General features: G+C 68.0%; 43 protein-coding genes. 16 read left to right on the forward strand and 27 right to left on the reverse strand.

All coding sequences use genetic code 11. From position 1 onward, the window contains the following. The 4 genes from WAZ62_RS17270 to WAZ62_RS17285 form a co-directional block, all read right to left on the reverse strand. The coding region (locus tag WAZ62_RS17270; protein WP_422644778.1) for a tetraacyldisaccharide 4'-kinase at positions 1 to 226 on the reverse strand (226 nt) is incomplete at its 3' end. Next, positions 213 to 1493, reverse strand: coding sequence for a 3-deoxy-D-manno-octulosonic acid transferase (locus WAZ62_RS17275; RefSeq protein ID WP_422644779.1), 1281 nt, complete (start codon positions 1491 to 1493; stop codon positions 213 to 215). The genes WAZ62_RS17275 and WAZ62_RS17270, both read right to left, overlap by 14 nt. Next, the gene (locus tag WAZ62_RS17280; protein ID WP_422644780.1) at positions 1490 to 2257 is read right to left on the reverse strand and encodes a lysophospholipid acyltransferase family protein; all 768 of its coding nucleotides are present in this window, start codon (positions 2255 to 2257) and stop codon (positions 1490 to 1492) included. Before WAZ62_RS17280 ends, WAZ62_RS17275 begins: the two co-directional genes overlap by 4 nt. Next, complete coding sequence (locus tag WAZ62_RS17285) at positions 2235 to 4001, reverse strand: ABC transporter ATP-binding protein (RefSeq protein ID WP_422644781.1); 1767 nt, start codon at positions 3999 to 4001, stop codon at positions 2235 to 2237. The genes WAZ62_RS17280 and WAZ62_RS17285 overlap by 23 nt, the downstream gene beginning before the upstream one ends. Before the next feature lie 129 nt (positions 4002 to 4130). Between WAZ62_RS17285 and WAZ62_RS17290 the strand changes: the two genes are divergently transcribed. Continuing rightward, positions 4131 to 4835: a fused DSP-PTPase phosphatase/NAD kinase-like protein gene (locus WAZ62_RS17290; RefSeq protein ID WP_422644782.1), complete on the forward strand. Its 705-nt coding sequence runs from the start codon at positions 4131 to 4133 to the stop codon at positions 4833 to 4835. Here WAZ62_RS17290 and sigJ read toward each other — a convergent pair. From sigJ to WAZ62_RS17315, 5 genes are all read right to left on the reverse strand, one after another. Then, the gene (sigJ, locus tag WAZ62_RS17295; protein WP_422644783.1) at positions 4804 to 5745 is read right to left on the reverse strand and encodes an RNA polymerase sigma factor SigJ; all 942 of its coding nucleotides are present in this window, start codon (positions 5743 to 5745) and stop codon (positions 4804 to 4806) included. The two genes, WAZ62_RS17290 and sigJ, sit on opposite strands and share 32 nt — an antisense overlap. Before the next feature lie 49 nt (positions 5746 to 5794). Further along, positions 5795 to 6607 (reverse strand): 3'(2'),5'-bisphosphate nucleotidase CysQ, encoded by an 813-nt coding sequence (locus WAZ62_RS17300; RefSeq protein WP_422644784.1) that lies wholly within the window; start codon positions 6605 to 6607, stop codon positions 5795 to 5797. Next, the gene (locus tag WAZ62_RS17305; RefSeq protein WP_422644785.1) at positions 6604 to 7938 is read right to left on the reverse strand and encodes a TldD/PmbA family protein; all 1335 of its coding nucleotides are present in this window, start codon (positions 7936 to 7938) and stop codon (positions 6604 to 6606) included. The genes WAZ62_RS17300 and WAZ62_RS17305 overlap by 4 nt, the downstream gene beginning before the upstream one ends. Positions 7939 to 8013: 75 nt before the next feature. Next, positions 8014 to 9006 carry a glycosyltransferase gene (locus tag WAZ62_RS17310; RefSeq protein WP_422644786.1) on the reverse strand — a complete coding sequence of 331 codons (993 nt, stop codon included), beginning with the start codon at positions 9004 to 9006 and terminating at the stop codon, positions 8014 to 8016. A gap of 35 nt (positions 9007 to 9041) precedes the next feature. Next, positions 9042 to 10589, reverse strand: coding sequence for a hypothetical protein (locus WAZ62_RS17315; RefSeq protein WP_422644787.1), 1548 nt, complete (start codon positions 10587 to 10589; stop codon positions 9042 to 9044). Between the two features lie 139 nt (positions 10590 to 10728). On the opposite strand from WAZ62_RS17315, the gene WAZ62_RS17320 reads away from it, so the two are divergent. The 4 genes from WAZ62_RS17320 (at position 10729) to WAZ62_RS17335 (ending at position 13921) form a co-directional block, all read left to right on the forward strand. Further along, complete coding sequence (locus tag WAZ62_RS17320; RefSeq protein WP_422644788.1) at positions 10729 to 10980, forward strand: hypothetical protein; 252 nt, start codon at positions 10729 to 10731, stop codon at positions 10978 to 10980. 68 nt (positions 10981 to 11048) lie between these two features. Continuing rightward, complete coding sequence (locus WAZ62_RS17325; RefSeq protein WP_422644789.1) at positions 11049 to 11882, forward strand: DUF692 domain-containing protein; 834 nt, start codon at positions 11049 to 11051, stop codon at positions 11880 to 11882. Further along, positions 11879 to 12625, forward strand: coding sequence for a putative DNA-binding domain-containing protein (locus WAZ62_RS17330; RefSeq protein WP_422644790.1), 747 nt, complete (start codon positions 11879 to 11881; stop codon positions 12623 to 12625). The genes WAZ62_RS17325 and WAZ62_RS17330 overlap by 4 nt, the downstream gene beginning before the upstream one ends. A gap of 72 nt (positions 12626 to 12697) precedes the next feature. Beyond that, a complete protein-coding gene (locus tag WAZ62_RS17335; protein WP_422644791.1) occupies positions 12698 to 13921 on the forward strand; it encodes an OpgC family protein in 1224 nt (407 codons plus the stop codon). 3 nt (positions 13922 to 13924) lie between these two features. On the opposite strand, the gene WAZ62_RS17340 is transcribed toward WAZ62_RS17335, so the two are convergent. From WAZ62_RS17340 to WAZ62_RS17350, 3 genes are read right to left on the reverse strand one after another with little or no spacing between them, the layout of a single operon-like run. Continuing rightward, complete coding sequence (locus WAZ62_RS17340; protein WP_422644792.1) at positions 13925 to 15055, reverse strand: ABC transporter permease; 1131 nt, start codon at positions 15053 to 15055, stop codon at positions 13925 to 13927. A 1-nt stretch (position 15056) separates the two neighbouring features. Next, complete coding sequence (gene rbbA / locus WAZ62_RS17345) at positions 15057 to 17768, reverse strand: ribosome-associated ATPase/putative transporter RbbA (RefSeq protein ID WP_422644793.1); 2712 nt, start codon at positions 17766 to 17768, stop codon at positions 15057 to 15059. Next, on the reverse strand, positions 17765 to 18751 hold the full coding sequence (locus WAZ62_RS17350) for an HlyD family secretion protein (protein ID WP_422644794.1): 987 nt from the start codon (positions 18749 to 18751) through the stop codon (positions 17765 to 17767). The genes rbbA and WAZ62_RS17350 overlap by 4 nt, the downstream gene beginning before the upstream one ends. A 105-nt stretch (positions 18752 to 18856) precedes the next feature. Between WAZ62_RS17350 and WAZ62_RS17355 the strand changes: the two genes are divergently transcribed. After that, positions 18857 to 20629 carry a PHA/PHB synthase family protein gene (locus WAZ62_RS17355; protein WP_422644795.1) on the forward strand — a complete coding sequence of 591 codons (1773 nt, stop codon included), beginning with the start codon at positions 18857 to 18859 and terminating at the stop codon, positions 20627 to 20629. Then, positions 20613 to 21401, forward strand: a complete 789-nt coding sequence (gene fabI / locus WAZ62_RS17360; protein WP_422644796.1) for an enoyl-ACP reductase FabI — start codon at positions 20613 to 20615, stop codon at positions 21399 to 21401. The genes WAZ62_RS17355 and fabI overlap by 17 nt, the downstream gene beginning before the upstream one ends. 9 nt (positions 21402 to 21410) lie before the next feature. On the opposite strand, the gene WAZ62_RS17365 is transcribed toward fabI, so the two are convergent. The 5 genes from WAZ62_RS17365 to WAZ62_RS17385 all read right to left on the reverse strand — a co-directional run bounded on the left by WAZ62_RS17365 (position 21411) and on the right by WAZ62_RS17385 (position 27280). Beyond that, entirely contained in the window at positions 21411 to 22529 is a 1119-nt protein-coding gene (locus tag WAZ62_RS17365) for a DUF1513 domain-containing protein (protein ID WP_422644797.1), read from the reverse strand. Position 22530: 1 nt separating this feature from the next. Further along, on the reverse strand, positions 22531 to 23655 hold the full coding sequence (locus WAZ62_RS17370; protein ID WP_422644798.1) for an imelysin family protein: 1125 nt from the start codon (positions 23653 to 23655) through the stop codon (positions 22531 to 22533). 11 nt (positions 23656 to 23666) lie between these two features. Continuing rightward, positions 23667 to 25103, reverse strand: a complete 1437-nt coding sequence (locus WAZ62_RS17375; protein WP_422644799.1) for a di-heme oxidoredictase family protein — start codon at positions 25101 to 25103, stop codon at positions 23667 to 23669. An 11-nt stretch (positions 25104 to 25114) separates the two neighbouring features. Further along, positions 25115 to 26389, reverse strand: a complete 1275-nt coding sequence (locus tag WAZ62_RS17380) for an imelysin family protein (protein WP_422644800.1) — start codon at positions 26387 to 26389, stop codon at positions 25115 to 25117. Positions 26390 to 26518: 129 nt separating this feature from the next. Continuing rightward, entirely contained in the window at positions 26519 to 27280 is a 762-nt protein-coding gene (locus tag WAZ62_RS17385; protein WP_422644801.1) for a dienelactone hydrolase family protein, read from the reverse strand. A 248-nt stretch (positions 27281 to 27528) separates the two neighbouring features. On the opposite strand from WAZ62_RS17385, the gene WAZ62_RS17390 reads away from it, so the two are divergent. From WAZ62_RS17390 to WAZ62_RS17415, 6 genes are all read left to right on the forward strand, one after another. Further along, complete coding sequence (locus WAZ62_RS17390; RefSeq protein ID WP_422644802.1) at positions 27529 to 28524, forward strand: TerC family protein; 996 nt, start codon at positions 27529 to 27531, stop codon at positions 28522 to 28524. Next, entirely contained in the window at positions 28511 to 28888 is a 378-nt protein-coding gene (locus WAZ62_RS17395) for a DUF4112 domain-containing protein (protein ID WP_422644803.1), read from the forward strand. Before WAZ62_RS17390 ends, WAZ62_RS17395 begins: the two co-directional genes overlap by 14 nt. Before the next feature lie 78 nt (positions 28889 to 28966). Further along, positions 28967 to 29722 carry a SapC family protein gene (locus WAZ62_RS17400; RefSeq protein WP_422644804.1) on the forward strand — a complete coding sequence of 252 codons (756 nt, stop codon included), beginning with the start codon at positions 28967 to 28969 and terminating at the stop codon, positions 29720 to 29722. A gap of 73 nt (positions 29723 to 29795) precedes the next feature. Then, positions 29796 to 30923: a CobW family GTP-binding protein gene (locus WAZ62_RS17405; protein WP_422644805.1), complete on the forward strand. Its 1128-nt coding sequence runs from the start codon at positions 29796 to 29798 to the stop codon at positions 30921 to 30923. Positions 30924 to 31019: 96 nt separating this feature from the next. Continuing rightward, entirely contained in the window at positions 31020 to 31778 is a 759-nt protein-coding gene (locus tag WAZ62_RS17410; RefSeq protein WP_422644806.1) for a hypothetical protein, read from the forward strand. A gap of 52 nt (positions 31779 to 31830) precedes the next feature. Continuing rightward, a complete protein-coding gene (locus WAZ62_RS17415) occupies positions 31831 to 33888 on the forward strand; it encodes a CHASE2 domain-containing protein (protein ID WP_422644807.1) in 2058 nt (685 codons plus the stop codon). Between the two features lie 4 nt (positions 33889 to 33892). Here the strand turns inward: WAZ62_RS17415 and WAZ62_RS17420 are convergent, their stop codons facing one another. From WAZ62_RS17420 to ftsE, 6 genes are all read right to left on the reverse strand, one after another. Next, positions 33893 to 36223 (reverse strand): adenosylcobalamin-dependent ribonucleoside-diphosphate reductase, encoded by a 2331-nt coding sequence (locus WAZ62_RS17420; RefSeq protein ID WP_422644808.1) that lies wholly within the window; start codon positions 36221 to 36223, stop codon positions 33893 to 33895. A gap of 238 nt (positions 36224 to 36461) precedes the next feature. Beyond that, positions 36462 to 37196: a lysophospholipid acyltransferase family protein gene (locus tag WAZ62_RS17425; RefSeq protein WP_422644809.1), complete on the reverse strand. Its 735-nt coding sequence runs from the start codon at positions 37194 to 37196 to the stop codon at positions 36462 to 36464. After that, entirely contained in the window at positions 37193 to 37831 is a 639-nt protein-coding gene (locus WAZ62_RS17430; RefSeq protein ID WP_422644810.1) for a YdcF family protein, read from the reverse strand. Before WAZ62_RS17430 ends, WAZ62_RS17425 begins: the two co-directional genes overlap by 4 nt. Continuing rightward, positions 37831 to 38385: an HAD-IIIA family hydrolase gene (locus WAZ62_RS17435; RefSeq protein ID WP_422644811.1), complete on the reverse strand. Its 555-nt coding sequence runs from the start codon at positions 38383 to 38385 to the stop codon at positions 37831 to 37833. Before WAZ62_RS17435 ends, WAZ62_RS17430 begins: the two co-directional genes overlap by 1 nt. Positions 38386 to 38387: 2 nt before the next feature. After that, positions 38388 to 39266 carry a cell division protein FtsX gene (locus WAZ62_RS17440; protein WP_422644812.1) on the reverse strand — a complete coding sequence of 293 codons (879 nt, stop codon included), beginning with the start codon at positions 39264 to 39266 and terminating at the stop codon, positions 38388 to 38390. 14 nt (positions 39267 to 39280) lie between these two features. Next, complete coding sequence (ftsE, locus tag WAZ62_RS17445) at positions 39281 to 39955, reverse strand: cell division ATP-binding protein FtsE (RefSeq protein ID WP_422644813.1); 675 nt, start codon at positions 39953 to 39955, stop codon at positions 39281 to 39283. A gap of 191 nt (positions 39956 to 40146) precedes the next feature. Here ftsE and WAZ62_RS17450 point away from each other — a divergent pair, with 191 nt between their 5' ends. Genes WAZ62_RS17450 through WAZ62_RS17460 form a run of 3 tightly spaced genes read left to right on the forward strand, consistent with a single transcriptional unit; the run spans position 40147 to position 41720 of the window. Further along, on the forward strand, positions 40147 to 40812 hold the full coding sequence (locus tag WAZ62_RS17450; protein ID WP_422644814.1) for a DUF3426 domain-containing protein: 666 nt from the start codon (positions 40147 to 40149) through the stop codon (positions 40810 to 40812). Next, entirely contained in the window at positions 40809 to 41351 is a 543-nt protein-coding gene (hpt, locus tag WAZ62_RS17455) for a hypoxanthine phosphoribosyltransferase (RefSeq protein ID WP_422644815.1), read from the forward strand. The genes WAZ62_RS17450 and hpt overlap by 4 nt, the downstream gene beginning before the upstream one ends. A 9-nt stretch (positions 41352 to 41360) precedes the next feature. Beyond that, the gene (locus WAZ62_RS17460; RefSeq protein WP_422644816.1) at positions 41361 to 41720 is read left to right on the forward strand and encodes a response regulator; all 360 of its coding nucleotides are present in this window, start codon (positions 41361 to 41363) and stop codon (positions 41718 to 41720) included. 2 nt (positions 41721 to 41722) lie between these two features. On the opposite strand, the gene WAZ62_RS17465 is transcribed toward WAZ62_RS17460, so the two are convergent. The 4 genes from WAZ62_RS17465 to WAZ62_RS17480 all read right to left on the reverse strand — a co-directional run. Next, positions 41723 to 42109, reverse strand: a complete 387-nt coding sequence (locus tag WAZ62_RS17465) for a DUF1850 domain-containing protein (RefSeq protein WP_422644817.1) — start codon at positions 42107 to 42109, stop codon at positions 41723 to 41725. Then, positions 42106 to 44160, reverse strand: a complete 2055-nt coding sequence (locus WAZ62_RS17470) for a TRAP transporter permease (protein WP_422644818.1) — start codon at positions 44158 to 44160, stop codon at positions 42106 to 42108. The genes WAZ62_RS17465 and WAZ62_RS17470 overlap by 4 nt, the downstream gene beginning before the upstream one ends. Beyond that, positions 44157 to 45131, reverse strand: coding sequence for a TAXI family TRAP transporter solute-binding subunit (locus tag WAZ62_RS17475; protein WP_422644819.1), 975 nt, complete (start codon positions 45129 to 45131; stop codon positions 44157 to 44159). Before WAZ62_RS17475 ends, WAZ62_RS17470 begins: the two co-directional genes overlap by 4 nt. 130 nt (positions 45132 to 45261) lie before the next feature. Continuing rightward, positions 45262 to 47197 (reverse strand): DUF4175 domain-containing protein (locus WAZ62_RS17480; protein ID WP_422644820.1); only part of this gene is annotated, 1936 nt, incomplete at its 5' end.

Genomic DNA, 47197 nt, shown 5'->3' on the forward strand with positions numbered 1-47197 from the left:
GGCCAAGGGCGGCCAGCCGTGCCGCGACCAGCAGGGCGAAGGGTGTCTTGCCGGTGCCGCCCGCGGTCACATTGCCGATGCAGATGACGGGAATGCCGGGATCGAAGGCAATACCCCGGGCCAGCCGGCGCCGCGTCGCCAGCCGCCACAGCAAGGACAGTGGCAACAGCGCGGCCGCCTTCCAGCCCCCCCGGCCCGGCTCGGCCCAGAACTCAGGCGCCCGCACGCGGGTCCAGCCCCAGAAGCTCCCGCACCGCCACCAGCACCCGGTCGACGACGCCGTCACCAACGGTGGCGACGGCGGTAGCCGCCGCCCCCAGCGCCGCCACCCGGGCATGATCCGACAGAAGCGCGCCCAGCAGCGCGGCAAGCGACGCCTCGTCGGCGACTTCGGTCACCGCGGCGCCTTCGCGCAGATTATCCATCACCTCGGCGAAATTGCTCATATGCGGCCCGGTGATCAGGGCGCAGCCGAGCCGCGCCGGCTCCAGCGGGTTCTGGCCGCCATGGGGCACGAGGCTGCCGCCCATCACCGCGAGCGGCGACAGGCGATAGAACAGGCCCATCTCGCCCATCGTATCGGCGACATAGATATCGGTGGCGGCGGTGATCGGATCGCCCGCCCGCCGCCGCGCGACCACGAGACCCTGGGCCACCAGTTCGGCGGCGATATCCTCGCCCCTTTCGGGATGGCGGGGCACGATCAGGGTGAGAAGATCGGGCCAGCGCGGCTTCAGCGCGGCATGGACCCGGCCGGCCAGGGCTTCCTCCCCCTTGTGGGTCGAGGCGAAGAGCCAGCGTGGCCGCTCCCCCGCCTGGGCCGCGAGGGTGGCGAGGGCGGCGGCATCGGCGCCAAGGGCGGGCGCGTCGAACTTCAGATTGCCGAGGAGACGGACATCGGCCGCGCCCAGGGCGCGAAAGCGCTCGCCATCGGCCGCGCTCTGGGCGGCGATGAAGCGAAAAGCCGCCATCAGCGGACGGATCAGCCCCGGCCGCTTGCGCCAGCCGGTGAAACTCGCCTCGGACATGCGGCCATTGACGAGGGCCATGGCGATGCCCCGCCGCGCGGTATCGAGCACGAGATTGGGCCACAGTTCGCTCTCGACCCAGAGCGCGGCATCGGGCCGCCAATGGTCGAGGAAACGGCGGACGGCGGCGGGATGATCGACCGGCACGAACTGGTGGAAGGCCCCGGCGGGCAGGCGCCCGGCCATCAGCCCGGCCGAGGTGACGGTCCCCGTCGTCAGCATGACCGAAAGACCCGGCGTCTCGACCAGCCGGCGGATGAGGCCCAGCACCGACTGCGCCTCGCCGACGCTTGCGCCGTGAATCCACAGCAGGCGCCCCTCGGGACGCGGGCGCCCGGGCAGGCCCAGGCGCTCGTTCAGGCGGGCGGCGTCTTCCTTGCCCCGACGACGGCGGCGCTCCAGCAGCAGGCCGACCAGCGGCGTCGCCAGCCAGGTGAGCAGCCGGTAGAGCCCGGGGGTCATCATCGCCTCGCGCCCCGAACCTTGGGAGGCGGCGGCTCGACCCGGGGGCGGCCCATGCGGCGGTCGGCTTCATGGGTCAGTGTGTTCAGGTCGTCTTCCAGCCGGCACCGCCACTGCTCGAACGCGGCTTCGTCGAGCTCGGCCGGCACGGTGAAGGGCTCGCCCACCAGATAGAGGCCGCGGTTGAACGGCGTCGCCAGCAGGAAGCGATCCCAGCTGTTCAGCACGGGGCCGCGCCGGGCCGAGAAAGTGACGGGAAAGACCGGAATGCCGCCCATGGAGGCCGCCGCGATGGTGCCGCCCTTGGCGTGCATGCACGGCCCGCTGGGCCCGTCGGGTGTGAAGGCGGCATGGCCACCCGATTCGATCACCTGATGCAACTCGCGCATGGCGGCATAACCGCCCTTGCGGGAGGAGCCGCGCACCGTGGACATGCCGAGGCCCTCGATCGAGCGGGCGATGATCTCGCCATCGGCATGATTCGAGATGAGGACATGGATGCGGCGGAGCGACGGGCCTTTCCGAAAGCGCGCCATCATCAGCAGCCGGCCGTGCCAGAAGGCCATGATCATGGGCGCGCCACCGTTCCAGCTCTCCAGCAGGCGGGACAGGCCCGGGCCATCCTCCTCGAAGCGACTGGTGAGGCGCACGAAGCCGATATAGCTGCCGATAGCCCAGGCGGCCAGGCGCATCACGAAGGCCGAGCGCCCGAGGCGCCGGCCCAGCGACGGGCGCTTCTTGCGCCTATTCCGCTTCGGCTTGGGCATAGAGCCGTGCATAGAGCCCGCCCTTCGCGATGAGGTCGTCGTGGCTGCCGCTTTCGGCGATGCGGCCGCCCTCGACCACATGGATGCAGTCGGCGTCGACGATGGTCGACAGGCGATGCGCGATGACGAGGGTGGTGCGGCCCTTCATCAGGCCGCGCAGGGTGGCCTGGATCAGGCGCTCCGACTCGGTGTCGAGGGCCGAGGTCGCCTCGTCGAGCAGCAGGATCGGGGCATCGCGCAGGAAGGCCCGGGCGATGCAGATGCGCTGGCGCTGCCCGCCCGAGAGTTTGACGCCGGATTCGCCGACCACGGTGCCATAGCCCTGGGGCAACCCGAGGATGAACTCATGGGCCGCCGCCGCCCGGGCCGCCGCCTCGATCTCGTCCTGCGAGGCGCCGGGCCGGCCATAGGCGATGTTGCTGGCGATCGTATCGTCGAACAGCGTCGCCTCCTGGGCGACGAGGGCCATGGCGCGACGCAGCGATGCGAGGGTGACGCCCCGAATATCCTGCCCGTCGATCAGGATGCGGCCGCCGGTCGGATCGTAGAAGCGGGGAATGAGGTTGATGGTCGTCGACTTGCCTCCGCCCGAGGGGCCGACCAGCGCCACGGTCTTGCCCGCCGGCACGGTGAAGGAAATGCCCTTCAGCGCGGGCGTGCCGTCGTTATAGGCGAAGCGGACATCCTCGAAGGTGACCTCGCCCCGTTCGGCCGCGATCTCGGGCGCACCCGGCGCATCGGCGACCTTGGGCTTCACGTCCAGCATGGCGAAGACCCGGTCGGCGGCGGCGAGACCTTCCTGCCAGGTATTGTTCAGGGTCGAGAGGCTGCGCAGGGGCTGATAGGCCATGATCATGGCGGCGATGAAGCTGGTGAAACCGCCGAAGCTCATTTCCGAGCTTTGCGCCTGCAGGCCGGCATAGAGAATGGCGGCGGCGATGGCGACCGCACCCACCGCGTCGTTCAGCGGCACGGTCGCCGCCTTGGTGCGCACGCCGCGCATCAGATGGCCGAGGCGACGCTCGACCGAGGCGCTGACCGTCGCCAGTTCGTCCGCCTCGCGGCCATAGGCCTTGACGAGGCGGGTGCCGTCGAAACGCTCGGTCAGGAGGGAGGACAGGGTGCCGGTCTCGGCCTGCGCCCTGGTCGAGACCTTCCGCGTCTTGCGGCCGAGGCGGCGCATGATGTAGGCGGCGACGGGAAAGCCGACCGAGGCGACAATGGCGAGTCGCCAGTTCTGGTAATACATCACGCCGACCAGCATGACGACGGTCACCGCGTCGCGCAGAATCCCGACCACGCCCTTGGACACGGCGTCGGACAGGAGCCCCGCGTCATAGAGAAAGGCCGAGAGCAGCCGACCCGAGTGAATGTCGTGGATCCAGGCGAGATCGGCCCGCATGAAACTGTCGAACAGATTGAGCTGGGTGTCGGCGACGATGCGCTGGCCGACATAGGACATCTGCACGCTCTGGATATAGTCGGCGATGGACTTGACGATGGCCGAGGCGACGACCGCCGCCGGCACCGCCCAGAGCGCGGTCTGGTTGCGGTTGACGAAAATCTCGTTGATCGCCGGATCGAGCAGATAGGCGAGGGTCGCCGTCATGCCGGCGACGATCGCCATCATCACGCCGGCAAGGACAAGACGCCGCGCATGGGGCCTGACCGCGCCCTTCAGCAGGCGGCGGATGGTGGATGTCGGGGCGGGCTCGGCGGCAGGCGTTGAAGTCTCGGTGGTCAAATCTGAACTCGCTATTGCGGAGCGGCACGCTATCACGTCTGCCCTCCGGCGCAAAACCCGGCGGCCCCGGCCTTGCCGGGGGTGCCCGCCCTCGCTATATGGGGCGGGCCAGAGAGAGAAGGAACGAGTTTGTTCAAGCGCCAGACCCGCAAGGCCGGGGACCAGTTCCGCCGCCTGCGCGGCGATGCGGATACGCCCTGGCGCCGGCTGGCCGGCTGGCTCGAGGTGCTGTTCATCGACCACGGCATTTTCCGCCTGCTGTTCTGGAACAAGCGGAAGGTGAACGACAAACTGTGGCGCGGCGCGCAGCCGACGTCATGGCAGGTGCGCGGCCTCGGCCGACAGGGCGTGCGCACCATCGTCAACCTACGCGGCCCCCGCGACTGCGCGACCTATCTGTTCGAGAAGGACGCGGCGGAAGAGGCCGGCATCCGCCTGGTCGATTTCGTCATGACCTCGCGCGAGCCGCCATCGGCCAAACGCCTGCACGAGTTGAAGAACCTGTTCGAGAGCATCGAATACCCGGCCCTCGTTCACTGCAAGTCGGGCGCGGACCGCGCCGGCATCACCTCGGCCCTGTTCCTCCTCATTCACGAAGGCCTGAATCCCGAGGAGGCGAAGCGCCAGCTCTCGCTGCGCTATGGTCATATCCGCCAGGGCAAGACCGGCGTGCTCGACCAGTTCTTCGACGATTACATCGCCGCCCGCGATGCGACCGGCATCGACTTCTGGACCTGGGTCGACACGGTCTATGACCCGAAGAAGATGAAGCAGGATTTCCACGCCGGGCTGATCGGCAATCTCATCGTCGACCGGATTCTGGGCCGGGAGTGAGCGCGGCGGCGACCGCCGCCAGCTTGTCCGGATTGGCGATCATCAGAATCTCACCCACGCCGTCGCCTTTGACCGTGGGTACCATCACGAAGCGAAGACCGTCCTCGTCGAGCGCGGCGAGCCCGGGGTCGCCATTGACCAGCAGGCGGCGGAATTGCCAGGGCCGCGCCTGTTTCCGCGCGATGCCGGCGAAGAAGCGCAGGATACGGTCGGCGCCGCGAATGGGGTTGAGCGCGGCCTTGCGCTTGCCACCGCCGTCGGACAGCAGCACGGCCTCGGCCTGAAGATTGGCGGCAAGCCCCTCGCCATCGCCGGCGATCAGCGCATCGATGAAGCGATGGGCGACCGCGTCGCGCCGCGCCTTCGGGACATGAATGCCGGGCCGCGCCGCCTGAAGCCGCGCCCGGCCCCGGCTGACCAGCTGGCGCACCGCCGCCTCGCTCTTGCCCAGGATGGCGGCGACGGCGGCGTGATCGTGGCCGAAGGCATCATGAAGAAGGAAGGCCGCCCGCTCCGCCGGGGGCAGGTTTTCCAGCACCAGCATGAAGGCCAGCGACAGATCGTCGGCCAGTTCCACCCGTTCCGCCCCGCGGCCATCGTCGCCGATCTCGACCACTTCCGCCCGGTCCGGCTCCGGTAGCCAGGGGCCGGTATAATCGGCCCGGCGCAGCTTGGCCGCGCGCAGGTGATCGATGGCCAGCCGCGTGAGCGTGGTGGTCAGCCAGGCCGCCGGCTGACGCAATTCACCGCCTTGCCCGTGCAGCCGGATATAGGTTTCCTGCACGAGATCCTGCGCCTCGGCCATGATCCCGGTCATGCGATAGGCCAGCCGCGTCAGGCGCGGGCGCTCGGCCTCGAACACGGCAGCAAGTTCGCGAGGATCCGTCCGTTTCCGCCTGTCGCTGTCCATCACCATCTCCTTGTCTCCCTTAGACGGATGGAGACGGCGATCCGTGACATCAGCCCATCATGGTGCGGGCGACATCGGGCGGCGGATTGAATTCGGTCAGTTTCGCCAGCAGCGCGTCATGAAGCCGTGGCCCGGCCGAGATCACGTTGCGGTGCCGCGTCGAGGGGCGGTTGTAGACGAAGCCTTCGCCCTGATGGGTGCTGGCGATGCCGCCGGCCTCGCGCACGATCAGGTCGGCGGCGGCGATGTCCCAGTCGCTCTTGCCGGTCAGGCTGACCGAGCCGTGGCTGAGACCGCCGGCCACCTGGCACAGGGCATAGGCGATCGAACTGGACGGGCCGATCTCGATCGCGGGCCAGGGTGTCGGCCAGAAGCGGGAACGGAACATGTCGGCCGGGCCGACCAGCCGGGCGCCTTCGATCGCGTCCCGGTCGCTGACCTTGATCGCATCGCCGTTCAGCCTTGCCCCCTGCCCCGCGGCGGCGTCGAACAATTCGCCGGTCGCCGGGTTGAAGACGACGCCGGCCAGGGGCCGCCCGCCTTCGACGACGGCGACGGAGACGGCATAGAAGGGCCGCTTCTTGATGAAGGCCCGCGTGCCGTCGATCGGGTCGACGACGAAAAGCCGCGCCGCCTTCAGGCGGGCGGGATCGTCGATGCTTTCTTCCGACAGCCAGCCGTAACCGGGCCGCGCCCTGGCCAGCGTCTGGCGCAGCAGGGCGTCGACCGCCAGGTCGGCGTCGGTCACCGGACCCTGGCCGGGCTTTTCCCTGATGTCATAGCCCCTGTTCTGATAGTCGAGGGCGAGCGCCCCCGCCGCCCTCGCGGCATCGATCAGGAGGGAGAGGTCGCTATCGCTCATGTGCCGGCGACGGTCATGCCTTCGACCCGCAGCGTCGGCGCATTGGTGCCGAAGCGGAAGGTGAGGTCGTTGGCCGGGGTCAGGCGGGGGAACATGTCCTTCAGATTGCCGGCGATGGTCAGCTCGCTGACCGGATAGAGGATTTCGCCCTTCTCGATCCAGTAGCCGGCGGCACCCCGGCTGTAATCGCCGGTGATGCCGTTGACGCCCGAGCCGATCAGTTCGGTGACATAGAAGCCGCTGTCGATATCGGAGATCAGCTCGGCCGGGGAAAGCACGCCGGGGGTCATGTGGACATTGCTGGCGCTCGGGCTCGGCGGGCCGGAGGTGCCGCGCGCGGCATGGCCCGTGGTGACGAGGCCGAGCTGGCGGGCCGAGGCGCTGTCGAGCAGCCAGGTGGTCAGGCGGCCGTCGTCGATCAGCTTGTGCAGGGAGACCCGCACGCCTTCGCCGTCGAACGGGCGGGAGCGCAGGCCCCGGCGGCGCGACGGGTCGTCGATGATCTCGATCCCGGGGGCGAAGATCTGCTCGCCCATGCGGTCCTTCAGGAAGGAGGTGCCGCGCGTGATCGCCGCGCCATTGATGGCGCCCAGCAGATGGCCGATCAGCGACGAGGAGATGCGCGGATCGAACACGACCGGCACCCGCGCCGTCTTCACCTTGCGCGGATTGAGCCGGCGCACGGTCTTTTCGCCCGCGTGGCGGCCGATCGCCTCGGGATCGTCGAGATCCGCCGCGAAACGGGTGGCGGCGTAATCATAGTCCCGCTCCATCCCCGTGCCCGTGCCGGCGAGGACCGAGACCGAGACGGAATGCATGGAATTGCGGTATTCACCGGCGAAGCCGCCGCTCGTCGCCATGCCGACCCGGTTGGCGCCCCAGCTGGAACTCGCCCCTTCGGAATTGGTCACGCCCGGCACGGCCAGGGCCGCGACCTCGGCCTTGGCGGCGCGGTCGAACAGGACTTGCGGGTCCGGCTCTTCGGGATCGAACATGTCGAGGTCGGGCGGGTCGCGCTCCAGCAGCGCGGGATCGGCGAGACCGGCGAAACGGTCGGGCGGAGCGACTTTGGCCATGCCCACCGCCCGCTCCACCAGGCGATCGAGCGCGACCGAATCGATCTCGCTCGACGAGACGATGGCCTGCGACTGGCCGACGAAGACGCGAAGGCCGAGGTCCCGGGTCTCCGATCGCTCCAACTCCTCGAGCTTTCCGAGTCGCCAGGAGGCACCGAGGGAAATCGCCTCGAAATAGAGCGCGTCGGCGGCATCGGCGCCAGCGCGGCGGGCCCGACCCAGCAAGTCGTCGAGCAGATCCAGTGGTTCGGCCATCTTCTTACCCAATAGAATGCGGGGCGCATCCTAAAGGGAACGGATGGCCGGCGTCAGCCCTTGTCTTCACAAGTCTCAGCCGCGGGCGGCGAGACGCGTGCCTTCCGTGCTGGCGACAGAGACCCGCGCATCCGCCCGCTCGCCCGCCGCGAGATAGAACAGGCGTTTCAATTCCTGCCGGCCGCGGGTGACATTGTCCTGGATGATGCCGGTCATGAGCGACAGCACGGCGAGGGTCAGCAGGCCGACGGAGACGATCAGGGTCGGGAAACGCGGCACCAGACCGGTCGAGATGTAATCGACGAGGACCGGAATGAAGAAGCCGATGGAGGCGAGCAGAAAGATACCGGCGAAACCGCCGAACAGGGCCAGCGGCTTTTCCAGCATCAGAAGCCGCAGGATCAGCTTCAGGATGCGGAAACCGTCGCGATAGGTCGACAGCTTGGACTGGCTGCCCTCGACCCGGGCGCTGTAATGGGTCGGCATCTCGGCGGTGGCGAGGCGGAGTTCCAGGGTGTGGACGGTGATCTCCGTCTCGATCTCGAAACCGCCGGAGAGCGAGGGGAAAGCCTTCACGAAACGGCGCGAGAAGACGCGATAGCCGGTCAGCATGTCGGTGAAGGTACGGCCGAACAGGCGGGTGACCAGCGTGGTCAGCAGCCAGTTGCCGAAACGGTGGCCCGCCCGGTAAGCCTCCGGGTCGTCGTCGACGCGGGTGCCGACGACCATGTCCAGATTTTCATCGACGAGGCGGCGCACCATGGCGGGGGCGGCACCGGCGTCATAAGTGCCGTCGCCATCGACCATGATGTAGATGTCGGCATCGACATCCGAGAACATGCGGCGCACGACATTGCCCTTGCCGCGATGGCTGACCTGGCGGACCACGGCACCGGCGGCGCGCGCCACCTCCATCGTCCGGTCGGTCGACATGTTGTCATAGACATAGACCGTCGCGCCCGGCAGCACGGCGTGGAAATCCTTCACCACCCGGGCGATCGCCGCTTCCTCGTTCAGGCAGGGAACGATGACGGCAATCTCGCGCCCGGCACCCGCAGTCCAGTCCATGTCGATATCCTTCCGGCCCTCGCGGGCCCTGGCCTTCAGCCTTCAACGTCACATAACACGAAGCGGCCGCCATTCGTTCCCGGATGCTCGAAACGATGAGGCACGGGGCGGCATGGCCCGAGAGCAAGGCCGGGCCGCAGGGTCGCGAGGGCCGGCACCACCCGTTCGCGCTCCTCGGGATTGAACAGGATCAGCGGACGGACGGCGGGATCGTCCAGCACCCGGCGGATTTCCCGCGCATAGAGCGCCTCGGTCTGGTCCGGATCGATCCAGTAGCCGTCGAAGCGCAGGAAACGGATATCCGCCGGAAAGGACGGGATCAGGAAGGCCGCCGGGGTCAGACCGGCCATCAGGATGACCACATGGGCCGGGTCCTCGATCGCCGGGACCTCGACCGCCGTCAGGTCGGCGGCGAAGGCGACCCGTTCCGTCTCGGGCGGGCGGGTCGCGGCAAGAATGACGGCGACGGCCAGCGCCCCCGCGACAAGGGCCGGGCCGCGCCGGCCGATCCAGACCATCAGCGCCGCCGCGATCAGCAAGGGCCCCAGCATCTCGAAGGCGAGAACATAACGGTAGATGGCGAAAACCACCGACCAGACCATGAGGGTCAGCAGGGTGACGAGGGCAAGGCGAAGACCCGGACCCCGCAGGCGGCCGAAGACGGCGGCCAGGAAAAGCCCGATCGCCCCCAGATAGGCCGCCGGCAGGCGAAGATCGGTAAAGACCGCCTCGGCCGCGACATGATCGACGATCCCGGCGAGGAAGGGCAACTGGATGCGCGGCCAGGGCAGACCGATGGTGAAGCCCGGATCGCTGTAGGTCCGCGCCGGGACATAGGCCGAGCCGAAGATATCGTTGAAATAGGGCATCAGCGGATTGCCGAAATGAACCCAGAGGGTCGCCATCCACCAGCCGCCGGTCAGCAGCGTGCCGGCGAGGCCGCACAGGGCGAAGAGCGCGACCCGGAGAAAGCCCCCCGCCCTGAACAATTCGCAGGCGATCACGGTCAGCGCGAGGCCGACGATGAAGGGGGCGAGCACGGGCTTCAGCCCGAAGCCGGCCCCGGCGACCAGCCCCGCCAGCCACAGCCCCCGGGGCCCAGACAGCAGGGCGGCGATCGCGCAGAGAACGAAAAGGGACAGAAGATTGTCCCCCGCCGTCGCGCCCAGAAGGCCGATGTTCATCGCCCCCGCAATGCCGGCCAGCGCCAGCAGCGCGGCGGCGGGCGTTGGCAGCGCCGGCAGGACGCGCCGCGCGATGAGATAAAGCGGCAGGATGTTCAGCCCCTGCACCGCGCCAAGAACGATCGTCGCCCCTTCCGGTCCCAGCAGATGGACGGCGAACCAGAACGGCAGGTCGATCGCCGGATTGTGGAAGGTCGGCCCCATGAAGGATGGCAGGATATCGAAGCCGAGGCGCCCCCCGATCAGGGCATGAGGCACATACCAATGGTAATTGCGCAGGTCCCAGCCGGCGTCCTGTCCGAGATGGGCGGCCAGCAGGCCACTGCCGAGGATCCCCGCGAACAGCACGAGGGCGGCGAATGCGCGCTCATGCGCAAAGGACCGGTATTCGGGATTCATGGCCCGGACTTTCTGTAACTTCGGCGAAGTCGCGCCGAACTACCCTGTGAGACCGGCCGGCAAGGCAGGCTCCCGCCGCCCAGATGACCCTGCGGCGGAGAATGATGCAACCGAACACTGGATGATCCAGGGGGATGACATGAACAAGACCGGTTTCACGCTCGCCGCCGCCGCGGCCACGCTTTTCTCGGCCGGCGCGATGATGCTGTCGCCGATCGCGGCTTCGGCCTCGGAAGGCGTCCACTGCATGGGCGCCAATGCCTGCAAGGGCACCAGCGCCTGCAAGACCGCGACCAATGCCTGCAAGGGCCAGAACGCCTGCAAGGGCCAGGGCTTCACCGTGACCCCGGATGCGGCGGCCTGCGAAGCGGCTGGCGGCAAGGTCGGCTGATCCGACAGACACGACAGACACGACACGGGGCCGGCCTCACCCGGCCCCGTTTTCTTGTGGGAGCGGCGATGGTACAGGGTTTCGGCCTCGGGATGCGCGCCGAGCATTATCTCGATCTCGACCGGGACGGCGTCGCCGTCGACTGGCTGGAGATCATTTCCGAGAATTTCATGGTCGGCGGCGGCCGGCCCTTGTGGTGGCTCGACCGGCTGCGTGCCCGCTACCCGATGGTCATGCATGGCGTCTCGCTGTCGATCGGCGGCACCGATCCCCTGAACGAGCGCTATCTCGACGACCTCGCGGCGCTGGCCGAGCGGGTGGAGCCGGCCTGGATTTCCGATCACCTGTGCTGGACCGGCGTCGAGGGCGTCAATCTCCACGACCTGCTGCCCCTGCCCTATACCGACGAGGCGCTGGCCCATGTCGCCGATCGCATCGGCCGCGTGCAGGACCGCCTGCGCCGCCCGCTGGTGATCGAGAATGTCTCGAGCTACATGAATTTCGCCGTCTCCGACCTGTCGGAAGCGGAATTCCTGGCGGCGCTGGTCGCGCGCAGCGGCTGCGAATTGCTGCTCGACGTGAACAATGTCCATGTCAGCGCCTTCAATCACGGGTTCGACGCCCTCGGCTTCCTCGATGCCCTGCCGCGCCACGCCATCCGCCAGATCCACATGGCCGGCCACAGCCACATGGGCAGCCATATCATCGACACCCACGACGCGCCGATCGCCGAAGAGGTCTTCGCCCTCTATGCCGAGGCGATCCGCCGCTTCGGCCCGGTCCCGACCATGATCGAACGCGACGCCGATATTCCGCCCCTGCCCGAACTTCTGAGCGAACTCGATCGCCTGCGCGCTATCGCCGCCCCTCTCGCCCCGGCCCTCGTCAGGATGTCGGCATGAGCGCCCTCGCCCAATTGCAGCGGACGATCGCCGACGATCTGCTGGGCCGCGCGCCCGGCCGGATCGAGGCCCTGATCGGTGACGCCCCCCACGCCGATCGAACCACCCTCGCCGGGGTCTATCGCCACGCCTATGGCGCCCGTCTCGTGGAGGTGCTGGAGGCGGAATTTCCCGGCACGCGCGGGCTGATGGGGGCGGATGCCTTCGCGAAAGCCGCGCGCGCCTATGTCGGACGGCATCCTTCGACAGAGCCTTCCGTTCGTTGGCTGGGCCGCTTGCTGGCCGGGGATCTGGTCGCCGCTGGCGACACGGTCGCGGCCGACATGGCGGCCTTCGAATGGGCGCTGGGCCTTGCCTTCGACGCCGCCCCCGGGGAGAGAGTCGAGGTCGGCGCGCTGGCCGCTCTCTCGGGCGAGGAATGGGAGGGCTTGCGGGTGGACTTCCAGCCCGGGCTTTCGGTGCTGACGCTCCACCACCCGGTGCATGAACTCTGGCCCCTGGCCAAGGCGGGCGAGTCCCTCGCGCCCCCCGCACGGCTGGCGGCGCCCCTGCCCCTCGCCGTCTGGCGCCTGGGGCTGGAGCCGCAATATCGCCCGCTGCAGCCGGGGGAGGACGATCTCCTCGCGCGGCTGCGCGACGGGTCCCGCTTCGGCGTGGCGCTTGGCGACGCCGATCCGGCGCGGGCGCTGACCTGGTTCGCCGGCTGGTGCATGACGGAAATGGTTTCCGCCATCCGGTTCTGAATCTTCTGGAACAAGGATGCGATCCACGGCATTTCAGGCTTTGTGACAGCTTGATGTCCGAGGAGTGTCTCCATGTCCGCAGGCCCCAATCGCATCGCCGTGATCGATGGTCTGCGGGGCTATTTCCTCGTCCTGATGATGTCCAGCCACCTGAAATTCCAGGACGAGGCCCTGCTGCTGCGCCTGCATCACGGTGAATTTTCCTTCGTCGAGGACGCCCAGGGCTTCGTCTTCCTGTCGGGTCTCGTCATCGGCCTGACCTATGCCCGCATCCTGATGAAACAGGGCCCCAGGGCACTGACCGGCAAGGCCTTCACCCGGGTGGGAGAATTATATCGCCTGTTGCTGGTCACGCTGTTCATCGTCGTCGGCGCGGCCTATCTGCTGCCGGATGGAGCGCAGATCTGGGGCTGGCAGCTGGGCAGATTGGCGGAAGCGCCGCTCGATCACATCGCGGCGGCGGTCAGCCTGCTGTATCAGCCGGCCTATCTCGATATCCTGCCGCAATACATGCTCTATCTCGCCGTCGCCCCCTTCATCGTCCGGGCGACGGTGGCGGGGCATGGCCTCGCGGCCCTCGCCGCCAGTTTCGCCCTCTGGATGATGACCCAGATGGGCCTGCACTTGCCGGCGGTCGATGCCTTGGGCCGGCTGGTGGCGGCGGCCGATTCCAACGGCACCATCCGGTCCTATTTCAACCCGCTGGGCTGGCAGTTCCTGTTCGTCTGCGGCGTCGTCCTCGGCGCGGCGGTGAAATGCGGCCGGCTTGATGTCGCGAGCCTTCTCGACCGGCGGCGCGCCGATCTCGCGATCATCGCCGGCCTTCTGGTCACGGTCTTCGCCGGCTACCGCGTTGTCCACGGCCTTGGCGACCTCGGCGGGACGCCGACCGGCGACCAGTTCTATCGCCTGCTGCGGCGCGAGGACCTGAGTCTCGTCTATGTCGTCAATTTCGCCGCCATCGCCTATGTCACGGCCTGGCTGCTCCGCAACGCCGCCGAGGAAGGTCTGCCCGCGCCGGTCGCCTTGATATCGCGGACCCTGCATTATGCCTTCCGCCGGCCGTTCTTCGTCTTCCTCGGTCAACATTCACTGCAGGTCTATGCCTTCCACGTGCTGGTCGCCTACGCCATCGTGGCGCTCGACTGGGCGGGCGGTCCCTTCGACGAGATGACCAAGAGCCTGATCATTCTCGCCGCGGTCGGCAGCCTGGTGATCCCGGCCTTCTGGCACAGCGTGAACCAGCAGCGCGAGGCGGCCCGCGCCCGCCAGGTGGCGGCGCTCGGTCAGCGCTGAGCGTCAGCCCCGCATGGCGGACAGGGTCTTGCGGAAGCGCGTGGCGGCGACGTAGAAGAACAGGCCGCCGATGCCCGCGACCGCCAGCAGGTTGGGCCAGATGACCGAGACCCCGGCCCCCCGATAGAGGATGCCCTGGGAGGCCGCGACGAAATGGGTCGAGGGCGAGATCTGCATCACGATCTGCAGCCATTCCGGCATGCTTTCCATCGGCGTCGTGCTGCCCGACAGAAGATTCATGACGATCAGGATCGGCAGGGCGAGCAGGCCGAACTGCGGCATCGACGTGGTGAAGGTCGCGATCAATATACCCATGGTCGCGATCGAGAATTCGTAAAGCACGGCGGTCGCGATGAAGAGCCCGACCGATCCCGCCAGCGGCACCGCCAGCAGGCCCTGAACGACGATCAGCAGCGACAGGGCGGCGGCGATGACGATGACGAGACCATTGGCCCAGACCTTGGACAGAAGAATGTCGATCGGCCGCACCGGCATCACCAGCAGATGCTCGATCGTGCCGTGCTCGCGCTCGCGGATAAAGGCGGCGCCCGTCAGGATCACGGTCAGGATGGTGATATTGTTGATCACCTGCATGACGGGCGTGAACCATTCGGACGCAAGGTTCGGGTTGAAGCGCGCCCGCGTCACCAGTTCGACCGCGCCCGCCGCCTCGGGCGCATCATGGCGCAGGCGGTCGCCAACCGTGTCGGACAGCACGCCCCTCAGATAGGCAAGACCGTTGCCGGCCTGGGTCATCGCCGTGGCATCGATGTTGATCTGTACGCCGGGATTCCGCCCGGCGAGGACATCGGCCTCGAAACGGGGCGGAATATCGATCACGAAGACGAAGCGTCCCTGGTCCATGGCCCGGTCGATCTCTTCGGCGCCGATTTCCACCGGCGGCTTGAACTGGGGCGGCCGGATGGCATCCGCCATGGCGCGCGAAAGGGCCGAGCGGTCCTCGTCGACAATGGCGACGGCGGCGTCGTGGACATCGAAACGGGCACCGGTCGCCACCGTGTAGATGGCGATGGTGAACGTGTAGAAAACGAGGAACATCATGACCGGATCGGCCCGCAGGGAGCGCAATTCCTTGATGCCGAGACGATAGATGGTGGCGAGGCGCTGTTTCATCTCAGCGCTCCTGTTTCGGCAGGGCCAGCATGGCCCCGACGATGAAAATGATGCCAAAGGCCCCCAGCATCAGGTGATTGAGCCAGAGATCGGTCCAGCCGAGCGATTTTGTGAAGGCGCCGACACTGATCTGCTGATACCAGCCCGCCGGAAACGCGAGACCAAACAACCGCCCACCACCCGACAGGGAGGAGACCGGCACCATCAGGCCCGAGAAATTCACGGCGGGAATGATCGAGATGATCGCTGTCGCGAAAATCGCCGCCAGTTGCGACTTGGTGAAGGACGAGACCAGCAGGCCAAAGCCCGTGGTCGCCAGCAGATAGGCGACGGTCCCCGCGAAAAGGGCGATGAACGAACCCTTCACCGGAACCTCGAAGACGAAGATCGCGAGCAGCACCATCATCAGGAAACTGCCGATGGAAATGACGACATAAGGCGCCTGCTTGCCGGTGAGGAATTCGAGCCGCGTGACCGGAGTCGAGCGGAAATTCGCAATCGATCCGGTCTCCTTCTCGCGCACCACGCCGACCGCCGTCATCATCGCCGGGATCAGCACCAGCATCAGCATGACGACACCGGGCACGATGGCGGGCGCGCTCTTGAAGGACTGGTTGTAACGGAAGCGGCTGACCACCGTATAGGCATCGCCGGATAGGGCGCCCCCCTGTTCCTCGGCAATGACGGCCATGCGCTGGGCGATCGCCGCCTTGACATAGGAGCGCGTGGTTTCCGCCCGGAACGGCATGGCGCCGTCGATCCAGACGCCGATTTCAGGCGCGCGGCCGGCCAGCAGATCGCGGCCGAAGCCGGACGGCACCTCGACATAGAATTTCAGCGTGCCGTCCTTCAGCCCGGCATCGGCTTCGGCGGGATCGGCCAGGCGGGCCTTCAACTCGAAGGAATGGCCTCCCTCGAAGGCATCGAGAATGGCGCGGCTCTCCCGGCTCTGGTCCTGATCCACGACGGCATAGGGCAGGTCCTCGACGTCGAAGGAAATGCCGTAGCCGAAGGTGATCATCAGCAGGACCGGCGCGAAGAAGGCGAAGGCCAGGCGGATCGGATCGCGCAGGATTTCCATCGTCTCGCGCCGGGCATAGGCGAACCAGCGCAGCGGCGAGAACAGGCGCGAGGCCGGCCTGGCGGCTTCGGCGACGGCGGCAGCCGGCGCCTCGGCGTTGTCGGGGGCATCCGCCACCGCCTCGAGATAGGCGATGAAGGCATCTTCCAGCCGGGCCGAGCCCTTGGACGCGGCGAGTTCGGCCGGCGTTCCAACCGCCAGCACCTTGCCCGCGTGCATGAGCGAGATGCGGTCGCAGCGCTCCGCCTCGTTCATGAAATGGGTCGAGATGAAGATGGTGACGCCCTTGTCGCGGGCGAGATCGACGAGGAAGCGCCAGAACTGGTCGCGGGCAACGGGATCGACGCCCGAGGTCGGCTCGTCGAGGATCAGCATGTCGGGGCCATGCAGCACGGCGGCGGCCAGTTGCAGGCGCTGGCGGATGCCGAGCGGCAGGTCGTCCGGCAGGCTGTGGCGGACCTCGACCAGATCGAAATCGCCCAGCACCTCGCGGATGCGCGCCCGGGCCTTCCCGGGGTCGAGATGGAACAGCTGGGCGTGCAGTTCCAGGTTCTGCAGCACCGTGAGTTCGCCATAAAGCGAGAAGGATTGCGACATGTAGCCGACCCGGTGCCGTGTCGACATGTCGTCGGCATCGAGCACCTGGCCGAACAGACGCGCCTCGCCTTCCGTCGGGGACAGGAGGCCGGTCAGCATCTTCATCGTCGTCGTCTTGCCGCAACCGTTGGAGCCGAGGAAACCGAAGATCTCGCCCCTCTCGATGCGGAAGGAGACATGATCGACCGCCGTGAAATCGCCGAAGCGGCAGGTCAGATCCGTCGCCTCGATCGCGATCTCGCCGCCATCCGCCGGGCGGGGCGGCACGACGACTCCGGCCGCCGCGGATTTGTCGGCGGGCAGCAGGCTGATGAAGGCGGCCTCCAGGGTCTCGGTGCCGGTTTTCTGGCGGATCTCGGCCGGCGTGCCGGTCGCCAGCACCTTGCCGTCGTCCATGGCGGCGATCCAGTCGAAGCGTTCCGCCTCCTCCATGTAGGCGGTGGCGACCAGGGTGCTCATGCCCGGCCGGCGGGCGCGGATACGATCGATCAGGTCCCAAAACTGCCGGCGCGACAGGGGATCGACGCCGGTCGTCGGCTCGTCGAGGATCAGCAGGTCGGGATCATGAATGAGGGCACAGCACAGCGAGAGCTTCTGCTTCATGCCGCCCGAGAGCTTGCCCGCCGGCCGGTCGACGAAGGGGGTAAGCCCGGTCGCCGCCACCAGTTCGGCGATTCGCGCCTCGCGCTCGGCGCGGCGCTGGCCGAACAGCCGGGCGAAGAAATCCAGATTCTCGAAGATCGACAGGGTCGGGTAGAGATTGCGGCCAAGACCTTGCGGCATATAGGCGACGCGGGTCAGGCTGGCCTGACGATGGCGCCGGTCGGCCATGTCGCCACCCAGCACGGTCACCTTGCCCTGCTGACCCTTGCGCACCCCGGCGACGAGGGCCAGCAGGGTCGACTTGCCGACGCCGTCCGGCCCGATCAGCCCCGCCATGCAGCCGGCGGGAATAGCGAGGTCGACGGCATCGAGCGCCGCGACCTCCCCGTAGCGATGGCCGACCCCTTCGAGGACGGCGATGCTGTCGGTCACCGCGGCAGCCTCACCGCCAGCCCGTCGGGCCAGACGGCGGCATCGTCATAGCGGACATAGCCAAGGCCGCGCACGCCGGTCTTCACCTGGGTCTGATACTTCACCAGCAGATCGGCATCGATGCGCAGCTTGACCTTGAACATCAGCTTGTCGCGCTCGTCCTTGGTCTCGACCGCGTTGGGCGTGAACTGGGCATCGGCCGAAACGAAAGAAACCGTGGCCGGGATCACCAGTTCGGGCGCCGGATCGAGGACGAGGCGGGCTTCCCCGCCGACCGCGAGGCGGCCGACCTGCGACGCCGGCAGGAACACGGTCATGTAGACCTGGCCGACGTCGAGCAATGTGACCACGCGAGAGCCGGCGGCCAGCACTTCGCCCGGCTCGGCCAGGCGGTATTGCACCCGGCCGGCGCGGGGCGCGACCAGGATCGTGTCGTCCAGCAGGGTTTGCAGCCGATCGACCGCCGCCTTCGCCGTATCGATCGCCGCGACCGCCTGCTGTTCGTTCGCCTTCGCCGCCTCGAGCGCGGCCCCGGCCGAGGCGAGCTGCGCCCTTCGCTGGTCCAGCACCTCGATCGACTGATAGCCGCGGCGCTGCAACACCTCGGCGCGCTGGAATTCCTGCTGGGCCAGGGCCTGCTGGCTGGCGGCCTGGTCGATGTCGGCAGCGGCCGAGTTGGCGGCCTTTTCGGCCTGCACGACCTGAGCCCTGGCGCCCGCCAGCTGGGCATCCAGTTCCGCCCGGTCCATGCGGGCGATGACCGCCCCCGCCTCGACGAAATCACCCTCGCGGACCAGGATCTCGACGATCCGCCCCGCCATCTTGGTCGAAATATCGACCTGATCGGCCTCAAGCCTGCCATTGGCGCTGGCGATGCCGGGCGGCAGACGGCCGGCCTGACGGCTGTGCCAGTACCAGTAGCCGCCGATGGCCAGGGCCACCACAACCACCAGCAGGATCGCAGCTTTGGTCAGCTTGTTCATCGGACGGCCCCACTCAAGTTCACTGTGCAGTGCGTCATGCGCATCACTGACATGTAAAGTGCCTCGATACCAAAGCCATGATACAGGTCAATGATGCAGTGCACCATGGCGTCAGACTGTCGCCACTGGATCGTGGAGCAAGCGATGAACGACAATACGACATCGACACTGGACCGCCTCACCAAATCGGCCATCGCCCGTCTGACCGGCGGAATCTCGCCGACAGCCCTGATGGCCGCCTATAGCGACTGGCTGCTGCATCTCGCGGCTTCGCCGGGCAAGCAGATGGAGCTGGTCGAAAAGGCCGTGACGGCGGGCAGCAACCTGATGCGCTTCGCCGCGCATAGTGCCTTCGAGCCCGAAATTCCGGCGCCACACCCGGCCCAGACGGTCAAAGGCGATCACCGCTTCGAGGATCCGGCCTGGGAACGCTTTCCCTTCAACCTGATGGCCCAGAGCTTCCTGACCACGGAACAATGGTGGCATGAGGCGACGACGGGCGTGCGCGGCGAGACCCGGCAGCACAGCGAGGTGGTATCCTTCGTCACCCGGCAGCTGCTCGACATGATGGCGCCGACCAATTTCGTCGCGACCAACCCCGTCGTGCTGGAACAGACCATCGTGCAGCACGGCGCCAACCTCATGCGCGGCCTGCAGAATTTCATCGACGATACCGCCCGCAACCTCGCCCATGACAAGCAGTCGACCAATCACTACGAGGTCGGCGTCAATCTGGCGGTCAGCCCGGGCAAGGTCATCCTGCGCAACCGGTTGATCGAGCTGATCCAATATACCCCGACGACCACCGAGGTTCTCGCCGAACCGATCCTGTTCGTGCCGGCCTGGATCATGAAGTATTACATCCTCGACCTGTCGCCCGTGAATTCCCTGGTCAAATATCTGACCGATCGGGGCCACACGGTCTTCATGATCTCGTGGAAGAACCCGGACAGCGGCGACCGCGATCTCGGCATGGAGGATTACCTCCATCTGGGCGTCGCCGCCGCGCTCGATGCCATCAACGCCATCGTGCCGGGCGAGAAGATCCATGCCACCGGCTATTGCCTGGGCGGCACGCTTCTGTCCATCGCCGCCGCCACCATGGCCCGCGACGGCGACCATCGCCTGGCCAGCATCACGCTGTTCGCCGCCCAGACCGATTTCACCGAGCCCGGCGAAATCGGCCTCTTCATCAACGAGAGCCAGGTCACCTTCCTCGAGGACATGATGTGGCAGAAGGGATATCTCGCCACCGGCCAGATGGCGGGCGCCTTCCAGCTGCTGCGCTCCAACGACCTGATCTGGTCGCGCATCATCCATGACTACCTCCTCGGCCAGCGCGAGGAAATGATCGATCTGATGGCCTGGAACGCCGATGCGACCCGCATGCCCTACAGGATGCATTCGGAATATCTGCGCGAGCTGTTCCTCGAGAACCAGCTGGCGCGGGCCCAGTTCCGGGTGGGCGACCGGGCGATCGCCCTGACCGATATCCGCGCGCCGATCTTCGCCGTCGGCACGGCGACCGACCATGTCGCGCCGTGGAAATCCGTGTTCAAGATCCACCAGCTGACCGATACGGATGTGACCTTCCTGCTCACCTCGGGCGGCCACAACGCCGGTATCGTCGCTGGCCCTGAAAACCCGCGCCGCCACTATCAGATCAGCCATCACGGCGCCAATGAATGCCATGTCGAGCCGGACGCCTGGGCCAGGACCATGTCCGAGCACAAGGGGTCGTGGTGGCCGGCCTGGGCCGAATGGATCGAAGCGAAGCAGGCCGGCAGGCCGCGCGTCGCCCCGCCCGCCATGGGCGATGAAGCCGCTGGTTACACCGCGATCGAGGAGGCCCCGGGGTCCTATGTCCTCCAGCCCTGAAAAACTGGCCGGCCTCCTCTCCGGCAAGGTCGGCCTCGTGACCGGTATCGCCAATCGCGACTCCATCGCCACCGGCTGCGCCCGCCTGTTTCGCGCCGCCGGGGCCGAACTGGCCGTCACCTATCTGAACGAAAAGGCGAAACCCCATGTCGCCCCGGTGGCGGCGGAGGTCGGCGCCGGGCTGCTGCTGCCCATGGACGTGCAGAGCGACGCGGAAATGGCGGCGGCTTTCGAAGCGATCCGGGCGCGCTGGGGCCGGCTCGATTTCCTGCTGCATTCGATCGCCTTCTGCCCGAAGGAGGATCTGCACGGCCGCGTGACCGACAGCTCCCGCGAGGGCTTCTCCCTCGCGATGGATATTTCCTGCCATTCCTTCATCCGCATGGCGCGGCTGGCGGAACCCCTGATGACCGATGGCGGCTGCCTGCTGACCGTCTCCTATCACGGCAGCGAGAGGGTCATCGACAATTACAATGTGATGGGGCCGGTCAAGGCCGCGCTCGAGGCCAGCGTGCGCTATCTCGCCGCCGAACTGGGGCCGAAGGGCATAAGGGTCAACGCCCTGTCGCCCGGGCCGCTGAAGACGCGGGCGGCATCGGGCATCGATCACTTCGATACGCTGATCGATGCCGCGCGGGAACGCGCCCCGTCCCGTCGTCTCGTGGATATCTCGGAAGTCGGCGCGATCGCCACCGGCCTCGTCTCGGATTTCTCGACCGGGGTCACCGGCAATATCGCCTTCGTCGACGGCGGCTACCACATCACCGACTGAGGAATATCCTCAGACCAGCGCCATGTGGTTGTCCCACAGGGCGCCGCGGGCGAGCGGGGTCGAAAGGCTGGCCTCGGTCGCGCCCGGGGTAACCCGATCGATCCCGCCATGGCCGCCCGCCATGTAGAAGCGGCCTGGGGCGGCGGGATCGGCCGCGATCGGGCAGACATCGGACAGGGGCCGGCTGCCCAGATAGGCGCCATCGGCGAAACGGAAGAACGCCGCCTGGCCGCCGCGCGGACTGGTCATGCCGAAGATCGCGCCCGAGGCATCGGTCGAGGCGCTGCCGCAATAATGGCGCAGGTCCGACAGGCGCTCGCGCGGCATGTCGAGCAGTTCCACCGTGCCATCCGGCCGCAGAAGACCGGCCAGCGGCACCGCATCGGTCGCGGGCCCCTCGTACTGCATGACGAAGCCGACGCTGCCCTCCGCCCCGATTACCAGATGGCGGAGGGAGAGCTGGAACAGGCCGGGTGCCAGGCGTATCTGTTTCTCGATCGCGCCGGTGCCGAGATCGATGATGGCGAGCGACGAATCCATTTCCGCCAGGTTCAGCTTCGCCCCCGGCGCGTCCGGATGGGTCAGGATGCCGCCATTGGCGACGATGATCCGCGTCCCGCCCGGCAGCAGCCGGACGTCATGGGGATCGAGACCGCCACTGTCCCATTCGGCGATCCGGGCGAAACCGGCCGCGGCGTCATAGACGCCGATCAGGCCCCGCTCCCCCTCCCAGTCGGTTTCGGTCGCCAGCAGCAGGCGGCCGTCGCCGGAAAACACCGCGTGACCGCAGAAGTGCCGGCCCTCGGGCGGCGCGATATTGGCGATGACCTTGCCCGATGGCAGATCGACGGCGAGGGCATAGAGCCCGGGCCGGCGCCCCATGACGAGGCCGAGGCGCTTGTTCGGCGCGATGGCGATGCCGTGCCCCCGCGCGGGCAGTGGCAGGTCGATCACCGCCTGCCCGTCCGCGTCGAACGCGGTGGCATAGGCCGCCTGCCCGCCATCCAGCCGCGTGCCGAACCAGAGCGGGGATGCCGCCCTGGCCCTTCGCCCGGCAAGTCCGAGGCCGGCGAGGAGGCCCGCCGCCGCGAGGCCGATGCCGGCCGCCCGCCGTGTGATCAAGGACATTTCAATCCCCGTCGAGGGCGTTGAAGCCGAGGGGAATGCCGAGCGCGGGCGCCAGCCGGTTGGCGATCAGGGTCTTGGCCGCGATCGCGTCCGCGACCACCGCCTCGACCGCCGGACGGCGGGCCGGATCGGCGATCGCGGTATCGAGCGGGGCGACGATCGCATCCGCGTCCCGCACCGCCTTGTCGAGGGCGGCATCGACCTCGGCGGCCAGCGCCGCGTCGCGCTGGCGGACGAGATCGCTCATGCCGGCGTGCCACAGGCCGGCGGCCGCGGCGAGATCGATCTGGATATTGCGCAAGGAGCGGCCGCTGCGCCATTGCTCGAGCAGGCGCGGCCGGGCCGCTTCCGGCTTGTCGCCAAGGGCACGGGCCAGCTTGCGGTCGGCCACCACTTCGGTCGCGAGATAGAGCGCCTTGAACAGCTCGACCGTCGCTTCCGAGGGGGTGCGATACAGCTCGTTCTCCGGCCCCGCGTGCTTGATCGCCCTGTCATAGGCGACGCCGCCGCCGGACCAGTCGGCCGCGGCGCCATCGGCGATCGTCCTGATGTTGCCGGCGATGCCGATGATGGCGGCGCAGCGCAAGGCCGCCTCGTCATCGCCCGCGAGAAGCTTCTTCGCATCGTCGCCGAACAGCAGGCGCTCCAGCGCCGGCAGGCCCTGGACCGAAACACTCTGACCCTGCAGCTTGTCGGCGGCGAGCAGGGCCGGGTCCTTCTTCGCCAGAAGCTCGGCCAGCTGGCGGCCGACGCTATCGCGGGGATCGGGCCAGAACATCAGGCGGGACGAGCGCATGAACAGCTCGGTCGGACCGAAGCGCAGGTGCTGTACCCCCTGCCAGCCATCGGACAGCGCGCCATAGAAAGTGCGCAGGGAATCGAGGCCGGCCTCGTCCGGCGCCTTGCAGAACAATTCCGCATGGGCGGCGAAGACGGCGGCGGCCGAGGCCTGGGCCTTGAAGGCCGGGGTCACATGGCGATCGACGATCGACGCGTTCATCGTCGACAGCGCAGTCTGATCGGCGGCCGACAGCGCCGGCCCCTCGTCATCCTCCTGCGCGAGCGCCGCGGCCGGCAGGCCGGCGATCAGCCCGGCGACGGAGACGATCCTGAACCAACGGCGCATGGGCGCCCTCCTTACAGCGAACGCAGGAATTCGATGAGCAGGCGCCGGTCTTCCGGCGTCATGGCGACGAAGCGGTCACGGGCCGCCGCCGCTTCGCCGCCGTGCCAGAGAATGGCCTCGGTCAGGCTGCGGGCGCGGCCATCATGCAGGAACTCGGTACGACCGGAGACCTCTTGCGTCAAGCCGATGCCCCAGAGCGGCGGCGTCCGCCATTCACCGCCCCCCGCCCGGGCTTCCGGGCGATTGTCGGCGAGATCCGGCCCCATGTCGTGCAGCAGAAGATCCGTGTAGGGAAAGATGCGCTGGCCGGCCAGCTCGGGATCGGCCGCATCACCCGCCGTGACGAAGGACGGGCGGTGACAGGCGGCACAGCCCGCGTCCCCGAACCGCGCCTTGCCGGCGAGAACATCCGCCTCCGCCGCCCGGCTGCGGGTGGGCACGGCCAGATGGCGGGCATAGAAGGCCAGCATGTCGAAGACCGGCGCCGTGACCTCGACCCCGGCCACGGGATCATCGCCGGCCGGGGCCGCCAGGCACGGCGCTTGCGCCGCCGTGCAATCACCGTGGGAAAGCGGCAGCGACGGACTGGACAGACCGATATCCCCGGCAAGGGCATGGGCGCTTTGCGCCGCGACATCGGGTTGACCCGCCTTCCAGCCGAAACGGCCGAGGCGCCGCTCCCCCCCCAACAGATTGGGCCGGCCGGAGATGCCGTCGCCATCCGCGTCGTCCGGGTCGGCGCCGGCGAGGATATCCGCCTCGGGGATCGCTTCGAGCAGGCCGAGGCCGATCATCGGCGGCGCAATACGGGGCGAGATCATCACATCCGCCGCCATCGGGCCATAGGCGAGATCGGCGATGGCATAGGTCGGCCGGCGCAGCGAGACCGTTTCGCCGCCGGACAGATCCACCGTTTCCTCCGCATAGGTCAGGACCATGCGCCCCTCGCCGTCGAGGCCATGGACGGCCGCATTCTGCAATTGGGTGCCATAGGTCGGCTCGGGCAGGACCGGGACCTCGCCCCTGTCCAGCCGGGCCTGGTCCCCGGCATCGCGGGCCGGCACGCTGAGACGCAGGAAGAGCGATACCGCCGTCTCGCCCGGCAGCGGCACATGGCCCCTGCCGTCGCGCAGGTGGCAGCTCTGGCAGGAGCGGGCGTTGTAGAGCGGGCCGAGCCCGTCCGAAGCCGTCGTCGACGATGGGGAAGAGGCCCAGAGCTTGCGGAAGATCGCGTCGCCCAGGCGAAACTCCATCCGCCGCTCGAGGCTGAGATTGGCCGATGGATGGGTGAAGGCCCGCGCATCGCGGGCGACACGGGCGGTCGCCGCGCCGCCTGGCCGGTCCTCCCCGGGCTCCGGCCCGGCGATGCCGGCCAGCGCGGCCCCGGCCAGCACCGCCACCCCGAGGGTGGCGGTGACAAAGCGATACGCGAACGAAGGATGCTTCAATTCGACCGGCGTTACTTCGCGACGGCGGACGGATTGTCGAGACTGTCCGAACCCTCGAATTCGACCGGCTGCAGCTTCAGCGCGGTGATGATGCGCTCGAAGGAGCGGGTCTGGTCGGTCAGGCCGTCCACCAGCTTCTGGATGGTGGCGTTACCCTCGGGATTGTCCGGGCCGATCATCTGGTCGTAATGCTCGGTCTTCTCGGCCCGGGCCTTGACCGCGCCCGCCGCGGCGAGGGTCGCGGCCAGCTTGCCATCGACCTCGGCGCCGAGGGCGGCATCCGCCTCGGTCACCAGCGCGGACAGCGACGGCCCCGTCACCTTGGTGCCGTCCAGTCGGGTGTAGCTGCCCTTGTAGACATTCACCATGCCGACGACGTCATAGTAATGCGAGTTGTGGGTATTGTCCGAGAAGCAGTCATGCTCTTCCTCGGGATCGTGCAGGATCAGGCCGAGCTTGGTGCGCTCGCCCGCCAGCTCGCCGTAGGACAGGCTGCCGAGGCCGGTCAGGATGGTGACGATGCCGCCGTCCGGGCCCTTCTCGTCGAGCTGCTTGCGGGCGTCGCCGCCGACCTTCCACTGCTCGGCCATCCACGACAGATCCTCGACCAGCAGGGCGGTCGCCGAGGTCAGATAGGCGGCACGGCGGTCGCAATGACCGTTGGTGCAGGCACCGCCCTTGGCATAGTCGGTCCAAGGCCGGTTGCCGGCGCCCGGCCCGGTCCCGTTCAGGTCCTGGCCCCAGAGCAGGAATTCGATGGCGTGATAGCCGATGGCGACATTGGATTCGACGCCGCCCGCTTCCTGCAGCTTCTGCAGCAACTCGGTGTTGATCACCGTGGCGTCGATGGTCTCGCCGCCCGCCTTCAGCTGCTTGTTGGCGATGACATTGGCGGCATAGAAGGGATTCTCGTCCGACTCGGTGCCATAGCTTTCGGCGACATAGTCGATAAGGCCTTCATCCAGCGGCCAGGCATTCACCTTGCCTTCCCAGTCGTCGACGATGGCATTGCCGAAACGATAGACTTCCGACTGCTGGTAGGGGTTGCGCGCAGCCAGCCACGCCTTTCGCGCCGCGGCCAGATTGGCTTCGGACGGCTCGGCCACCAGCTTGTCGATCGCCGCCTGCAGCGCCTTGGCCGTGGTCAGGCTGTCACCGAAGGTGGCCTCGGCGATATCGGCATAGGTCTTGACCACCGCCGCCTTGTCCGCCCCGGCCAAAGCCGGAACACCGTGAAGCGCGATCACGCCGGCCGCCGTCGCCGCAGCCCAATTCCTGCCGATCATCAATGCCTCCATACCCGGGACCTTGCCCGCCCATAATCTTGCGACGCATTATTAATATCAGATGCCGCAAGGCGCAAGGGCTGGCGACGGAAGTTTTGTCGCGGCCGGGAAAGGGTGGAAAATCAGCGGTCAGGGCACCGCGCGGCGGGCGTCGCCGATGAAAGCGGCGATCTCGTCGAAGATATCGTCGCCGGGCACCTCGTGGGCGAGACCCCGGATGGTGACGCTGCGCGAACCCGCCCGCCCGGCCAGAACCCGCTGGCAGGTGCCGCCGGTGCGACCGCTGCTCACGGCGGGGTCGAGATCGCCGATGGCGGCATAGACCGGCTTGCCCGCCGGCACCCGCAGACCATCGAAATCGATATTGTTGCGATCGGTGCAGGTCCAGCCCAGGATGACCAGGGCGGCCACCGCATCCGGCGCGTCGGCGAACCGGGCGACGGCCAGCCCCCCTTCCGAAGCGCCGACGACGGCGATGCCATGGCCGTCGACCCAGGGCAGGCCGGACAGGCGATCGATCGTCCAGCGCGCCTCTTCCTGACGCCAGCGGATCGTTTCGGGACCGATATCGCCGCAGCTGACCGGGCGATCCGGCCGGGCGAAGGACAGCGGCGCGGCGACGATGAAACCCCGCTTCATGAATTTCTCGGGAATGCCGGCGAGGTCGCCCGAACAGCCGTGCAGGAAGACGATGACGGGCAGACGGGCATCGGGGCGCAGCAGGCCGGCCAGGGGATCGGTCCCGCCGCCCCCCTTCGCCGCAAGCTCGGCGACCGTGCCTTCAAGGGACTTGCCGTCGAGGGCGGCGGTCCAGGGGACATAGAGCCGGGTCCGCTGCCAGACGATATCCTCGTCCGAAAACAGTCCGCAGCCGGTCAACAGTCCGGGCAAAAGCAAGATCAGCAGGCGCGCGAGGCGTAAGGTCCGGTGCACCGTGTCAGCCTAGGCGACACCCCACGCAATGGCGATGAAATTTTGCCGCGCCCCCCTTGCATGGCCGCCGGGCGGCATTATGTGCGCTGCAACAGGTTCCGGGCCCCTCTGGAAGATGCGTCGGCATTGCGCGCTTCGATGTCGGAACCTTGTCGTCACATCAGGGGGGAAAGGCGTGCCGGCCGCTCCCGCCGCCGGGGGGCCACGTGGCAACTTCTGTTTGGGCTTGGGCGGGCTTCGCCCTTTTCGTACTTGTTCTGATCGCGCTCGATCTCGGGGTCGTGCACAAGAAGCCGCGCGCCGTGAAAGTCTCGGAAGCGCTGCTGTCCAGCCTGTTCTACATCGGGCTGGCGATGATCTTCGCCGTGGGCGTGTTCTATTTCCGGGGTGATACGGACGGCTGGGCCTTCCTGACCGGTTTCCTGATCGAGAAAAGCCTGTCGATCGACAATATCTTCGTCTTCGTGCTGATCTTCAGCCATTTCGCCGTGCCGGCCGAACTCCAGCACCGGGTGCTGTTGTGGGGCATTCTCGGCGCGCTCGTCATGCGGGCCGTGCTGATTTTCGCCGGGGTCGAGCTGATCGCCAATTTCCATTGGCTGATCTATGTCTTCGGCGCCTTCCTGGTGATCACCGGCGTGAAGATGCTGCTGGCCGCCGACGCCGAGCCGGACATGGAGAACAACCGCATCATCAACTTCATCAAGCGGCGTTTCCGCGTGACCGAGGATTTCGATGGCGCGCATTTCTTCGTCCGGCGGGGTGGCCTCCTCTACGCGACGCCGCTGTTCCTCACCCTCGTCGTCGTCGAGGCGTCGGACCTCGTGTTCGCCGTCGATTCGATTCCGGCGGTGCTGGCGGTCTCGCAGGATGCCTTCATCGTCTTTACCGCCAATGTCTTCGCCATCCTCGGCCTGCGCGCGCTTTATTTCGCGCTGGCGGGTGTCGTCCACCGCTTCCACCTGCTGAAATACGCGCTCTCGCTCGTCCTCGTGCTGGTCGGCGTGAAGATGCTGGTGAACGGCTGGTTCGGCGCCAAGACGATCCCGACCGAATATGCCCTGATCGCGACGGCGGTCCTGGTCTTCGGCTCGATCGGCCTGTCCCTGCTGCGTAAAGTACCCGAGGGCGAGACCGCCGCCCTGCCGCGCGGCTGGGTCATCGGCTCGCCGGCGAAGGGTGAAGAGCGTGGCGAGCCCTGATCCCGACGCCATCCGCCGCCGCTTGCGGCGGCTGGAGCGGCTGGCGCGTCTCCTGGAGACACGCTGGCGCCTGCCCATCGTGCGGGTGCCGGTCGGGATCGATGCCCTGATCGGCCTCGTGCCCGGGGCCGGCGACCTCGCCTCTGCGCTGATTTCGGCCGGCATCGTGGTCGAGGGCGCCCGCCTCGGCGCCCGGCGGGGCACGGTGCTGCGCATGGCCGGCAACATCGGTCTCGACTTCGCCATCGGCCTTGTCCCGATCATTGGCGACTATGCCGATGTGCTGTTCCGGGCCAATACCCGCAATCTCGCCCTGATCAGGCGCGATCTCGCGAAAAGACATCCCGCTCTCGGTGAAGATTGACCTTCGCCCGTCATCGCCGCCTGCCTATAGTGACGCCGTCCGAAGCGGGCAGATCGAAGCAACCGTCAGAGAAGAACCGTGAGCCAACAGACCCAGCCGGCGCCGGCCGCCGCCCTGCCCCTGTTCTACAGCAAGCCCGAAGTGCTGAACGCGGCGCCTCATGCCCATTTGCGCGTGAAGCCGCCCGAGAACCTGAAATTCGCCGCCAAGGCCAATTCCGTGCCGCTGGTCGCCGAGGAATTCCTCGACTGCGCCGGGGCCTATCCGATCGTCTTCACGCAAGGGCCCTCGCCCGCCGCGGTCGCCATCGTTGGCCTGCGCGATAACGAGAACCTGTTTCTCGACCTCAAGAGCCGCTGGCTGCCGGGCTTTCCCGTCCCGGCCTATGTCCGGCGCTACCCCTTCATCTTCCTCGAGCTGCCCGAGCAGGACCGCCTGACCCTGTGCATCGACCGCGCCGCGGCCAATGTGGTCGAAGGCGGCAGCGAGGGTCAGCTTCTGTTCGAGAACGGCGAGCCGACGGAATTCGCCAAGGCGTCCCTCGCCTTCTGCGAAGCCTACCAGAAGCAGCTGATCGCGACCCGCGCCTTCACCGAGATCCTGGCCCAGCACGACCTGCTGGTGCCCCGCAATGTCGAGCTGAAGGACCGCAAGGGCCGCGCCTATACGATGGGCGGCTTCCAGGTGGTGAACGAGGAAAAGTTCCGCGCCCTGCCGGACGATGTGGTGCTGGACTGGACCAAGCGCGGCTTCATGACCGCGATCGTCGCCCATTTCATCTCGCTGCGTCGCTGGCCCCTGCTGGTCGAGCGGATCCAGACCCGCCTCGGCTGATCGCGCCGAAGCTGAAACCATTCCCGGTGCCGGGCGGCTTGCGGCACCGGGAATGTGATATTATAACATTCTCATGACCCAGTCCCCGCCCGCGCCGGCCGATACCGGCATTCCCGTCACCCTGCTCACCGGCTTTCTCGGCAGCGGCAAGACGACCGTGCTCAACGGATTGCTGCGCCACCCCGGCATGGCGCAGACCGCCGTGATCATCAATGAATTCGGCGCGATCGGCCTCGACCACGAATTGGTCGCCAGCGCGCGCGACGACATGGTCCTGCTGAAATCCGGCTGCCTGTGCTGCACCGTGAAGGGCGATCTGATCGAGGCCCTGCGCCGGCTGTTCCTGCAGCGCGTGCGGGGCGAGGTGCCGGAATTCGAGCGCGTGGTGATCGAGACCACCGGCCTTGCCGATCCGGCGCCGATCATCCACACGCTGATGGCCGATCCGCTGGTCGCCGCGCGCTATCGGCTCGACGGTGTCGTCGCCACCATCGATGCCGCCTGCGGCGACGATACGCTGAACAGCCACGAGGAAGCGGTGAAACAGGCCGCCATGGCCGACCGCCTGCTGCTGACCAAGAGCGATCTCGTCGATGCCGCCCATCTCGCCGCGCTGGAGGCCCGGCTGGAGCGGCTGAACCCGGCGGCGCCCCGCATCCTGGTGCTGCAGGGTGCGATCGACCCCGCCCTGATCCTCGACGTCGGCCTGTTCGATCCGGCGAGCAAGAGCGCCGACGTCGGCAAATGGCTGAAGGCGGAAGCCTACGGCCATCACGATCACGATCACCACCATGGCCACGATCACGATCACGGCCATCACCACCAGGATCCGAACCGCCACGACGACCGCATCCGGGCCTTCTGCTTCGTGATCGACAAGCCGCTGGAGCCCTTCGCCTTCGAATCCTGGCTGAATGTGCTGACCTCGTTTCGCGGCCCCAACCTGCTGCGCATCAAGGGCATCGTGAATCTGGTCGGGCACGAGCGGCCCGTGGCGATCCATGGCGTGCAGCATCTGTTCCATCCGGCGGTGGAACTGCCCGCCTGGCCGAGCGACGACCGGCGCAGCCGCATCGTCTTCATCACCCGCGACCTCGACGAGGCGGTGATTCGCGACACATTCGCCGCCTTCACCGGCGAGGCGCCGACGGATGTCCCCGGCTATGATCCCCGCCTGACCGGCCTTGCTTCCGGCCAATAGGTGACTACCATCACTGCCCTGCACCGGCGGCTGTCCTATGGTCCTTCTTGTCGCCGCAGCCGCGAGGCGGGCGCCATTCTTTGATGGAAGGCAGTCATGAACGAGTTCAACGGGATGTCGGGGCGGAGCTACGGCGGGGCTTTCACCGTCCTGGCCGGAACGGCCGCCGCCCTCGCGCTGTTCGGCGCCGCGGCGCAGATCGCCCGCGCCCAGGCGCCGCTGGCGCATCTCGGCACCAACGCGATCGCCGTGGTCGAGGATGTCTCGACCCCGAACGCCGGCGTCGGCTTCATGGATTTCATCTACGCCGGCCAGACGATCGATCTCGGCGCTGACGGCAAGCTGGTGGTGTCCTACCTCGAAGGTTGCCGGAGCGAGACGATCATCGGCGGTCAGGTCAGCTTCGCGGCTGCCGGCGCCACGACCATCGGCGGCACGGTGACGCCCAGCATCGCCACCGGCTGCGCCAATGCCTCGGCCCAGGTCGCCGCCAATGCCACCGAGGCGGGGGCGGTCGCGGTGCGCGGCACCGGCCTCGACGGCCTCGCCGACGCGATCCAGGACCGGGTCATCCGCTCCTCGGTGCCCGCGTTCAGCTGGCTGGCGGGCGGCACCGGCGAGGTTCGCGTCTTCAACATCGGCCGCGTGCCGGCCGAACTCGTGTGGTCGGGCCAGGGCGAGAATGGCCATGTCGAATATCCGGCCTCGGCGCCCCGCCTCACCGCCAATGTGCCTTACCGGGTCGAAGTCCGCTCCGGCGGGGCGATCATCGGTGTCGCGCGCTTCTCGATCGACCCGAGCCTGAGCCTGCCCGATACATTGGCCAATCGACTGGTGCCGGTTGCCAAACCCTGACCGGACGGCCCGCCCGCCCCGCCCCTGGCTGCGGCGGGCGGGCCTGTCCATCGTGCTGGCGGCCCTACTGACCCTGGCGATCATGTCGGGTCCGCTGGGCTTCCTCGCCCGGGCCGGCATCGATTTCGCCCTGCCCCTGCGCCATGCCCTGTTCGGGCCGCTGTTCCCGCCCGAAACCTCCGACGTCGTCCTCGTCGCCATCGACGAGCAGACCTATCACGTCCCCCCCTTCGACCAGACGCCCAAGGTGGCCTGGACACCGCAACTCGCCCGCGTCATCGACGCCGCCCTCGCCGGCGGCGCCAGGGCCATCGGCTTCGACGTGGTCTTCCCCGTCACCCTCGACCGGCCCGACCTGTTGCAGGGCCGCGACCGGCCGTTCCTGATTGCCCTTCGCAAGGCGGCCGATGCCGGCAAGCTGGTGCTGGGCGAGGCGAAACTGTCGCGCGAGGTGCTGCGCCCCCATGCCGCCCAGCGGCTGGCGGCGCGGGGCGACGACAATATCCGCCTGCTCAACCTCGCCTTTGACGATGACGACGTGGTGCGTGCCTATATCGCGCGCTATCCGCTGGAGGGCGGCGGCAGCGTCACCTCCTTCGGCACGGAATTGGCGGCGCGGGCCGGCTTTCCCGTGCCGACCGGGGATTTCCTGATCAATTTCAACACCGGGCCGGGCGATGTCCCGACCTATAGTCTCGGCGACATCCATGCCTGCGTCGAGGCGGGCGACGGCGATTATCTCGCCCGCGCCTTCGCCGGCAAGATCGTGTTGATCGGCGAAACTCTGGACATCGAGGACCGTTTCCGCAGCGCCAAGCGCCTGGCCTTGACCGAGGGCGACGACAGCCGCGATCCGCCCCGCTGCCGGATCGCCGCCGATCCCGAGCGCTTCCGCCCGCTCGGCAGCCGCTCGTCCATGCCCGGGGTGCTGATCCATGCCGCGGCGATCAACACGATCACCAAGGGCGCCTGGCTGCTGCCCCTGCCCGCGCCGGTCGAGGCCGCGGTCGGTTTTGCCTGGTTCCTGCTGCTGGGCCTCGGCTTCTTCGTGCTGAAGCCGGCGCTGGGGGCCCTGACCGGGTTCGTCGCCGTCGCCCTGCTGTTTCTCGGCGCGGTCGTCGCGCTGGCCGGGGGCGTCGTGGTGCCGGTGCTGCCCCTCGCCGGGGGCGCCATCGTCCTCTTCGCCGGGCTCTATGCCTATCGCTTCGTGATCGAGGACGGCGGCCGGCGCCGCATCCAGCACGCCTTCCGCCATTACCTCGCCCCGGCCCTGGTCGACCGCCTGGCGGAGGACGCGGGGGCGCTGCGCCTCGGCGGGGAGCGGCGGCAGGTCACGATCTTCTTCTCGGACATGGTCGGCTTCACGTCCCTGAGCGAGCGTCTGGCCGCCGATCCCGAGCGCTTCGTCGAAGTGGTGAACCAGTATCTGACCGTGCTCACCGAGGCGATCGAAGCCCGCGAAGGCTATGTCGACAAATATATCGGTGATGCGGTCATGGCGGTCTGGGGCGCGCCCCTCAATCAGGACGAAGCCGAACGGCTGGCGGCGGAAGCGGCGCTCGACGCGCGACAAGCCCTCGACCGCTTCAATGCCGAGGTCGTCGTGCCGGTGTTCGGGCTGAAACCGCTCGGCACCCGCATCGGCATCGCCAGTGGCGAGGCCGTGGTCGGCAACATGGGCTCGCGCACCCGGCTGAATTACACCGTGACCGGCGACGTGGTGAATCTCGCCTCCCGCCTCGAGGGGGCGAATAACCACTACGGCACCCATGTCATCGTTTCCGGCCCCACGGCCGCGAAGCTGGGGCCGGAATTCCTGCTGCGCGCCATCGACCAGCTGGTGGTCAAGGGCAAGACCAGGCCGGTGCCGATCTTCGAGCTGGTCGGGCGCGCGGCGGAAATCGGCGCCGAGAGGAAAGACCTGATCGAGCGTTTCCGCGCCGCGCTCGCGCTCTATCACGACCGGGATTTCGCGGCGGCGGCGGCGGGTTTCGCCGAACTGGCCGCCGCCGATCCGGTCTCCGCCCTCTACCGCGAGCGGGCGGAGCGCTACCGCGACACCCCGCCCCCGGCCGACTGGGACGGCCGTTACACGCTGGAAACCAAGTGAGGCGTCAGCCGCACTTGGAATAGCCGCAGGAGAAGCAAGCGTCGCAGCCTTCCTGGCGAACGAGGCTGGGCTGGCCGCAGCGCGGGCAGCCGCGCATCCCCTTCAGATTGCCCGACGGCGGGCTGGCCTCGGCGGCGCGGCGGAATTTCTCCGGCACCTCGACCTCGTCCTTGCGGATGAAGCCGATGTCGATCATGTGCTGCTCGATCACCTCGCCGATGGCGGCGAGAAGCGAGGGGACGTAACGCCCCTGCATCCAGTGACCGCCGCGAGGATCGAACACGGCCTTCAATTCCTCGACCACGAAGGCGACATCCCCGCCGCGGCGGAACACGGCCGAGATCATGCGCGTCAGCGCCACGGTCCAGGCGTAATGCTCCATGTTCTTCGAGTTGATGAAGACCTCGAACGGGCGGCGACGCCCGTCCTGCACGACATCGTTCACCGTGATGTAGAGCGCGTGTTCCGATTCCGGCCAGCGCACCTTGTAGGTCTTGCCCGGCAGGACTTCCGGCCGGTCGAGCGGCTTCGTCATGTAGACGACGCCGCCCGCCTCGAAGACATCCTCGGACCGGGCATGGGACGCCGCGCTTTCCAGCGGCAGTTCGGGCTCGGCCTGGGGCTTCGCCTCCTTCTTCGGCTCGATCGAGAGGACGGAGCCGGTGATGTCGTTCGGGCGATAGGTGGTGCAGCCCTTGCACCCTTCCGCCCAGGCCATCAGATAGACGTCCTTGAACGCCTCGAAGGAAATATCCTCGGGGCAGTTGATGGTCTTGGAAATCGAGCTGTCGACATATTTCTGCACGACGGCCTGCACCCGCACATGGTCGGGCGGGGTTAGCACCTGGGCATCGACGAAATAATCGGGCAGCGGCGCATCGCCCTTCAGGCGGCGCCACAGGCGGTAGGCGTAATCGGTGACGTCCTCTTCCTTGCGGGTGCCGTCGGGCATCAGCACCTTGCGGGTATAGGCGAAGGAAAACACCGGCTCCAGCCCCGACGAGACATTGTCGGCGAAGAGCGAGATGGTCCCCGTCGGCGCGATCGAGGTGAGCAGGGCATTGCGGATGCCATGCTCGCGGATCGCCGCCTGCACGTCGGCGTCGAGGCCCCGGATCGATTCGCCGGCCAGGTATTTCTCGGCGTCGAACAGCGGGAAGGCGCCCTTCTCCCTCGCGAGATCGACGGAGGCGAGATAGGCCGCGCGCTGGATCGCATGCATCCAGCCGGCGATCAGGCGCAGCGCCAGCGGCCCGCCGTAACGCGCCCGGCACATGATCAGGGCATCGGCGAGACCGGTGACGCCAAGGCCGATACGACGCTTGGCCTTCGCTTCCTCGAGCTGTTCGGGCAGCGGGAAATTCGAGGCATCGACCACATTGTCCATCATGCGGATGGCGAGGCGCACCACCCGGTCGAGTTCCACCATGTCGAGGCTGGCGTCTTCCTCGAAAGGCTTTTGCACGAAGCGGGCGAGATTGACCGAGCCGAGCAGGCAGGCGCCATAAGGCGGCAGGGGCTGTTCGCCGCAAGGATTGGTCGCGCTGATGGTTTCCGCATACCAGAGGTTATTCAGCCGGTTGATGCGGTCGATGAAGATCACGCCCGGTTCGGCATAGGCATAGGTCGCCTGCATGATCGTGTCCCACAGGTCGCGGGCCTGCACGGTCTTGTAGACGACGCCGTCGAACACGAGGTCCCAGGGCGCATCCTCCTCGACCGCCTTCATGAAGGGATCGGTGACGAGGACCGAGAGGTTGAACATGCGCAGGCGGCCCGGATCGCGCTTGGCCGCGATGAAGGCTTCGATATCCGGGTGGTCGCAGCGCATGGTCGCCATCATGGCGCCCCGGCGCGAGCCCGCCGACATGATGGTACGGCACATGCTGTCCCAGACATCCATGAAGGGCAGCGGGCCGGAAGCGTCGGCGCCGACGCCCTTCACGGGCGCGCCCTTGGGCCGCAGGGTCGAGAAATCGTAACCGATGCCGCCACCCTGCTGCATGGTCAGGGCCGCCTCGCGCAGTTGCTCGAAAATGCCCGACATGCTGTCGGGGATCGTGCCCATGACGAAGCAGTTGAACAGGGTCACGCGCCGGTCCGTGCCCGCGCCGGCCATGATACGGCCCGCCGGCATGTAGCGGAAATCGCGCAGCGCCGACAGGAACTCGCCTTCCCAATGGGTCCGCTCCTCCGGCGTCTCGACCACGGCCAGGGCCTTGGCGACACGCAGCCAGCTGTCCTCGATGGTCGCATCGAGGGGCGTGCCGTCCACAGCCTTCAGGCGGTATTTCATGTCCCAGATCTGCTGGCTAATCGGCGCGATCGACACCATGGTTTCGGTCCTCGAAGATTCTGAATGCTGTGCTGAAAGGAGAGACGGTGACAGCCCAACCGTTCCTGGTCAAGCCGGCCGTTCCCTGTTCGTTTCCACAATGTTCGCCAGCACAAGATGCTGATCGCATTGGGGAATCGAACTTATCCCCGGAATCTACACGTCGCGTCCGCCAAGTTATCCACAACCAGTGCTGGGGATCGCGACGAATGTTCCCGATTCGTATGGCACCCCATATCTAGGGGCCGGACGCACTGCGGGCAAGCGCGACAAGCGCATCGGAAGCGGCCTCGACCCGGGCCTCGAGGGTGGTCATGAACGGCTCCCGGCGCAGCCCCGGCGGGATCGGCGTGAGGAACTCGACGGTGATCGTGCCCGGCGGGCGCAGGAACTTGCGCCGCGGCCAGAACAGGCCGGAATTGAGCGCGACCGGGACGCACGGCAGGCCAAGCTGGCTGTAGAGCGCGGCGACCCCCGGCTGATAGGGGATCTTCTGCCCGGGCGCGACCCTCGTGCCCTGCGGGAAGATCAGCACGGAGCGGCCCGTGGCGACGGTCTGCTTCGCCTGGCGCACCATGTCCTTCAGGGCCTTGGCCCCGGCCGAACGGTCGATCGGAATGCCGCCCATGGCCGTGACGTACTGGCCATACAGCGGGATCCAGGTCAGCTCGCGTTTCAGCACGACCGACGGCATTCCGCAGATCGCCAGCAACTCGATCGTGTCCCAGGCCGACTGGTGCTTGGCGGCGATCAGCACCGGCCCCTCGGGAATTCGCTCGCGGCCACGGACCTCGACCCTGACACCGCAGATCAGCCGCAGGCCAAGGTTGATGCCGAAGATCCAGACCCGCGCCGCCCGAATGCCGAGCTGACGGGGCACCAGCAACATCGGCAGCAGAACCACCGTCATCAGGGCGGTCCAGACGTAGAAGAACAGGTTGAACACCGCAGAGCGCAGCCAGAGCAGGATCATGGAACGGACTCCGGCCGGGCGACGGCCTCGGATGGGGGGGGAATGTCCGCCACCCCGGTTTCGGCCCCGGCATCCATGTCGGCGACGCGCAGGCGGAACAGGGCGAGGACATATTTGGCGAATTCGAGAGGGGCGGTCACCGGCGGCAGGGTGCCGCTGTCGAAGACCCGCTCGGGAAAGACCGGATGGGGCACGAATTCCACCCCCGGCAGGACCCGGCGCAATTCGGCGAGGGTACGCGGCATGTGATAGGCGGCGGTGACGATGCGCAGGGTCTTCATGCCGTTGGCCCGCGCCCAGGCGGCCGCTTCGCCGGCATTGCCGATCGTGTTGCGCGCCTGATAGCCGAGATCGACGCAGCAGCGGAACAGCTCGTCGCCGATCGCCGGCAGGCGCTCGCGGATGTCCTCGGGCTTCGAATCGATGGAAACGCCGGAAATCAGCAGGCGCCGCGCCCGGCCATCGGCCAGCAGGACGGCGGCTTCGTCGAGACGGAGCGCGCCGCCGGTCAGCACGACGATGCCATCCGTTTGGCGCTGGGGCTCGGCGATGCTGGTCGGAATCCGGCCGAGGAACCAGCCATAGGCTCCCAGCAGGAACGCCGCGATCAGCAGGAGAAGACGCAGGCTGCGCATCACGCCCTTCCCTCGCCCCCCTCGACACCCAGAAGCCGGTCCACGGCCCCGACGATATCATCCGCGATGCGCAGCGGCATCACCTGCGCGGGGATCCCGGCCCCTTGAGTGGCCCTGCCCCGGCCGCCGCGAACGAGGATACGGGCGATGCCGGCCGCCGAGGCGGCCTGCAGGTCATCAAGGCAATGACCGATCAGCACCGCCTCGTCAGCTGGCACCCGCATTCGCCGCAGCAGCTCGCGGATCGCGGGCAGCGCGGCGGGATCGCGGCCATTGCCGCCGTCGACATGGCCGATGTGGTCGAGCCTGGCCCCGGTGGGGGCCAGAAGATCGCGCAGGTGATCATGCAGGCGATGCAGCATGGCCTCGTCCAGCGGCCCCCGTCCCAGCAGGGGCTGGCGGGTGATGACGGCGACCAGGATGCCGGCCCGGTTCAGGCGGGCGATCGCCTCCCCCGCGCCGGGCAGCAGGCGCATCTCGCCGGGATGGCGGATCGCCGGGGAGACGGCTTCCACCAGCACCCCGTCGCGCTCGATGACGACCAGCCGCGCCATGCCTAGACCATGCGGCGCAGGGCGCGCGAGACCGTCAGCCCGGCCGTCGCCGTCGTCAGCACGGCGACGGCGGGCGGGATCGCCAGCAGGGGCAGCAGGCCGCCGAGAAAATCGTCGAGCGAGGGCAGGAACGGCGAATCGAGCGAGCCGGCGAAGAGGGCGAGGCCATAGATGACGATCCCGGCCAGCACCACCCCGATGGCCCCGCCCACGGCGCCGAGGGCCAGGAAATGCAGCTGGAATTCCCGGGCGATCGTCGCCCCTCGGGCGCCCAGCTGATGCGCGATCTCGATGATGCCGTGCTGGGCATCGAGGCCCGAGCGCGTGGCGAAAACGACGACCGCGACCAGACAGAAGGCCACGAGGCCGACGATGGCATAGGCCGCGAGTTCGATCGCGCCCGCGACCTCGGCGATCTCCTCCATGCTGTCGATCGCCGCCTCCACCCGGGCGCCCTTCACGAGCGCGTTGAGGCGCGCGGCCAGCGCCGGCGCATCCAGCACCGCGCCAGGGGTGGAGGCGATATCGATCAGCACCGGCAGCGGCAGGTCGCCCACCGCGGCATCCCGGCCGAGCCAGGGCTCGAGCAGGCGCTGCATGGTCGGCATCGGCACGACCTCGGCGGCGATGACGCCCGGGGTCTCGGCCAGAAGATCGACCACCTTGGCCACCGTCTCGTCGTCGACGGCGCCGGCCTCGGCGGTCGGCAGTTCGACCGTGTAACGGCCGGCGAGTTCGGACTGGAAACTGGCCAGCGACCGGTCGATGCCGATCGCGCCCGTGGCGGCGAGGGTCAGCAGCAGCACCATGACGGCGATGATCGCCGGAACAAGGCGGGTGGACAGCGCCCCCCGGGGCAGAAGATCGAGACGTCCCAACATGTCTCCCCGCCCCCTCAGACCGGGCCGCCGGGCCGGCTGACCGCCAGTTCGCCGCGCACCAGGCGCAGCACCGGTGCACGGTGGCGTTCCATCATGGCGACGTCATGGGTGGCGATCAGGATCGTGGTGCCGATGCGGTTCAACTCGAGAAACAGATGCATCAAACGGTCGCCCATGTCGGGATCGACGCTGCCGGTCGGCTCGTCGGCGAGAAGCAGGCGGGGCCGGGCGATGACCGCGCGGGCGATCGCCACCCGCTGTTGTTCGCCGCCCGACAGCTCGGCCGGGGTCGCCCGCACCTTGTCGGCGAGGCCGACCCAGCTGAGGAGTTCGTCGACATGGGCCTTCACCTCGGCCTTCGGCGCCTCGGCGAGGCGCAGGGGCAGCGCGACATTGTCGAAGACCGAGAGGTGATCGATCAACCGGAAATCCTGGAAGACGACGCCGATCTGGCGGCGGAGTTCAGGCAGGGCCTGACGCGGCAGGCGGGTGAGATCCTTGCCGAAAATCTCGATCAGGCCGCGCGACGGCCGATGGGCGAGATACATCAGGCGAAGCAGCGAGGATTTGCCCGCACCGCTGGCCCCGGTCAGATAGGTCAGCGACCCACGGGGCAGCTCGAAGGAGACGTCGCGCAATACTTCATGGCCGATGCCATAGCGCATCCCGACATTGTCGAACCGAACCATACCTGCTGCCTGCTGCTGGAGTCGGCACCATGGCACGAAGCGACCCACGAGGCCAACCCCCTCGACAGCGCGCCCGGAAGGCCCGATCCTGTTTCAGCTCCGGTCCGTCGCCCGGGCTGCTCGCTAGGGCTGGCAGCAGGGCACGGGGTCGCCTATAAACGCCGGTATCCGCTTCTTCAAGTCGATCGCGCATGATCATCACCTGCCCATCCTGCAGCACCCGTTACCTGCTGCCCCCGGCTGCCCTCAGCCCGGCCGGGCGGGAGGTGCGCTGTGCCCGCTGCGGTCACCTCTGGTTCCAGCAACCGCCGGACGACATGCCCCATACCGTCGATCTGATCGAGCCGACCCGCGCGGCGGGCGGCGGCGGATCGAGCGTGGGCGGGCCGAGCCGCAACCTGCCCGGTCCGCCGCTGACCCATCCACGGCGTGGCGCGGCGCTGGGCTGGCTGTTGTTCTTCGTCGTCCTCGCTGGCGGCCTTGGTTCCGCGGTCGCCTTCCGCGACCAGGTGGTCGAAGCCTGGCCGCCATCGGGCAAGCTCTATGAACTCGTCGGCCTGCCGGTCGCCGCCTATGGCCTCGCGCTGGCCAATCCGACCACCGAACGCTCGAACGAGGGCGGCGCCGAAATCCTGACCGTGAACGGCACGGTTCGTTCGACCATCGATTCGGAACGGCCGGTGCCGCCGCTCTGGGTCAGCCTGCTCGACGACCAGGGCCGCATCCTGCGCCGTGAAATGGCCACGCCCGAGCCCAATCTTCTGCCCGCCGGCGGCGAGGCCCACTACAAGGTGCGCTTCGCCGCGCCGCCCACCGAGGCGACCCGAATCGCCGTCACCTTTGGAGAATCCCCATGACGAGGCCCGTGCCCCAGGGCAAGGCAGTGCGCGTATTGTTCGACGCCGACACGATCGATGTACGGACCCGTGAACTGGCCAAGGAAATCGTCGCCGTGATGGGCCTCGAATTCGCCGTCGTGCCGGTGCTGAAGGGCAGCTTCATGTTCGCCGCCGATCTTCTGCGCGCGCTTCATCTGGAGGGCGCCGAGGTCGAGGTGGATTTCGTCATCCTGTCGTCCTATGGCGACCGCACGACGAGTTCCGGCCAGGTCACGGTCCAGCGCGACATCTCGATCATCGTGCGCGGCAAGAAGCTGCTGATCGTCGACGATATCCTGGAATCGGGCCGCACCCTGTCCTTCGCCAAGGATCTGATGTCGGCGCGCGGCGCCGAGGTTCAGCTCTGCGTGCTCCTCGACAAGCCGAAGCGGCGCGAGAACAATCTTCAGGCCGATTTCGTCGGCTTCGAATGCCCCGAGCGCTTCGTCGTCGGTTACGGCATGGATGTCGCCAACTGCTTCCGCGAACTGCCGTTCATCGGCGTCGTCGAAGACTGAGGCCCGGCGATGGCCCGCATCCTTGTCGCCGAGGATGAGGCCGCGGTCGCGCAGTTCATCCTGCGCGCCCTGACCGGGGCGGGCCATCAGGTCAGCCTCGCGGGCGATGGTGGCGCCGCTCTGCAGATGGCGGGTTCACAGCGTTTCGATCTCCTGCTGTCGGACATCCGGATGCCGGTGATGGACGGGCTTGCCCTCGCCCTCGCCCTTGCCGACGAACAACCGGACCTGCCCATCGTGCTGATGACCGGCTATGCCGCCGAATACGAACGGGCGGAGGATTTCCAGGGTCTCGTCGCCGGCCTCGTGCTGAAGCCCTTCTCGCTGTCCGACCTGCTGGCGGCGGTCGAGGCGGCGCTGGCGCGCTGACATCAGGGCGCGCAGGACGCCAGGGTCACGCCGACGTCATCGGCGATGCCGCCGGCAAGACGGCCAAGCGGCGAACAGCTTCCCCCGACGCACAGGCGGTAGTCCGGCACGACGCCCGACCGGGCGAGATGCACTTCCCTCTGTCGCGGCAGACCGGGGCGATAGGCCCAGCCACCATCGATCCGCCTTGCATCCGCCGGCACTTCCATCCCCGCGCCCGAGCCGGCGACGCGGGCTTCGATCAGATCGAGGCCGCCTGGGGTCACCACCCAGTCCTCCTGCCATTCGATCTTCTCGACCGAGTGGACCCAGGCCAGGGTAAAGCGATCCACCTCCAGCCGCGCCGCCAGAATGTGGCCGGCGAGCAGCAGGCAGAGGCCGGCGCTCACGCCCCTGCCCGCCGCCGCTCCAGCATCTGCAGCAGCACGAAGACGGCGGCGAGGGCGAAGCCGATCTCGTCCGACAGGGGCGTCGACAGCACGAGGCCGATGGCCCCGCCGACCGCGACCGGCATCTGCCACAGAGGCACAAGCGTCAGGCCCCAGCGGATCGCGACCGCGCCCCACAGGCCGATGGCGACCAGCGCCCGCAGCATGGCATAGGCGATGGCCAGCGGATCGTCGCTCTGCCCGATCAGCGCCGTGTCATAGACCGCCATGAAGGGCACGACATAGCCGGCCAGGGCGATCCTCGTCGCGATCCAGCCGATTTCCATGTGACCGGCCCGCGCGATCGACGAGGCGGCGAGGGCGGCCAGGGCAACGGGCGGCGTCAGATCCGCCATGATGCCGAAATAGAAGCAGAACATATGCGACGCGATGGGCGGCACCCCCATGTGCATCAGGGCGGGCGCCGCGATCGACGAGGTGATGATGTAATTGGGAATGGTCGGCAGCCCGGTGCCGAGCACGAGGCAGGCGACCATGGTCAGCACCAGGGCCAGCATGAGATTGCCATCGGCCAGGGCGACGATACTGCCGGCGAGGCTGGAGGCGATGCCGGTCAGGGTGGTGACGCCGATCAGCACGCCGACGAGGGCGCAGGCGACACCGACCCCCAGCGCATTGCCCGCGCCATCGGAAAGGCTGGACAGGATGAGGCGCAGCGCCGCGCGCCCGCCCCGGAAGAAGGCGGCGGCGGTCGCCAGCACCAGCATGGCGATGCCGGCCACGGTCACCGGCGACATGCCGCCTTCGATCGCGCCGCCGGCGAGGAGCCCGAGCACGATCCAGAACACGAAACGCTGGACCGCGGTACCGAGGGCATCGCGGGCCACCGATTGACCGAGGATCAGACACACCGTGGCGAAGAGGCCGATGACCCCGGCGAAAAGCGGCGTATAGCCCGAGAACAGCAAGGTGACGAGCGCGGCCAGCGGCAGCAGCAGATACCAGCCCCGGCGCAGCGCCTGCAGCGCGCTGGGACACTCCTCGGCCGTAAGACCTTTCAGGTCGCGGCGCCCGGCTTCGAGATGCACCATCCAGAACACGGAGGCGTAATAGAGAATGGCGGGGATGATCGCCGCCCGGGCGATCTCGGCATAGGCGACGCCCAGGGTTTCGGCCATGATGAAGGCGACGGCGCCCATCACCGGCGGCATGATCTGCCCGCCCATGGACGCCGTGGCCTCGACCGCGCCGGCGAAGGCCGGGCGATAGCCGAAACGGGTCATCAGCGGAATGGTGAACTGGCCCGTGGTCAGGACATTGGCGACGCCCGAGCCATTGATGGTGCCCATCAGGCCCGACGAGATCACCGCGACCTTGGCCGGCCCGCCCTTCGCCCGCCCGACGAGGCCGAGGGCCACATCGTTGAACAGTTTCACCATGCCGGCATGTTCGAGAAAGGCCCCGAACAGCACGAAAAGGAAGATATAGGTCGCCGAGACGAAGGTCGGCGTGCCGTAGATCCCCTCGGTGCCAAGAAAAAGCTGGTCCACCACCTGTTCGAAGGTGAAGCCCCGATGCGCGAGGCCGAAGGGCAGATGCGGCCCCAGCAGGGCATAGGGAATGAACACGCCGCAAAGGATCGGCAGGGCCAGGCCCATGATGCGCCGCGCCGCCTCGAAGACGAGGAGAATGGTGGCGCAGCCGACCACGATATCCATCACCTCGGGCTCGCCCGCGCGCAGGATCAGGTCATGCTCGAAGACGACATGATAGAGCCCGAGCAAAAAGCCGAGCCCGGCCAGGCCCCAGTCCCACACGGGAACACGCCGAACCCCCTGCCCCGGTCGCAGCCCGAACAGCATGAAGGTCATCGCCAGCAGGAAGCCGACATGGATCGAACGGACGGCCAGGCTGGACAGCGGGCTGAGCGCCGCCGTCCAGATCTGGAACAGGGAAAACAGCGTGCCGACGACGGCGACGATCAGCGCCGCCCGGCCCTCCAGCCGGGCGTGGGCCGGTGCCTCGCGGTCGACGACGGAAGCCGCCGTCACGCCAGGCCCTTTTCCTTGTAGAAGCGAAGGGCCCCGGGATGCAGCGGCACGGGTCCCATGGCCGCCCCGGCATCCAGCTTGATCCCCTTGGCCGCGGCATGGGCTGCCACGAGGGCATCGAGATTGTCGAACAGCGCCTTGGTCATGCCATGGGCGAGATCATCCGAAACCCCCTCGTGGCTGACCAGAAGGTTGCGGATCGTCGCCGTGGGCACGGCGGCCTCCTGGCCCGAATAGGTGCCGGCGGGAATTTCGCCCGTCTGATAGGCGGCATCGCCAACGGCCGCGACGGTCTCGGCGGGGACCGGCACGACGATGATCGGGATCGAGGCCGCCAGGTCCTTGATCGAGCCGACGCCGAGCCCCGCCGACTGCAGGGTGACATCGATCTGGCGGTTCTTCATCAGATCGACCGATTCGCCGAAGGGCAGATATTCCACCTTGGCGAAATCGTCATAAGTCAGGCCGGCGGCCTTCAGGATGGCGCGGGCGTTCAATTCGGTGCCGGATTTGGGCGCGCCGACCGAGATGCGCTTACCCTTCAGGTCGGCCAGGGTCTTGATGCCGCTTTCGGCGTTGGCGACGATCTGGACGAAGTTGGAATAGATGGCGGCGATCAGGCGCAAGCGATCGAGCTTCACCTTGAAGCCCGCCTCCTCGTTGCCGGCGACGGCGGCGCTGGCGGCATCGGCGAGGGTGAATCCGATCTCGCCCTGGCCCTTCTGCAGGAGGTTCAGGTTCTCGACCGAAGCCTTGGTCGCCTGCACGCTGGTCTTGGTGCCGGCCACGGTCTTCTCGATCGCGCCGGCCAGCGCGACGCCGATCGGGTAATAGGCGCCGGAGGTGCCGCCGGACAGGACATTGACGAAAGTCTCGGCCCGCGCCCGCGAGATACCCCGGGCGCCGTAAGCCAGCAGGCCGACCCCGGCAGCCAGAAGCCCGCGCCGATTGATATACGGCAAGTTCATCATCCCGATTCCTCCCGTGCCGGCACATCTTGTGGTGCCGTTCATCCCCGTCGCCTGACTGCGTCAGCCTGTCGCAACAGGTGGACAGCGTGCGACCGGGCGGCGCCCCTGTCCAGCCTCAATGGCGGAAGGATCAGAAACGCTCGATCAGGCGGCGGATGTAGTCCAGCTCTTCCTCGCTGCGCGTGCGGTCGCCCGAGCGGCGCTGCAATTCCTCGAGGATTTCGCGCACGCGTTTGGCCTCCGCTTCGGTCGGCACGCGGACATCCTCGCCATTGCCGAAGTTCTGCCCCGGACGCGGCCGGCCGAGGGGATCGCGCTCCCCGCCCGGCTTGTCGCCCGCGGCGCCCTGCCCGCGCGAGACGCCCAATTGCCGCGCCATCTGTTCGCCCATGGCCTGCAAACCCTCGCGCAGGGCATCGAGCGCCTCTCCCTGGGCCGCAGCAGCAGCGGCGGGATCATTGCCGGCAAGGGCGGAGCGGGCGGCATCCATCGCCCGGTCGGCCCGGGTCAGGGCATCGGGCAGCGGCAGACCGGCCTCGCCGAGACGGCCGAGGACATCGCCCAGCTGACGGCGCAAGGCTTCCTGCGACCGGGCGAGATCGGACAGGCCACCGCCCTGGCCGCCCCCCTGCCCGTTCTGGCCCGGCTTGCCCTGGCCTGGCTGACCCTGGCCCGCCTGGGGCCGGCCCTGGTCGCCCGGGCGGGGCTGGCCCTGCTCGCCGGGCATTCCGGCGTCGCCGTCCCGGCGCTGCTGTTCGGCGAAGGACTGGTCGCGCAGCCGGCTCTGCTCGCGCAGCATTCCGCCCATCTGCTCCATGCTTTCGCTCAGGGCCTTGCCGGCGGCGGCATCGCCCGGCCGCGAGGGCATGGCCTGCAGGTTTTCCAGCATTTCGCGCAGTTGCGACAACATCTGGCGCGCCGCCTCGCGCGAGCCGGTTTCGGCCGCGCGCTGCGCCTCGTCCAGCATCCGCTGGATATCGTCGCCCGTGATCGCCTGACCGTCCGGCGCGTCGCGCAAGTCGCCGGCATCGAGGCCGTTCCGCATCGCTTCCTCGGTCAGGGCGCGCAGATATTCGTCCATGGCGGCGCGCATTTCCGCCATCAGGCGGGCGATCTCGGCATCGGAGGCGCCTGAATCGAGCGCCTGTTCCAGCGCATCCTGCGCCGCGCGCAATTGCGCCTGCGCCCCGCCGACCCGGCCCGAATCAAGATCGAGGGCGATCGCCCAGAGAAGCTCGACGACCTCCATGTCCTGAGTGCCGTCGCGGTGACGGAGGAGTTTCAGAACCGCCATGCCGAGGCCGAGATAGACCGCCTTCCGCTCGTCATAGGCGCCGACATCGTCGGCGATGCCGGCCAGAACCTCGGCGACCTTACGCCGGTCGGCCGGATGGGCGACCAGTTGCTTGCGCGCGGCGACGATCGCCCGCGCCACCGGGTGGCGGAACGCCCGCTCGGGCAGGGCCAGGGTGACGGGATCGGATTCCCCGACCTGGCCGAGGGCATCGCTCGCCACGAGGACGGCGGTCACATCGAGCCCGGCCCAGGGGCTGGCGGTCAGGTCGCGAAAGGCGGTGCCCCGGGCTTCCGGCCGGCCGGTGGCGCCGCCCAGCGGAATGACCAGCGGCTCGCCGACGCCGGCCAGGCGAAGCTGCAGATTGACCGACTGGACGCCGTAATCGTCGACGGCGGCGAAGGCGATGCGCAGGGACTTCTGTTCGGTCGCCGCGGGCGGCGCGGTGAAGGCGACGACAGGCGGCGCATCGGCCACCACCTCGAGCGGCCAGGCCGCCATTTCGCTGCCGCCGCCGACGAGGGCGAGGCGATCCGCCGGTTGCACCGGCACTTCGCCGGCGAAAGTGCCATCCTCCACGGCATCGAGCGGGGCGATGGTCTGGCCGAAGGCAATGGCGCCGCTGCCGACGCCATAGAGCCGGGCCATCACCGTCGCGCCCGCGGTCACCCGCAGCCGCTCGCCCGGGGCAAGGCCCTGACCGCCGAGATAGATGGGAGCGAGACGGGTATAGGCCGGCGGCGTGATCCAGGCGGTGAAGCCGACCTCCACC

Origin of the sequence: Zavarzinia sp. (genome assembly GCF_049306435.1) — a bacterium.
Taxonomy (GTDB): domain Bacteria; phylum Pseudomonadota; class Alphaproteobacteria; order Zavarziniales; family Zavarziniaceae; genus Zavarzinia.

Excerpts from the sequence above, each read along its gene's own strand:
- WAZ62_RS17275 (WP_422644779.1), bottom strand. The coding sequence starts at position 1,493 with ATGATGACCCCCGGGCTCTACCGGCTGCTCACCTGGCTGGCGACGCCG.
- WAZ62_RS17280 (WP_422644780.1), bottom strand. The coding sequence starts at position 2,257 with ATGCCCAAGCCGAAGCGGAATAGGCGCAAGAAGCGCCCGTCGCTGGGC.
- sigJ (WP_422644783.1), bottom strand. The coding sequence starts at position 5,745 with ATGGACAGCGACAGGCGGAAACGGACGGATCCTCGCGAACTTGCTGCC.
- WAZ62_RS17300 (WP_422644784.1), bottom strand. The coding sequence starts at position 6,607 with ATGAGCGATAGCGACCTCTCCCTCCTGATCGATGCCGCGAGGGCGGCG.
- WAZ62_RS17305 (WP_422644785.1), bottom strand. The coding sequence starts at position 7,938 with ATGGCCGAACCACTGGATCTGCTCGACGACTTGCTGGGTCGGGCCCGC.
- WAZ62_RS17310 (WP_422644786.1), bottom strand. The coding sequence starts at position 9,006 with ATGGACTGGACTGCGGGTGCCGGGCGCGAGATTGCCGTCATCGTTCCC.
- WAZ62_RS17315 (WP_422644787.1), bottom strand. The coding sequence starts at position 10,589 with ATGAATCCCGAATACCGGTCCTTTGCGCATGAGCGCGCATTCGCCGCC.
- WAZ62_RS17320 (WP_422644788.1), top strand. The coding sequence starts at position 10,729 with ATGAACAAGACCGGTTTCACGCTCGCCGCCGCCGCGGCCACGCTTTTC.
- WAZ62_RS17325 (WP_422644789.1), top strand. The coding sequence starts at position 11,049 with ATGGTACAGGGTTTCGGCCTCGGGATGCGCGCCGAGCATTATCTCGAT.
- WAZ62_RS17330 (WP_422644790.1), top strand. The coding sequence starts at position 11,879 with ATGAGCGCCCTCGCCCAATTGCAGCGGACGATCGCCGACGATCTGCTG.
- WAZ62_RS17335 (WP_422644791.1), top strand. The coding sequence starts at position 12,698 with ATGTCCGCAGGCCCCAATCGCATCGCCGTGATCGATGGTCTGCGGGGC.
- WAZ62_RS17340 (WP_422644792.1), bottom strand. The coding sequence starts at position 15,055 with ATGAAACAGCGCCTCGCCACCATCTATCGTCTCGGCATCAAGGAATTG.
- WAZ62_RS17350 (WP_422644794.1), bottom strand. The coding sequence starts at position 18,751 with ATGAACAAGCTGACCAAAGCTGCGATCCTGCTGGTGGTTGTGGTGGCC.
- WAZ62_RS17355 (WP_422644795.1), top strand. The coding sequence starts at position 18,857 with ATGGCGTCAGACTGTCGCCACTGGATCGTGGAGCAAGCGATGAACGAC.
- fabI (WP_422644796.1), top strand. The coding sequence starts at position 20,613 with ATGTCCTCCAGCCCTGAAAAACTGGCCGGCCTCCTCTCCGGCAAGGTC.
- WAZ62_RS17365 (WP_422644797.1), bottom strand. The coding sequence starts at position 22,529 with ATGTCCTTGATCACACGGCGGGCGGCCGGCATCGGCCTCGCGGCGGCG.
- WAZ62_RS17370 (WP_422644798.1), bottom strand. The coding sequence starts at position 23,655 with ATGCGCCGTTGGTTCAGGATCGTCTCCGTCGCCGGGCTGATCGCCGGC.
- WAZ62_RS17380 (WP_422644800.1), bottom strand. The coding sequence starts at position 26,389 with ATGATCGGCAGGAATTGGGCTGCGGCGACGGCGGCCGGCGTGATCGCG.
- WAZ62_RS17405 (WP_422644805.1), top strand. The coding sequence starts at position 29,796 with ATGACCCAGTCCCCGCCCGCGCCGGCCGATACCGGCATTCCCGTCACC.
- WAZ62_RS17410 (WP_422644806.1), top strand. The coding sequence starts at position 31,020 with ATGAACGAGTTCAACGGGATGTCGGGGCGGAGCTACGGCGGGGCTTTC.
- WAZ62_RS17420 (WP_422644808.1), bottom strand. The coding sequence starts at position 36,223 with ATGGTGTCGATCGCGCCGATTAGCCAGCAGATCTGGGACATGAAATAC.
- WAZ62_RS17425 (WP_422644809.1), bottom strand. The coding sequence starts at position 37,196 with ATGATCCTGCTCTGGCTGCGCTCTGCGGTGTTCAACCTGTTCTTCTAC.
- WAZ62_RS17430 (WP_422644810.1), bottom strand. The coding sequence starts at position 37,831 with ATGCGCAGCCTGCGTCTTCTCCTGCTGATCGCGGCGTTCCTGCTGGGA.
- WAZ62_RS17435 (WP_422644811.1), bottom strand. The coding sequence starts at position 38,385 with ATGGCGCGGCTGGTCGTCATCGAGCGCGACGGGGTGCTGGTGGAAGCC.
- WAZ62_RS17440 (WP_422644812.1), bottom strand. The coding sequence starts at position 39,266 with ATGTTGGGACGTCTCGATCTTCTGCCCCGGGGGGCGCTGTCCACCCGC.
- ftsE (WP_422644813.1), bottom strand. The coding sequence starts at position 39,955 with ATGGTTCGGTTCGACAATGTCGGGATGCGCTATGGCATCGGCCATGAA.
- WAZ62_RS17450 (WP_422644814.1), top strand. The coding sequence starts at position 40,147 with ATGATCATCACCTGCCCATCCTGCAGCACCCGTTACCTGCTGCCCCCG.
- hpt (WP_422644815.1), top strand. The coding sequence starts at position 40,809 with ATGACGAGGCCCGTGCCCCAGGGCAAGGCAGTGCGCGTATTGTTCGAC.
- WAZ62_RS17460 (WP_422644816.1), top strand. The coding sequence starts at position 41,361 with ATGGCCCGCATCCTTGTCGCCGAGGATGAGGCCGCGGTCGCGCAGTTC.
- WAZ62_RS17475 (WP_422644819.1), bottom strand. The coding sequence starts at position 45,131 with ATGATGAACTTGCCGTATATCAATCGGCGCGGGCTTCTGGCTGCCGGG.